The sequence below is a fragment of the Stenotrophomonas geniculata ATCC 19374 = JCM 13324 genome, from assembly GCF_001431625.1.
GTDB lineage: Bacteria > Pseudomonadota > Gammaproteobacteria > Xanthomonadales > Xanthomonadaceae > Stenotrophomonas > Stenotrophomonas geniculata.
This window is the reverse complement of sequence record NZ_LLXT01000116.1, coordinates 1-57,151: the sequence shown is the minus strand read 5'-3', so window position 1 is coordinate 57,151 and position 57,151 is coordinate 1. Positions and strand designations below refer to the sequence as shown.

General features: G+C 66.0%; 47 protein-coding genes and 2 pseudogenes. 31 read left to right on the top strand and 18 right to left on the bottom strand.

Annotated elements, in window-relative coordinates:
- A pseudogene (locus ARC63_RS23285) lies at positions 1-215 on the bottom strand (hypothetical protein); the annotation flags it as partial.
- Here ARC63_RS23285 and ARC63_RS13805 point away from each other — a divergent pair.
- The 7 genes from ARC63_RS13805 to ARC63_RS13775 all read left to right on the top strand — a co-directional run bounded on the left by ARC63_RS13805 (position 214) and on the right by ARC63_RS13775 (position 6,786).
- Positions 214-696 (top strand): FKBP-type peptidyl-prolyl cis-trans isomerase, encoded by a 483-nt coding sequence (locus tag ARC63_RS13805; protein WP_010482989.1) that lies wholly within the window; start codon positions 214-216, stop codon positions 694-696. The pseudogene ARC63_RS23285 and the gene ARC63_RS13805 sit on opposite strands and share 2 nt — an antisense overlap.
- 99 nt (positions 697-795) lie before the next feature.
- Positions 796-2,040 carry a DUF418 domain-containing protein gene (locus ARC63_RS13800; protein WP_057503581.1) on the top strand — a complete coding sequence of 415 codons (1,245 nt, stop codon included), beginning with the start codon at positions 796-798 and terminating at the stop codon, positions 2,038-2,040.
- 3 nt (positions 2,041-2,043) lie between these two features.
- Positions 2,044-3,303: an NAD(P)/FAD-dependent oxidoreductase gene (locus ARC63_RS13795; RefSeq protein ID WP_425513178.1), complete on the top strand. Its 1,260-nt coding sequence runs from the start codon at positions 2,044-2,046 to the stop codon at positions 3,301-3,303.
- Complete coding sequence (gene gorA / locus ARC63_RS13790; RefSeq protein WP_049454972.1) at positions 3,284-4,642, top strand: glutathione-disulfide reductase; 1,359 nt, start codon at positions 3,284-3,286, stop codon at positions 4,640-4,642. The genes ARC63_RS13795 and gorA overlap by 20 nt, the downstream gene beginning before the upstream one ends.
- Positions 4,643-4,762: 120 nt before the next feature.
- On the top strand, positions 4,763-5,683 hold the full coding sequence (locus ARC63_RS13785) for a DMT family transporter (protein ID WP_029550870.1): 921 nt from the start codon (positions 4,763-4,765) through the stop codon (positions 5,681-5,683).
- A complete protein-coding gene (locus ARC63_RS13780) occupies positions 5,680-6,018 on the top strand; it encodes an MGMT family protein (protein WP_224329410.1) in 339 nt (112 codons plus the stop codon). Before ARC63_RS13785 ends, ARC63_RS13780 begins: the two co-directional genes overlap by 4 nt.
- A gap of 93 nt (positions 6,019-6,111) precedes the next feature.
- The gene (locus tag ARC63_RS13775; RefSeq protein WP_005410509.1) at positions 6,112-6,786 is read left to right on the top strand and encodes a rhomboid family intramembrane serine protease; all 675 of its coding nucleotides are present in this window, start codon (positions 6,112-6,114) and stop codon (positions 6,784-6,786) included.
- A gap of 104 nt (positions 6,787-6,890) precedes the next feature.
- Here ARC63_RS13775 and ARC63_RS13770 read toward each other — a convergent pair whose 3' ends face one another.
- Together ARC63_RS13770 and ARC63_RS13765 are read right to left on the bottom strand one after the other, a co-directional pair.
- Positions 6,891-8,474 carry a phytoene desaturase family protein gene (locus ARC63_RS13770; protein WP_057503580.1) on the bottom strand — a complete coding sequence of 528 codons (1,584 nt, stop codon included), beginning with the start codon at positions 8,472-8,474 and terminating at the stop codon, positions 6,891-6,893.
- Between the two features lie 76 nt (positions 8,475-8,550).
- Positions 8,551-9,045 (bottom strand): VOC family protein, encoded by a 495-nt coding sequence (locus tag ARC63_RS13765; RefSeq protein ID WP_057503579.1) that lies wholly within the window; start codon positions 9,043-9,045, stop codon positions 8,551-8,553.
- Positions 9,046-9,364: 319 nt separating this feature from the next.
- On the opposite strand from ARC63_RS13765, the gene ARC63_RS13760 reads away from it, so the two are divergent.
- On the top strand, positions 9,365-12,388 hold the full coding sequence (locus ARC63_RS13760) for a TonB-dependent receptor (protein ID WP_057503578.1): 3,024 nt from the start codon (positions 9,365-9,367) through the stop codon (positions 12,386-12,388).
- 262 nt (positions 12,389-12,650) lie between these two features.
- Positions 12,651-12,843, top strand: a pseudogene (locus ARC63_RS22875) (integrase core domain-containing protein); the annotation flags it as partial.
- A 70-nt stretch (positions 12,844-12,913) separates the two neighbouring features.
- Here the strand turns inward: ARC63_RS22875 and ARC63_RS13750 are convergent.
- The 4 genes from ARC63_RS13750 to ARC63_RS13735 all read right to left on the bottom strand — a co-directional run bounded on the left by ARC63_RS13750 (position 12,914) and on the right by ARC63_RS13735 (position 23,554).
- Positions 12,914-14,920, bottom strand: a complete 2,007-nt coding sequence (locus tag ARC63_RS13750) for a M13 family metallopeptidase (protein ID WP_010483006.1) — start codon at positions 14,918-14,920, stop codon at positions 12,914-12,916.
- Between the two features lie 222 nt (positions 14,921-15,142).
- The gene (locus tag ARC63_RS13745) at positions 15,143-17,245 is read right to left on the bottom strand and encodes a M13 family metallopeptidase (protein ID WP_057503582.1); all 2,103 of its coding nucleotides are present in this window, start codon (positions 17,243-17,245) and stop codon (positions 15,143-15,145) included.
- A 190-nt stretch (positions 17,246-17,435) separates the two neighbouring features.
- On the bottom strand, positions 17,436-20,423 hold the full coding sequence (locus tag ARC63_RS13740) for a TonB-dependent receptor domain-containing protein (protein ID WP_064968343.1): 2,988 nt from the start codon (positions 20,421-20,423) through the stop codon (positions 17,436-17,438).
- A gap of 338 nt (positions 20,424-20,761) precedes the next feature.
- Entirely contained in the window at positions 20,762-23,554 is a 2,793-nt protein-coding gene (locus ARC63_RS13735; RefSeq protein ID WP_057503577.1) for a TonB-dependent receptor plug domain-containing protein, read from the bottom strand.
- A 214-nt stretch (positions 23,555-23,768) separates the two neighbouring features.
- Here ARC63_RS13735 and apbC point away from each other — a divergent pair, with 214 nt between their 5' ends.
- The gene (apbC, locus tag ARC63_RS13730) at positions 23,769-24,623 is read left to right on the top strand and encodes an iron-sulfur cluster carrier protein ApbC (RefSeq protein WP_026347084.1); all 855 of its coding nucleotides are present in this window, start codon (positions 23,769-23,771) and stop codon (positions 24,621-24,623) included.
- 77 nt (positions 24,624-24,700) lie between these two features.
- Entirely contained in the window at positions 24,701-25,273 is a 573-nt protein-coding gene (dcd, locus tag ARC63_RS13725; RefSeq protein ID WP_010483020.1) for a dCTP deaminase, read from the top strand.
- Between the two features lie 75 nt (positions 25,274-25,348).
- On the opposite strand, the gene ARC63_RS23515 is transcribed toward dcd, so the two are convergent.
- Genes ARC63_RS23515 through ARC63_RS13715 form a run of 3 tightly spaced genes read right to left on the bottom strand, consistent with a single transcriptional unit; the run spans position 25,349 to position 26,622 of the window.
- On the bottom strand, positions 25,349-25,516 hold the full coding sequence (locus ARC63_RS23515; protein ID WP_005418011.1) for a LiaI-LiaF-like domain-containing protein: 168 nt from the start codon (positions 25,514-25,516) through the stop codon (positions 25,349-25,351).
- A 15-nt stretch (positions 25,517-25,531) separates the two neighbouring features.
- Positions 25,532-25,954 (bottom strand): HIT domain-containing protein, encoded by a 423-nt coding sequence (locus ARC63_RS13720; RefSeq protein ID WP_010483023.1) that lies wholly within the window; start codon positions 25,952-25,954, stop codon positions 25,532-25,534.
- On the bottom strand, positions 25,951-26,622 hold the full coding sequence (locus tag ARC63_RS13715; RefSeq protein WP_019338605.1) for a dienelactone hydrolase family protein: 672 nt from the start codon (positions 26,620-26,622) through the stop codon (positions 25,951-25,953). Before ARC63_RS13715 ends, ARC63_RS13720 begins: the two co-directional genes overlap by 4 nt.
- A 203-nt stretch (positions 26,623-26,825) precedes the next feature.
- Between ARC63_RS13715 and rimO the strand changes: the two genes are divergently transcribed.
- The gene (rimO, locus tag ARC63_RS13710) at positions 26,826-28,187 is read left to right on the top strand and encodes a 30S ribosomal protein S12 methylthiotransferase RimO (RefSeq protein ID WP_019338604.1); all 1,362 of its coding nucleotides are present in this window, start codon (positions 26,826-26,828) and stop codon (positions 28,185-28,187) included.
- Positions 28,184-29,023: a DUF3025 domain-containing protein gene (locus tag ARC63_RS13705; RefSeq protein ID WP_043401151.1), complete on the top strand. Its 840-nt coding sequence runs from the start codon at positions 28,184-28,186 to the stop codon at positions 29,021-29,023. Before rimO ends, ARC63_RS13705 begins: the two co-directional genes overlap by 4 nt.
- Positions 29,024-29,110: 87 nt before the next feature.
- On the opposite strand, the gene greB is transcribed toward ARC63_RS13705, so the two are convergent.
- Positions 29,111-29,617: a transcription elongation factor GreB gene (gene greB / locus ARC63_RS13700; RefSeq protein WP_057503576.1), complete on the bottom strand. Its 507-nt coding sequence runs from the start codon at positions 29,615-29,617 to the stop codon at positions 29,111-29,113.
- Positions 29,618-29,698: 81 nt separating this feature from the next.
- The gene (locus ARC63_RS13695; RefSeq protein ID WP_057503575.1) at positions 29,699-31,204 is read right to left on the bottom strand and encodes a helicase HerA-like domain-containing protein; all 1,506 of its coding nucleotides are present in this window, start codon (positions 31,202-31,204) and stop codon (positions 29,699-29,701) included.
- Between the two features lie 122 nt (positions 31,205-31,326).
- Here ARC63_RS13695 and ARC63_RS13690 point away from each other — a divergent pair, with 122 nt between their 5' ends.
- Together ARC63_RS13690 and ARC63_RS13685 are read left to right on the top strand one after the other, a co-directional pair.
- Complete coding sequence (locus ARC63_RS13690) at positions 31,327-32,931, top strand: transglycosylase SLT domain-containing protein (protein ID WP_057503574.1); 1,605 nt, start codon at positions 31,327-31,329, stop codon at positions 32,929-32,931.
- A 23-nt stretch (positions 32,932-32,954) separates the two neighbouring features.
- Positions 32,955-33,302: a ribonuclease E inhibitor RraB gene (locus tag ARC63_RS13685; protein WP_057503573.1), complete on the top strand. Its 348-nt coding sequence runs from the start codon at positions 32,955-32,957 to the stop codon at positions 33,300-33,302.
- A gap of 107 nt (positions 33,303-33,409) precedes the next feature.
- On the opposite strand, the gene asd is transcribed toward ARC63_RS13685, so the two are convergent.
- Both asd and ARC63_RS13675 read right to left on the bottom strand, forming a co-directional pair.
- Positions 33,410-34,252 carry an archaetidylserine decarboxylase gene (asd, locus tag ARC63_RS13680; RefSeq protein ID WP_019336666.1) on the bottom strand — a complete coding sequence of 281 codons (843 nt, stop codon included), beginning with the start codon at positions 34,250-34,252 and terminating at the stop codon, positions 33,410-33,412.
- The gene (locus ARC63_RS13675) at positions 34,249-34,899 is read right to left on the bottom strand and encodes an SCO family protein (protein ID WP_010483041.1); all 651 of its coding nucleotides are present in this window, start codon (positions 34,897-34,899) and stop codon (positions 34,249-34,251) included. The genes asd and ARC63_RS13675 overlap by 4 nt, the downstream gene beginning before the upstream one ends.
- Before the next feature lie 122 nt (positions 34,900-35,021).
- On the opposite strand from ARC63_RS13675, the gene prmB reads away from it, so the two are divergent.
- The 10 genes from prmB (at position 35,022) to ARC63_RS22865 (ending at position 46,008) form a co-directional block, all read left to right on the top strand.
- Positions 35,022-35,951, top strand: coding sequence for a 50S ribosomal protein L3 N(5)-glutamine methyltransferase (gene prmB, locus ARC63_RS13670; protein WP_010483043.1), 930 nt, complete (start codon positions 35,022-35,024; stop codon positions 35,949-35,951).
- Positions 35,948-37,051 carry a chorismate synthase gene (aroC, locus tag ARC63_RS13665; protein ID WP_010483045.1) on the top strand — a complete coding sequence of 368 codons (1,104 nt, stop codon included), beginning with the start codon at positions 35,948-35,950 and terminating at the stop codon, positions 37,049-37,051. Before prmB ends, aroC begins: the two co-directional genes overlap by 4 nt.
- The gene (locus ARC63_RS13660) at positions 37,044-38,081 is read left to right on the top strand and encodes a 2-hydroxyacid dehydrogenase (protein ID WP_010483047.1); all 1,038 of its coding nucleotides are present in this window, start codon (positions 37,044-37,046) and stop codon (positions 38,079-38,081) included. The genes aroC and ARC63_RS13660 overlap by 8 nt, the downstream gene beginning before the upstream one ends.
- Before the next feature lie 92 nt (positions 38,082-38,173).
- Positions 38,174-39,202, top strand: a complete 1,029-nt coding sequence (locus tag ARC63_RS13655; protein WP_010483049.1) for an aspartate-semialdehyde dehydrogenase — start codon at positions 38,174-38,176, stop codon at positions 39,200-39,202.
- A gap of 130 nt (positions 39,203-39,332) precedes the next feature.
- Positions 39,333-41,393: a FimV/HubP family polar landmark protein gene (locus ARC63_RS13650; RefSeq protein ID WP_043400992.1), complete on the top strand. Its 2,061-nt coding sequence runs from the start codon at positions 39,333-39,335 to the stop codon at positions 41,391-41,393.
- Positions 41,394-41,419: 26 nt separating this feature from the next.
- A complete protein-coding gene (locus ARC63_RS13645) occupies positions 41,420-41,782 on the top strand; it encodes a VOC family protein (protein WP_032952441.1) in 363 nt (120 codons plus the stop codon).
- A gap of 32 nt (positions 41,783-41,814) precedes the next feature.
- The gene (truA, locus tag ARC63_RS13640) at positions 41,815-42,585 is read left to right on the top strand and encodes a tRNA pseudouridine(38-40) synthase TruA (RefSeq protein ID WP_010483055.1); all 771 of its coding nucleotides are present in this window, start codon (positions 41,815-41,817) and stop codon (positions 42,583-42,585) included.
- Positions 42,582-43,238, top strand: a complete 657-nt coding sequence (locus ARC63_RS13635) for a phosphoribosylanthranilate isomerase (RefSeq protein WP_010483057.1) — start codon at positions 42,582-42,584, stop codon at positions 43,236-43,238. The genes truA and ARC63_RS13635 overlap by 4 nt, the downstream gene beginning before the upstream one ends.
- 187 nt (positions 43,239-43,425) lie before the next feature.
- Complete coding sequence (locus ARC63_RS22870; RefSeq protein WP_082587873.1) at positions 43,426-44,103, top strand: hypothetical protein; 678 nt, start codon at positions 43,426-43,428, stop codon at positions 44,101-44,103.
- 48 nt (positions 44,104-44,151) lie between these two features.
- A complete protein-coding gene (locus ARC63_RS22865) occupies positions 44,152-46,008 on the top strand; it encodes a C40 family peptidase (RefSeq protein WP_082587872.1) in 1,857 nt (618 codons plus the stop codon).
- Positions 46,009-46,056: 48 nt separating this feature from the next.
- On the opposite strand, the gene ARC63_RS13620 is transcribed toward ARC63_RS22865, so the two are convergent.
- On the bottom strand, positions 46,057-46,944 hold the full coding sequence (locus tag ARC63_RS13620) for a LysR family transcriptional regulator (RefSeq protein ID WP_019336661.1): 888 nt from the start codon (positions 46,942-46,944) through the stop codon (positions 46,057-46,059).
- Positions 46,945-47,040: 96 nt separating this feature from the next.
- Between ARC63_RS13620 and trpB the strand changes: the two genes are divergently transcribed.
- The 5 genes from trpB to glmM all read left to right on the top strand — a co-directional run bounded on the left by trpB (position 47,041) and on the right by glmM (position 52,195).
- Positions 47,041-48,258, top strand: coding sequence for a tryptophan synthase subunit beta (gene trpB / locus ARC63_RS13615; protein ID WP_010483065.1), 1,218 nt, complete (start codon positions 47,041-47,043; stop codon positions 48,256-48,258).
- On the top strand, positions 48,255-48,932 hold the full coding sequence (locus ARC63_RS13610) for a hypothetical protein (RefSeq protein ID WP_043400989.1): 678 nt from the start codon (positions 48,255-48,257) through the stop codon (positions 48,930-48,932). Before trpB ends, ARC63_RS13610 begins: the two co-directional genes overlap by 4 nt.
- Position 48,933: 1 nt before the next feature.
- The gene (gene trpA, locus ARC63_RS13605) at positions 48,934-49,743 is read left to right on the top strand and encodes a tryptophan synthase subunit alpha (RefSeq protein WP_057503572.1); all 810 of its coding nucleotides are present in this window, start codon (positions 48,934-48,936) and stop codon (positions 49,741-49,743) included.
- A gap of 215 nt (positions 49,744-49,958) precedes the next feature.
- Positions 49,959-50,834 carry an acetyl-CoA carboxylase, carboxyltransferase subunit beta gene (gene accD, locus ARC63_RS13600; protein ID WP_005410473.1) on the top strand — a complete coding sequence of 292 codons (876 nt, stop codon included), beginning with the start codon at positions 49,959-49,961 and terminating at the stop codon, positions 50,832-50,834.
- Positions 50,834-52,195: a phosphoglucosamine mutase gene (glmM, locus tag ARC63_RS13595; RefSeq protein WP_010483073.1), complete on the top strand. Its 1,362-nt coding sequence runs from the start codon at positions 50,834-50,836 to the stop codon at positions 52,193-52,195. The genes accD and glmM overlap by 1 nt, the downstream gene beginning before the upstream one ends.
- Positions 52,196-52,276: 81 nt before the next feature.
- Here glmM and ARC63_RS13590 read toward each other — a convergent pair whose 3' ends face one another.
- From ARC63_RS13590 to ARC63_RS13580, 3 genes are read right to left on the bottom strand one after another with little or no spacing between them, the layout of a single operon-like run.
- Positions 52,277-53,134: a polysaccharide deacetylase family protein gene (locus ARC63_RS13590; protein WP_010483075.1), complete on the bottom strand. Its 858-nt coding sequence runs from the start codon at positions 53,132-53,134 to the stop codon at positions 52,277-52,279.
- A complete protein-coding gene (locus tag ARC63_RS13585) occupies positions 53,127-54,272 on the bottom strand; it encodes a glycosyltransferase family 4 protein (protein WP_029379853.1) in 1,146 nt (381 codons plus the stop codon). Before ARC63_RS13585 ends, ARC63_RS13590 begins: the two co-directional genes overlap by 8 nt.
- A gap of 20 nt (positions 54,273-54,292) precedes the next feature.
- Positions 54,293-56,179 (bottom strand): DUF3413 domain-containing protein, encoded by a 1,887-nt coding sequence (locus tag ARC63_RS13580; protein WP_057503571.1) that lies wholly within the window; start codon positions 56,177-56,179, stop codon positions 54,293-54,295.
- Between the two features lie 194 nt (positions 56,180-56,373).
- Between ARC63_RS13580 and ARC63_RS13575 the strand changes: the two genes are divergently transcribed.
- Positions 56,374-57,151, top strand: a 778-nt coding sequence (locus tag ARC63_RS13575) for an isopenicillin N synthase family dioxygenase (protein WP_057503570.1), incomplete at its 3' end; no start/stop codon positions are given.

The window sequence follows — 57,151 nt, the reverse complement described above, 5'->3', positions numbered from 1 at the left end:
GCCTTGCCGCCGCCGCAGGCGGTCATCAGCACGGGCAGGGCCAGCAGCAGGGCCGGGGCGAGGAGCCGGCGCAGGCCGGACGAAACTGGCGTGATGTGCATGATCTCCGGATAATGCGCCACCTTAGGATTGGCCGTCATGATGGCGGCGTCCCCGCCGGGCGACAACCCGCCCCAACCCGCCTGCCTTCGGCAGATCCAGACAGAGTTGCGCATGAAGATCGAAAAAGACCGCGTTGTCCGCTTCCACTACACCGTTTCCGAAGTCGGCCAGGAGCCGATCGAATCGTCCAAGGACCGCGGCGAGCCGCTGGCGATCCTGATCGGCCACGGCAACATCATCCCGGGCCTGGAAAACGCCATGATGGACAAGGAAGCCGGCGCGACCTTCAGCGTCGACGTCACTGCCGCTGATGCCTACGGCGAGCGCCGCGAGGGCCTGTCCCAGCGCGTGCCGAAGAAGCACTTCGGCAACACCAAGCTGGCCCCGGGCCAGCAGGTCGTGCTGCAGACCAACTTCGGCCCGCGTGCGGTGACCGTGCAGAAGGTCGGCATGAGCGTCGTCGACGTCGACCTGAACCACCCGATGGCTGGCAAGGACCTGCATTTCGACGTCGAAATCGTTGACGTGCGCGAAGCCGGCAAGGAAGAGATCGACCACGGCCACGTCCACGGCGACGGCGGCCACCACCACTGATCGCAGCGCGATCGTGATGGCAGCAACGGCCCGCTTCGGCGGGCCGTTGCGTTTCTGGAACACGACGCGGCCATACATGGCGTGTGGGCCGGCGGCATAATGGCGGACCTGCCTGACGGATGCCCCGTGAACGCCGCTTCTCCTTCCCTGCAGCCGATGGCTTCCGGCGAACGCATCGCCATACTGGACGTGCTGCGCGGTGCGGCGTTGCTGGGCATCCTGCTGATGAACATCGAGGCCTTCAGCGGACCGCTGGACCTGGCTTTCACTGGCATCGACGTGCACTGGCAGGGCATCGACTACTGGGCCGATGCCTTTGTGTACGTGTTCGTGCAGGGCAAGTTCTTCACCCTGTTCTCGCTGCTGTTCGGCGCCGGCTTCGCGGTGATGGCGCAGCGCGCCGAGGCCGCCGGGCGCGACTTCACCCCGTTCTACCTGCGCCGCAGCGCTGGCCTGCTGCTGATCGGCCTGTGCCACGCACTGCTGGTCTGGTCCGGCGACATCCTGGTGATGTACGCGCTGGTCTCGTTGCCGCTGCTGGCCTGCCGCGAGGCGCCGCGCAGCTGGCTGCCGTGGATGGGCGTGACGGTCTACCTCGGCGGTATAGCGATGATGCTGCTGGTGGGCGCGATGGTGTCGATGGCTTCGACGGAAGACGTCCAGAAGATGCTCGCCGACGCGCAGCAGAGCATCGAGCTGCAGCGCCTGGTGTACGGGCACGGCAGCTGGATGCAGGCCAATGCGCAGCGGCTGAGCGAGTTCGGCACGTCGATGGGCGCGCTGCTGATCACCGGCCCGGAGGTGCTGGGCATGTTCCTGATCGGCAGCTGGTTTGCCGGCAGTGGCGCGCTGGCGGCACCGGAGCGCTTCCCGCGCCTGTACGCGACGCTGCGCTGGATTGCGTTGCCGTTGGGCCTGCTGGTCACGTTGATCGGTGTTGCCTGGAAACCCTACCTGGCACCGGGTGCCTACAATCTGCCGGTGACAACCGCAATGGCACTGGTGACGATCGGTGGCCTGCCGATGTGCCTGGGCTACCTGGCGTGGATCGTGCATTGGCGTGCGCGGTTGGCCTGGCTGGCACCGGTCGGGCGCATGGCGTTGACCCACTACCTGGGCCAGTCGCTGCTGTGCACCTGGTTGTTCTACCACTACGGCCTGGGCGCGTTCGGAATGATGCCACGCAGCGTGCAGCTGCTGTTCGCACTGCTGTTGTTTGCCGTGCAGGTGGCCCTTTCACACGTCTGGTTGCGCCGCTTCCGCTTTGGCCCGATGGAATGGTTGTGGCGCGCGATGACCTACCGGCAGTGGCCGCCGATGCGGCGCGAGGCCGGGCAGGGCTGATCGATGCAGGGCGCGCGCGAGGATGTGATCGTGGTGGGCGCCGGTGCCATCGGCCTGGCCACCGCGCTTGCGCTGTGCGCGAACGGCCGGCAGGTCCGTATGATCGAGCGGGGACGCGTGGGTGCGGCGACTTCGCATGGCAACTGTGGCACCATCACCCCCAGCCACGCGCCACCGCTGGCAGCGCCTGGTGTGCCGTTACGGGCGCTGCGCTGGATGCTCGATCCGCGTGCGCCGCTGTACGTCCGTACACGCCTGGACCCTGCATTGTGGCGCTGGCTGCTGCAGTTCGGGGCGCGCTGCAACGCGCGTGACTGGCTGCACTCCACGCGGGCACGCGGCGCACTGTTGAATGATTCACGGCTGCGCCTGGCGCAGTGGGTGCGGACGCATGCGCTGGACTGCGAGTTCGAGGCGCGCGGTCTGGACTATGTGTTCGGTGACGCCCGCAATTTCGATCACCATGCAGCCGAGTGTGAGGCGCTGAACGCGCAGGGCATCGCCACGGTGCGCATCGATGGGGCCGACTACGCGCGCGACAATCCAGCGTTCCATGATCGCCTTGCCGGTGCGATCCACTTCCCCGGCGATGCGCAGCTGCGTCCGGACCGCTACACCGCCGAACTGGCGCGCGTGCTGCGCGCACAGGGCGTGGTGATCGAAGAGCACTCGGACATGCGGGATTTCAGCGCCGACGCGCAGGGTGTGCGCGTGCACGTCGGCGAACGCACGCTGCACGCACGCGAACTGGTGCTGGCGACCGGGCCGTGGTCACCGCGCTGGGCACGGCAACTGGATATGCGCGTGCCGATCCAGCCCGGCAAGGGCTATTCGCTGACCTGGTCGCGACCGGCGCAGGTGCCGCAGCGCCCAGTCGTGCTGAAGGACCATTCCGTGTTCGTGATTGCCTGGCGTGAAGCACTGCGACTGGGCGGCACCATGGAATTCGCCGGTGCCGACCCGCAGCTGCGCACGACCCGCCTGCAGACCCTGCAGCACGCTGCCGACCACTACCTGCGCGCGCCGCGTGGTGCGCAGCTGCAGGAGCAGTGGTGCGGTTGGCGTCCCATGAGCGTGGACGATGTGCCGTTGATCGGCCGCGCGCCCGCACATCCTCACGTCTGGCTTGCAGCGGGGCATGGCATGCTCGGCATCAGCATGAGCGCCGGCACCGGCCAGCTGATCGCCGATCTCGTCTGCGGCCGCACGCCGGCGATCGACCTTACCGACCCGAGCGATTCCGATGAGCACTGCACCCTATGATTACGACCTGATCGTCCTTGGCGGCGGTTCCGCCGGCCTGGCTGGCGCGATCCGCGCCGCGCAGCACGGCAAGCGCGTGGCGATGCTGGAGCCTGGCGAACTGGGCGGAACCTGCGTCAATGTCGGCTGCGTGCCGAAGAAGGCCATGTGGCTGGCGGCCGACCTGCACGAGCGCATCGGCCTGGCCAGTGCGATGGGCTTCGATGTCGAAGCGCGCCCGGCGCTGTCGTGGAAGGAACTGGTGATCCATCGCCAGGCCTATATCAGCAACATCCACACCAGCTACCACAAGCGCCTGGACGAAACCGGCGTGGTGCGCATTCCGGCGCGTGGTCATCTGCTCGATGCCCACACCGTGGCCTGCAGCGATGGCGTGCGCTACAGCGCCGAGCACATCCTGATCGCCACCGGCGCGCACCCGCTGCGGCCCGACATTCCCGGCGCCGAACTGGGCCTGGTCTCCGATGATTTCTTCGATCTGCGCGCGGCACCGGCCGAGGTGGCGATCATCGGTGGCGGTTACATTGCGGTGGAGCTGGCCGGCCTGCTGCAGGCACTGGGCAGCAAGGTCAGCCTGCTGGTGCGCGGCCAGCGGCTGCTGGATCGCTTCGACTACGAGCTGACCGATCAGCTGGCCGAGAACCTGAAGCAGCAGGGCGTGCGCATCCATTTCGGCTATCGCCTGCGCGAACTGCAGCGCGATGGCGAGCGTGTGCGTGCATTCGGCCATGATGGTCCGCTCGACAGCGTATTCGATGCGGTGTTCTTCGCCACCGGCCGTCGCGGCAACAGTCGCGACCTGGGCCTGGAAGCGCTGGGCATCGGCATCGGTGAGCACCAGCAGGTGGAGGTGGACGAATGGCAGACCACCAGCGTGCCGAACGTGCATGCGGTGGGTGACATCGCAGGCAAGGTTGGCCTGACCCCGGTGGCGGTGGCTGCATCGCGGCGCCTGATGGATCGCCTGTTCGGCGGCCGCCCGCAGTCGAAGATGGACTATGAGAACGTCGCCAGCGTGGTGTTCTCGCATCCACCGCTGGGCGCGGTGGGCATGAGCGAAGAAGAGGCGCGCGCCCGTTTCGATCAGGTGAGCGTGTATCACAGCCGTTTCCGCCCGATGCTGCAGGCGCTGGCCAACGGCACCCAGCGCAGCCTGTTCAAGATGGTCTGTGCTGGTCCGGAAGAGCGGGTGGTGGGCATCCACCTTCTGGGCGAAGCGGCCGACGAGATCCTGCAGGGCTTCGCGGTGGCGGTGAAGATGGGGGCGACCAAGGCCCAGTTCGACGACACCGTGGCGATCCACCCGACCTCGGCCGAGGAAGTGGTGCTGATGCGCTGACCTGGGCGGTTGTAGAGCCGAGCCTATGCTCGGCTCTACAGGGCACCTGGCGCCCCCATGCGATACTGGGCGCCCCCCAATGCGTTTCCGGGCCGCCCTATGCGGCCCGCCGTCGTCCTGATGTCCAGCCCCGCTTCCCGTATCGCCACCGCTTCCCCGCGCATCGCGCTGGGGGGTATCGGCCTGGCCGCGATCGGCGCCATCGCCGCCTCCGGCAAGGCCATCATCGTCAAGCTCGGCCTGCGCCACGGCGTCGATGCCACCACGTTGCTCGCCCTGCGCATGCTGATGGCGCTGCCGCTGTTCGTGCTGATGGCACTGTGGGCTGCGCGCCGGGCAGAGCCGCTGTCCTGGGCCGACCGCGCCCGCGTGCTGTGGCTGGGCTTCACCGGCTACTACCTGTCCAGCCTGCTCGATTTCCAGGGCCTGCAGTACATCAGCGTGACCCTGGAGCGGCTGATTCTTTACTTGAACCCGACCCTGGTGCTGCTGATCAACGTGCTGCTGGCACGGCAGCGCCCGGGCCGCTGGCAGATTGGTGCGCTGGTGCTGAGCTATCTGGGCGTGCTGCTCGCCTTCGGCCACGATCTTCAGCGCGAGGGCGGGCAGATCATCGTCGGCAGCCTGCTGGTACTGGGCAGTGCGCTCAGCTACGCGCTGTACCTGTTCGGCAGTGGCCAGGTGGTCGCGCGCATCGGTGCGGTGCGCCTCACCGCCTACGCCAGCTGCGTGGCCAGCGTGCTGGTGCTGCTGCATTTCGCGGTGACCCATCCGCTGCCATTGCTGTGGCAGGCACCGGCGCCGGTGCAATGGCTGTCGCTGGTCAATGCCACCGTGTGCACGGTACTGCCCGTGCTGGCGATCATGCTGGCGGTGCAGCGCGTGGGTTCGTCGCTGGCCGCGCAGGTCGGTATGCTGGGCCCTGTTTCCACCATCGTGATGAGCCTATGGCTGCTCGACGAACCGATGGGGCCGGCACAGATCGCCGGCACCGTGCTGGTGCTGATCGGTGTACTACTGGTGACCCGCCTGCGGCGCTGACGCCGGAGCAGGCGCGGGCGCGCATCCTGGCGGTGATCCGCGCGATCCCGGCGGGGCAGGTGATGGGCTATGGCCAGGTGGCGATGCGTGCCGGCCTGCCGGGGCGTGCGCGCTTGACCGCGCGCATCCTCGGCCAGAACGACGATCCCGACCTGCCCTGGCATCGCGTGCTGCGTTCGGACGGGCGCATTGCCATGGAAGAAGGGTCGGCTGGTTGGCGCGAGCAGTCACAACGGCTGCGTGCCGAAGGTGTGGTGGTGGAGAACGGCCGGGTGCGGATGCCGGCCACCGATCCGGCCGCGGCGCTGGATGCCGCCGTGTGGGGCCCGGGCTGAGCACCGCTGGCGACTGAACAGGCTGCGCCTGCCGGTCGCCAACAACACACGGTGCTGCGGCTATGATGGAGGCCGTTCCATGCCGGTGCTCCCATGTTCCCGCGACTGCCTACCGTCACCAAGGCCCTGCTGATCGCCAACGCGATCCTGTTCCTGCTGCAGCAGCCGTTCCTGCTCGGCATGCAGACCTTCGAGCCGTTCATGCTGCAACCGCTGCAGCAGGGCTTCGATGCGTTCTCGCCGGGCGGCAACTTCCAGCCGTGGCAGCTGCTGACCTATGGCTTCCTGCATGGCAGCTTCGGCCACCTGTTCTTCAACATGCTGGCGGTCTTCATGTTCGGCGCGCCGCTGGAGCAGACCTGGGGCGAAAAGCGCTTCCTGCTGTACTACCTGGTGTGCGTGGCTGGCGCCGGTGTCTGCCAGCTGCTGGTGGGTACCCTGCTGGAGAATCCGGCCACGGTGCTGGGCGCCTCCGGCGGCGTGTTCGGCCTGCTGCTGGCCTACGGCATGCTGTTCCCGAACCAGCGGGTGATGCTGCTGTTCCCGCCGATCCCGATGAAGGCACGGACCTTCGTGATCCTGTTCGGTGTGGGTGAGCTGGTGCTGGGCATGACCGGCTGGCAGCCGGGCGTGGCCCACTTCGCGCATCTGGGCGGCATGCTGTTCGGTTGGCTGCTGATCCGCTACTGGCGCGGGCAGCCGCCATTCAACAAGCGTCGCCCGCCCGGCCCGCCGAAGCGCCCGAACCATCTGCGCAGCGTGAAGTGAGGCGCGATGCGCCTCGCTTCACGCGGGTAGGTGCCAACTTTGGTTGGCACACCTTGGCCAGGATCATTTGACGCGGTAGGTGCCGACCGTTGGTCGGCACGCCTTCAGAGATCCTGCAACACCACCTGCGCCGCATTGTGACCTGGCGCGCCGGTCACGCCACCACCGGGATGGGTACCCGACCCGCATAGATACAACCCGGGCAGGGCACCGCGATAGCCGGCCTGGCCAACCATGGGCCGTGCCGAGAACAACTGGTTGGCACTGAGCGCACCGTGGAAGATGTCGCCCCCGATCAGCCCGAACGTGCGCTCCAGATCCAGCGGTGACAGGACCTGGCGGCCCAGCACGCTGTCAGCGAAACCCGGTGCATACCGCTCAACGGTGGCGATCATCAGATCGGCCACTGCTTCACGACGATCATCCCAGTGACGCCCGTCGGGCAGCACCGGCGCCACGTGCTGGCAGAACAGGCTGGCGACGTGCTGCCCCGCTGGCGCCAGTGAGTCATCCAGTGTGCTGGGAATCAGCATCTCCACGATCGGTTCGCGCGACCAGCCGTCGCGCCGCGCATCCAGCCACGCGCGATCCATGTAGTCCAGGCTGGGGGCCAGGATGATGCCCGCGCTCAGGTGCGGGCCGGGGCCGGGCAGGGCGCGGAAGTCCGGCAGCCGCGACAGCGCCACGTTCATCCGGAAGGTACCCGAGCCACAGCGCCACTGCGCCATGCGCTCACGTGTGGCAGCCGGTACCTGCGCCGGCTCCAGCAGCTGTTCGTACAGCAGCTTCGGATTGACGTTGGCGACCACCGCGCGTGCACGCAGGGTTTCGCCGTTGGCCAGTTCCACCCCCACGGCGCGGCCCTGTTCGGTCACTACCCGTTGCACGCCGGCATCCACGCGCAGTTCCGCACCGGCCTCGCGTGCAGCGGCGGCGATGGCCTGGCTGATCGCGCCCATGCCACCGATCGCATGGCCCCACGCACCTTTCACGCCATTGCACTGGCCGAACACGTGATGCAGCAACACGTAGGCACTGCCCGGCGTGTACGGACTGGCGTAGTTGCCGACGATGCCATCGAAGCCGAACAGCGCCTTGATCGGCTCGCTCTCGAACCAGCGGTCCAGGTACTCCGCCGCCGACAGCGTGAACAGGTCCAGCAGCTCCTGCCGCAGTGGTGCATCCAACGCCGCCAGTTCGCGGCCGAGCTTTCCCATCTGCCACAGTGCGGGTAGTGCGCGCCAACCACCCGCCACGCCCAGGTCCGGTGGTGTACGCAGGGCCCACGCACGCAGCACGTCGGCGAAAATCTCCAGTCGCGCTTCATATGCGGGCAGGCGCTGTGCATCCCGCTCGGAAAATTTCGCCACCTCGGCTTGGGTGCGGCCGGGCGCCGACAACAGGTGGCGGCCGTCCGGCAATGGCAGGAAGTTGTTGACGGGGCGCGCGACGATGCGCAGCCCATGCGCATGCAGCTGCAGGTCGTCGATCACCTTCGGCTGCAGCAATGACACCGTGTACGACGCCACCGAGTTGCGGAAGCCGGGATGGAACTCCTCGGTGACCGCGGCGCCGCCGAGCACACCACGCCGTTCGATCACCAGCACCTGCCTGCCGGCGCGTGCCAGATAGGCTGCACAGACCAACCCGTTGTGGCCACCGCCGATGATGATTGCATCCCAGGACATCAGCACCTCGGGAAAAGGGGACGGAGGGGATCAAGTCGCAATTCGCATGGGGTCACCGGCAATGGGGAAAAACGACTTAATCCCCTCCGTCCCCTTTTTTGATCGCTGCTTCGATGGTGGCGATGTCGATCTTCTTCATCGGCATCATCGCGTTGAAGGCGCGCTTGGCCAGTGCCTTGTCCTTGCTGGTCACCGCTTCGATCAACATGCGCGGGCTGATCTGCCAGGAGATGCCCCAGCGGTCCTTGCACCAGCCGCATTGGCTCTCCTGGCCGCCATTGCCCACGATCGCGTTCCACAGGCGGTCGGTCTCGGCCTGGTCCTCGGTCTGGATCTGGAAGGAGAAGGCTTCGTTGTGCTTGAACGCGGTGCCGCCGTTGAGGCCGACGCAGGGGATGCCGCAGACCGTGAATTCGACGGTCAGAACGTTGCCTTCCTTGCCGTCGGGGTAGTCGCCGGGTGCGTGATGCACGGCGGTGACCGCGCTGTCGGGCAGGATACTGGCATAGAAGGTGGCGGCCTCGAGCGCGCCGTTGTCGTACCAGACACAGATCGTGTTCTTGTGTGCCATCAGCGTGGGCTCCGCAGCGGGGGAGATACCAGCGATAGCACGTCGACCGTTAATCCGGCATCTGCTGACACTCGCACGTAAAGACGCGTCAGGGAAGGGCCGGAGATGGCTGCAAGTGACTGAAAGATAAATTAAAAGTGGATTATTTTCACTATTGTGTCGAAATTTGTCTTTCAAGATCAAATGGTTACATTTGTTCATCTGCCGTTGCGGATGCGTGATTGATGAAATTAAGATCGGGTTCAGTTGTCGTAAGGCCTTCGCTTTGCTGCAGCGCAATTGCCACAGACGCCTGATCTCACTGAATCAAGGAAACTTCATGACCAGCCGCACCAACGTTGCACGGTTGAAGCGCACCGCCCTCGCAGTCGTCCTGACCTCATTCATTGGCGCAGCCGCCGCGCAGAGCACCACCGGCTCGCTGTTCGGCAGTGCCCCCGCCGGCACCACCATTGTCGTGCAGAGCGACACCGGCCTGACCCGATCAGCGACGGTCGACAGCAGTGGACGCTACAACCTCGGTTCGTTGCCGGTAGGCAAGTACACCATTACCCAGCAGCGCGATGGCCAGATCGTCGAGCGTCGCGAGAACGTGCTGCTGAGGGTCGGCGGCGGTACCGAGGTGTCGTTTGGCGGCGGTGCGGCCGGCGCGACTACGCTTGGCACTGTGAACGTGGTTGCGGCCAACGTGCCGAAGATCGACGTCAGCAACACGGTCTCCAAGTCGGTGATCACCTCCGAGCAACTCGACGTGCTGCCCCTGGGCCGTAGCGCTGAAGCCATTGCGCTGCTGGCGCCGGGCGTGGTGTCTGGCAGTGGATCATTCACCAACGGTTCGCGGTCGGTGTTGTCGTTCGGTGGCTCCAGCGTTACCGAGAACGCCTACTACCTCAACGGCTTCAACGCGTCCAACCCGCTGAGCAACCTCGGTGGTGTCAGCCTGCCCTATGGTTCGATCGACCAGCAGGAAACCTACATGGGCGGCTACGGTGCCGGCTATGGTCGATCTACCGGTGGCGTGATCAATCAGCTGGGCAAGCGCGGTACCAACGAATGGCATTTTGGTGTGCAGGCAACGTGGGCACCCGACTCGTTGGCTGCCTCCGCGGCGACGGTGATGTATCCGGACCGCGAGTTGCCCGCAGGCTACGCCTACACCAAGGATTCGCTGCGTGGCAGCCTCTATCGCTATCGTAAGGACGATGCCGCGACTCGCACCACGTACAGCGGTTATGCCAGCGGCCCGTTGATCGAGGATCGCCTGTTCATCCACTTGGCCGCCGAGAAGGACCGTACGGAAGGCGTGTCGACGAACAGTGCTGCGGCCTCGCAACAGGTTCGCAACCACTACACGATCGACACGCCGAAGTTCTACGGCAAGATCGACTGGAACATAAACGACAGCAATACCCTTGAGTACACCCGTGTGCAGAACACCGATCGCACTGGTGGCTACTACCGGTCGTTCGAGTACGACGACCTGACCGAAGGCGATCGCACCGGGACCTTCCCGAATACCACGAAGGTCAAGGACGATTTCGATATTTTCAAGTACACCGGCTACCTGACTGATGACCTGACCCTCAGTGCGGTCTGGGGACGCAGCAAGCAGAGCAACCTGGAATCCAACCCGGCCTCGTCCGGTATCCCCTATCTCAGTGCCCCGGGTAACCAGGACCCCGCCATCACGGGCGGACGTCCGATCCGCAACAGCCAGCCTGAGCTCTATGAAAAGGCTGCAGATGCGGGCAGCAAGACGCGTGGCTTGCGACTGGATCTGCAGTATCGGATCGGTGACCACGAGCTGACCGGTGGTATCGACAACATGTACTACCAGGGGCACAACGAAGGCCAGAAGGTCACGGGCCCCAGCTACGCGTGGATCTATGGACGCGTCGAGCCCGGCGAATCGCCGAGCCCGCGCTTTGACATCGCGCCACCGCCGGGTGATGGCTACTTCGTGCAGAAGTACATCTTCTCCACCACCACCAGCATGTCGGTCAAGCAGAAGGCCTACTATCTGGAGGATCGCTGGCAAGTCACGCCGAACTGGCTGCTGACCATCGGCGTGCGCAACGACAAGTTCACCAACTACAACAGTGATGCCAGGCCTTATGTGGAGAGTGGCGATCAGTGGGCGCCGCGCCTTGGTGCAAGCTGGGACGTGTTCGGCGATTCGTCGCTGAAGTTGTTTGCCAATCTCGGCCGCTACTACCTGGCACTTCCGAACAGTGTGGCTATTCGCGGTGCTTCGGCATCGACCTTCACTCGCGAGTACTTTGCCTACAACGGCATTGATGAGAACGGTGTTCCGACGGGCCTCACCGCGCTTGGCCCGGGTCCGGTGTCGTCCAACAACGAGTATGGCCAGACCCCGGATCCGCTGTCGGTAGCTCCAACAGACCTGAAGTCGCAGTATCAGGACGAACTCATTCTTGGTTTCGAGAAGACGCTGGGTGAGCGCTGGAACTCCGGTGCCAAATTCACCTATCGCCGCCTGCAGTCGGCCATCGACGACACCTGTGACTCGGACCGCATCATCGACAAGCTGGACGCGATGGGCGTTGATTCGAGCGATCTGGTGATCCCGGGTTGCGTGATCTTCAATCCCGGCAAGACGAACACGATCATGCTCAAGCATGCCGATGGCTCGGGCTATACGCCGGTACGGATGAGTTCGGCAGACTGGGGTTTCGGGAACAAGAAGGCCAAGCGCGACTATATTGCTGTGGACCTGTTCATCGAACACCCGCTGAGTGACAAGTGGTATGGCCGCCTGGACTACACCTGGTCGCGCAACTTCGGCAATACCGAGGGCCAGGTGAAGTCGGACATCGGACAGGATGATGTATCCAAGACGCAGGACTGGGACGCCGGGGCGTTGATGGAATACGCGGGCGGGTACCTCGCCAACGACCGACGCCACCAGCTGAAGGGCTACGGTGCATACATGTTCAATGACGAGTGGTCAGCGTCGGCGACCCTGCGTATCATGTCTGGAATGCCGAAGAGCTGCCTGGGCTACTACGGCACCGATGAAAGCGATCCTCTGGGTTACGATGCAGCGTATCACTACTGTGGTGGCACGCCTTCGCGTCCGGGTGACGCCGGCCGTACGCCATGGACCACGCGCGTGGATCTGGGGGTGATGTATCGCCCTGCGTTTGCCGATCACAAGTTGGCATTCGGTCTGGATGTCTTCAATGTGCTCAATCAGCGTCGTGCCGTGCAGACCGATGCGGTATATGGGGATGCCCCCTACACTGTGTCGAACACCTACGGTATGGGCACGTACTTCAGCGCACCGCGTTCGGTCCGTGTCAGTGCGTCGTACGACTTCTGATCGTAGTCGCGTGTCGACCTCTCCATGAGATGAGTGGGACCCCGGCATTGCCGGGGTCCTTTTTTTGGAGTGACTGGCACAGGAAAAGGGCGCCCTGAAGGCGCCCTTTTCCTGTTGCCTGACCCGTCCTGAATTGGGTTGACACCTCTTCCCTACGGAAAAGGAATGTTCAATGAAATCAACAATCAGGCGCAGCCAACGGGACTATTCTCTGGCCTTCAAGCTGTCGGTGGTCGACCAGGTGGAGCGCGGGGAACTGACCTACAAAAAGGCGCTGGCGGAACGGATCAACGGGATACTCAAAGGAGAATTTCTGCTTCGTCGCCCACGGGACCTTGGGACAGGCCCGGCAGATGGTGGCTGAGGCAGTGGAGGTCTATAACGCGGAGCGACCCCATCTGTCCCTTAAAATGCAGACGCCCGATGCGGTGCATCGGGCGTCTTTGGCCGCCTGAGGGCGGCCAGATCATCCACCCCATAGGTGTCAACCTATGGCAGGACGGGTCAGCCGCTACAACCGCATGATCAGCGCCAGACCTTGATCTGTTCCGCTTCGCTGCGCTGCATCGGCTGGCCGGCCTTGCAGCTGAAAGTAGCACCGAACGCTGGCAGGTTGGCCAGCGTGCCGTTGCTGCGCCACAGGCCCGGTGCGCGGATGTCGGCGGTCAGGCGGCGCACGGCCTCGTTCGGCGCCAGCTGCTGCGCCCACAGTGCAGACCAGGCGCGGAAGAAGCCCTGCTGCTGCGCCTGCTTGGCCTTCGGCTCCTGCGCGACATACGCCGCCCAGGCCAGTTCCAGGCCTGCGATGTCGGCCAGGTTCTCTTCCTGGGTGAGCGTGCCGTTGACCTTGGCACCCTTCACGCCTGGGAAATCGTAGGCGCTGTACTGCGCGGCCACGCGGCTGCCGAGCAGGGTCCAGGCGGTCTTGTCGGCCGGGGTCCACCAGCTGCGCAGCTCGCCCTTGGCGTCGACCAGCGCGCCCTTGGCATCGATCGCGCGGGTCAGCTCATGGCCGACCAGGCCACCGAAGCTGCCGAACTTGTCGGCAGCATCGGCCTTGGCGTTGAACACCGGGCCCTGCAGGATCGCGGCGGTGACGATCAGGCGGTTCTGCGCCAGGTCGTAGGCCAGCGACGGCTGCTGCGGCAGCACGTCCCAGCGACGGTCGGCGTTGCCCTTGCCGATGCGCTTCATTTCTTCGCGATGGCGCCAGGTCGAAGCAATCAGCATGTTGCCGCCGAACGAGCCGCGGCCCATCGGCTGCACGCTGTAGTCGAGGTCGCGCAGCGGGGTGCCGATCTCGATCTTCAGCGCGGCCAGCTTGGCCTGCGCTTCGGTCTTGGCTTCGGCGCTCATCCAGCTGCTGTTCTTGACCGCCTCGATCTGCACTTCGCGCACCTTGTCGACGATCCACGCCGCCTGGCGGCGATCTTCGGCGGACAGGTAACGGGCAGCGTACTCGCGACCGACCATCGGGCCGGCGGCCACGTTGATCGCCTCCAGCACATCTTCCCAGCGCTGCGGCGGCAGGGTTTCGCCACGCAGCACGCGGCCGCGGAATTCGAACTCGGCGTCGCGATAGGCCTTGGACAGGTACGGTGCCATCGAGTCGCCCACGCGCCAGCGCAGGTAGGCCTTCCACTGGTCCGGCTTGAGCTTGGTGACCATGCCGTCGAGCTGCTTGAACAGGCCCGGGTCGGCCAGCGAGACCAGGTCGTCATCCACGCCCTGTGCCTTCAGGAAGGCATCCAGCTGCAGGTTGCGGTAGCGGCTGTTGAGCTCCTTGGTGGAGATCGGCGCGTAGTTGTTGAACGGGTTGTTGATGCCGGCCAGCGACTGCGCATTGCGTGCCAGCTCGGTTTCCAGCGCGATCACCGCCTGCGACTCGGCATCCAGCTTGGCAGCCGGGGTGCCGGTCAGCGCCAGGATCTGCTTGACGTAGTTGCGGTAGCGGCCCATCAGCGCCACGGTGTCGGCGTCGCTGCGGGTATAGAACGCCGGGTCCGGCAGGCCCATGCCGCCCTGCATGAAGTAGCCGATGTGGCGGTCCAGCGCCTTCAGGTCCACGTCCGGGCCGAAGTTGAATGCCACCGGGATGCCGACCTGGTGCAGTGCGGCGATCGAGGCCGGCACATCCTTGGCCTTCTTGATGGCATTGATGCGGGTCAGCAGCGGGGCGATCGGGTTGGAGCCGTCTGCTTCCACGGCGGCTTCGTCCAGGCCGCTGGCCCAGAAGTCACCCAGCAGTTTCTGCACGTTGCCCTGCGGCGCCTTCATCGCGGCGTCGAGCAGTTCACGCTGCTGCTGGCGGCTGCGGTCGACAAGCTGGCCCAGCGCGGTGGTGGCGCCGGTCTGCGGCACCGGGTTGGCCTTCAGCCAGCCTGCATTGGTGGCGTCATAGAAGTCGCTGCACTGGGCACTGACAGCCGGGGCACGCGCGGCCTTTTTCTTGGCAGCGAACGCGTCGTGGGTCGGGACCAGGGTCGCCAGGCTGATGCCCAGGGCGATGGCAAGCGGACGGAAGTTGGGCATGTGGAACGAATCCGTGATGGATTGAGGGCGCGCGCACTATAGCAAGCCGGGCATCGACGCGGCATGCACGCGTCGCGGTGCATTCGCCGACCAAGGTCGGCAGCTACCGGGGAGCGCCGGGATCAGTAGATCCACGCCATGCGTGGATGAAAGACACCCCAGAATAACAAAGGCCCGGGAATTCCCGGGCCTCTGCAGGTCTGCCTTGGCGTCAGCCGTGGCTTACCAGATCACCACCTGCTGCTCACCAGTGCGGGCCATCGGCGAACCGGCCTTGCACTGGAATGCCGCGGCGAAGGTCGGCAGGTTCGACGGCGCACCCATGGCGCGGAACTGCGCCGGCGCGTGCGGGTCGGTCGCGAGGCGGACCTTGGCGTTTTCCGGGGTGTACTTGGTGCGCCACACGGTAGCCCAGTTGAAGAAGAAGCGCTGGTCACGGGTGAAGCCATCGACCTTTGCATCTTCCTTGCCGGCGGAGGCCTTCTGCAGCGCGTCGTAGGCGGTAGCCAGGCCACCCAGGTCGGCGATGTTCTCGCCCAGGGTCAGGTGGCCGTTCACGGCCTGGCCGTCGACCTTGTACTGGTCGAACTGCTTGACCAGCTTGCCGGTCAGGCCTTCGAAGTTCTTCTTGTCAGCGGCGGTCCACCAGTCTTCCATGTTGCCGGTCGGCCCGAAGCGTGCGCCCTGGTCGTCGTAACCGTGGGTCATCTCGTGGCCGATCACCGCACCGATGCCGCCGTAGTTCAGCGCGTCATCGGCCTTCGGGTCAAAGAACGGCGGCTGCAGGATGGCGGCCGGGAACACGATCTCGTTCTGCAGCGGGTTGTAGTAGGCGTTGACCGTCTGCGGGGTCATGCCCCACTCGGTCTTGTCCACCGGCTTGCCGATCTTGGACAGGTTGAACTTGTAGTTGAACTCGCTGGCCGCGCGCACATTGCCCAGGTAGCTGTCGCGCTGGGTCTGCAGGCCCGCCCAGTCACGCCACTTGTCCGGGTAACCGATCTTCGGGGTGAAGGTTTCCCACTTGGCGATGGCCTTGGCCTTGGTTTCATCGCTCATCCAGCTCAGGCCCTGGATGCGTTCCTTCAGCGAGGCGGCCAGGTTCTTCACCAGCTCTTCCATCTTCGCCTTGGCTTCCGGCGAGAAGGCAACCTTCACGTACAGCTGGCCGAAGGCTTCGCCGGCATCGTTCTCGATGGTGCCCAGCACGCGCTTCCAGCGCGGCTTCTGTTCCTTCTGGCCGTTGAGGGTCTTGCCGTAGAACTCGTAGTTCTCCTGCACGAAGGCGTCGGCCAGATACGGCGAGGCGCTGTCCACGGTGTGGAAGCGCAGGTAGGCACGCCACACCGACGGATCTGTGTCGCCCAGTGCCTTGCTCACTTCCTCATGGAAGGCCGGCATCGCCAGCGAGAACTTCTCCGGTGCGGCCACGCCCTGCGACTTGAAGAACTCGGTCCAGCTGAAGTTCGGGGTCAGCTTGTCGGCGTCGGCCAGGGTGACCGGGTTGTAGTACAGCTCGACGTTGCGCGACAGCTCGACGCGCGACTTGGAGGCCTTGGCCAGGCGGGTCTCGAACTTGACCACGTCCTCGGCCTGCTTGGCAGCGTCGGCAGCGGCGACGCCGGACAGCTCCAGCACCTTGGCGACGTGCGCCTGGTAGGCCTTCAGCTTGTCGGCGTTCTTGGCATCGGTGTAGTAGGTGCTGTCCGGCAGGCCGAGGCCGCCCTGGCTGGCGTAGGCCAGGTTGACGGCCGAGTTCTTGAAGTCGGCTTCGGCGCCGAAGCCAAACAGGACGTTGTCACCCTTGGCCGCGCTGCTGCGCAGGTAGTCGGCGATGGCCGCCTTGTCCTGCAGGCCGTCGATCGCCGTCAGGTCGGCCTTCAGCGGCTCGATGCCCTGGGCATTGATCTTGGCCTCGTCCATGCCGGTGGCCCACAGGTCGCCGACGATCTTCTCGATGTGGTTCGGGTTCTTGACCTGCGCGACCTGTTCAGCCAGCTGGTGCTGCACGGCCACCGAACGCTCGTCGAGGATGGTGAACGCGCCCCAGCTGGTGCGGTCGCCCGGAATTTCATTGGCGGCCAGCCACTTGCTGTTGACGTAGTCGCCGAAGGCGCCGCAGGCGTCCTTGCTGGTATCCAGATCGCTGGGCTGGAAGGCGTTGTAGGCCGGCAGCTTGCTCTCGTCCAGGGTGTACTGGGTGGCTTCGGCCGCAGCCGGCGTGGAGGCGTTGGCGTCCTTGGCCGGGGTTTCGTTCTTGCCGCAGCCGACCAGCGCGGCCGAAACGGCCAGGGTCAGCAGCACGATCTTGGGAGTACGGGTCACTTTGATGGCCTCCAGGCCGAGTGAGTCAGGGAAGGGCCGCGGGGACGGCCGTGGGCCGAACGATACGCCGCCGGCCTGCCCTGCAAGGGTGTCGAAGGTCATGGCCGGGCGCAAGGGGGCCGTTTCGTGGCCCGGAAAAGACAGACCCGGCAAAAGCCGGGTCTGTCGGGGTGCTGCAAGTGTGGATGGATCAGAACTTGTAGTTGACGCCCATGTACATGAAGCGGCCGACGTTGTCGTAGTACGCCGAGCCCAGGTCCGCGCCGAAGTAGTTGACCGGCGGATCCTTGTCGAACACGTTGTCCACGCCCAGGTACACCTCTACGCCGGAGTCAGCCATTTTGTAGCCGACCTGCATGTTGTGATAGGTGAACGACGGGTTCCAGATCGGGCTCTGCGAACCCGGATTGCTGTTGTAGCTCTCCGGGAACACGCGCAGGTTGCGGTGGATGTACACCATGTCCCAGCTGGCGCGGAAGTTGCCCAGCGTGTACTTGGCGGTGAACTGGCCACGCCAGCGCGGGTTGGTCACGTAGTTCGAACGTTCCTTGTATTCGTTCGGGAAGTCCTGGAACTCCCACTCACGCGATTCCAGCAGGCGGGTGCCGACCAGGCGCAGGTTGGTGTGGCCACCAAACATGCCGAAGTCGTAGTTCATTTCCAGGTCGATGCCGGTACGACGGCTCTTGGCCAGGTTCTCTGCGATCGCAGTCCAGTCGTAGATGCTGTATGCCGGGAACTCAGCACCGTTCGCACCGACCGCACCGCCCACCGGCGCGCGCTTGATGTTGCCGCAGAAGGCGTTGTTGATGCCCCCCGGCGAATCGACACAGCGGGTTGCCAGGGTTTGGGCGTTGACCGCACCGATAGCGTCCTTCAGGGTGATACGCCAGTAGTCGACCGACATGCCGAAGCCTTCGAAGAACTCCGGCTGCCAGACGAAACCAATCGAGGTGGACTCGGCGCGCTCCGGCTTCAGGTTCGGATTGCCGCCGCTGACGCCTGGACGGTTGGCGCTGTACGAGTCAACCCAGTTTGCCGGAATGCCCAGAGCCGCGCAGTTGGCGGCGCGCAGCGCCGGATCGCCAGCGGTGCCCGGACGGTTCGAATTGGTGGCGTTGGTGTTGCAGGGGTCGGCGATGGTCGCGAAGTTCTGCGACTGCTCGTCATACAGTTCGCCGATGTTGGGTGCGCGGATGGCCTTGGCCAACGTACCGCGAACGCGCAGTGACGGGATCACTTCCCAGTCCAGGCCGACGTTCCAGGTCTTGGTCGAACCGATGGTGTTGTAGTCCGAATAGCGGCCAGCCAGATCCAGCGACAGTCGGCGGATGCCCGGGATGTCGGCCAGCAGCGGGATGTTGGTTTCGGCGAACACTTCCTTGACGTTGTACGAACCGCCACCGCCGTTGATGGCGTTGAGGAAGGTGGCACCGGAGGCTGCCAGCGGATCGGTACGCTCCTGGCTCTTCTCCTTGCGGTACTCGGCGCCGGCCGCAATGCCGACATCACCGGCCGGCAGCGAGAACAGCGCGTTGTTGCTCACCGACGCGCTGAACACGGTCTGCTGCAGTTTGCCGAAGTAGTGCGAACGGGTATTGAACCAGTCGGCCGCATTCTGCGGCACGGCGCCATCACCGAAGATGCTGAAGGGAATGCAGCCCGAACCGATCAGGTCGCGGTTGTAAGCGCGGCCACCGGCATTGGCGTTGGTGGCATTGGCATCGCGGTCGACACGGCAGACGATCTTGCCGCTGGAATCGCGGACTGCGTCCAGACCGGCCTGCCAGCGCTCGTTGATGCGGTTGTTGACGTTGACGCGGTTGATCTCGGTCTCGCCATAGTTGCCAGAGGCCTCGTAGCTCCAGTTGTCACCGAACATGCCTTCCACGCCGAAGACGAAGCGCTTGGTCTCGCGCTTGACTTCCTCGCCGCGGCGGCCCGCGTCGACATTGAATCGGGCTATCTGCAGCTGGGTCAGACCGTTGGCATCCATCAGGGCGCCCAGCTCAGGGCTGATGAAAGCATTGTCGCGACGGATGCGGATGGTGTTGTCGAAAGCGGGCTGGCCGAAGAAGGTCGATTCCGTCTTGGTGTACTTGCCTTCGAAGAACAGGCGGTGCTTGTCGTTCAGGTCGAAGTGGGCGACGGTGTTGACGCTCAGGCGGTCGAACTTCGGCTGCAGGTCGGCAACAGCGTTCAGATCGGTGAAGTCACAGTTGACGCACGAGGAAGGGCTGACCACTGGCCCATCGAAACGGTTGCGGCTGAAGCTGCCATCCGGATTGAAGTGATAGCGGTACTGGTAGGTGTTGGGCTTGGTGAAATCGAACGTGCCACCGGCTTGGAACGAACCGCCGTAGGAGGTGGAGTAGTTGCCGCCCGGGCGGGCCAGGACGGTCTGCGGGTTGCTCTCGCTCGGCGGCTTGGTGCGATCGAAATTCGGATTGGGCACGGTCACGTCGTAGCGTTTACCGATCGAACGGTCGCCACGGCCGAAACGATCCTGCTGGCTGTACTCGACCGCCACGGCGACATTGCCTCGGCCGTCGGCGAAATTGGTGCCCGCGGTAGCCGACACGAAGCCGCGATTGAAGCCGCCTTCGCCCGCAATACCCTTCTGCGCGCGGGCCTCGAAGCCCTCGTAGTTCTTCTTCATGATGAAGTTGACCACGCCGGCCACGGCGTCGGCGCCATAGATGGCCGATGCGCCGCCGGTGATGACTTCAACGCGCTCGATCCACTCCACCGGGATGGTGTTGACGTCGACCGCGGTGCTGCCGGGATTGGCACCGACATGGCGACGGCCGTTGACCAGCACCAGGGTACGGTCGTAGCCCATGCCGCGCAGGTCCATCAGGCCCAGGCCGGCGGTACCGATGTAGCGAGTGGAGTTGCCGAGGGTGAACGAAGGTGCCAGCTGCGGCATCTTGTTCATCAGGTCGCTGATGGTCAGCGCGCCGGTCTGGCGGATTTCTTCGGCGGTGATGGCGGTAACCGGCGAGGATGTCACGAAGCCCGTACGCGCGATGCGCGAGCCGGTCACGCTGACCCGGTCAAGATCGACCGGGTTGGAATTGGTTTCCTGCGCGAAGGCAGGTGCCGAGCTCGCTGCAAGCAGGCCGACGAGCAGAGCGCTGGTCAGCGGGTGGCGGCCGGGTGTACGGGTCTTGGTCATCGTAGTGGATCCCCTTGTTGACTGAAGCATGCTGATTCCATTCAGGCGTTACAGCGGCGTTCATGTGTAGGCCTGTGGTTCATCGAACCTAACACGGGCTTAACGAAAAATGGAGGTTCGCGTTACTCTATGTCTCGAAATGTGCATTCGTTGGACTTGAAAGTGCAATGAATTCGGTAGCTTGGTCTCATTCGTGATGTGCATGTTCAGTCTTTATGAGTTGAAGATGAATGGGCGGAATGGGGTGCCTTTGCGCAGCGAGACAGGTTGACTGGCCAAAAAAAAGGCCCCGCCGAAGCGGGGCCTGGTCCAGACACGGAGTCCGGAAAACGACGGGATCAGAAGTTGTACTTGACCTGGGCCGAGATCTGGCGGCCGTAGACGCTGTAGAAGCCGTCGTTGAACGGGGTCGATTCGTTGCCCGGGTAGTTGTAGCGCTGGCCTTCCGGCAGTTTGTTGAACACGTTGTTGACCATCAGCGACAGGACCAGATCGTCCTGTGCCTGGTAGTTCATGCTCAGGTTGTACGTGGTGTACGAACCCCACTTGCCGGCCTTGGCGCCGGAGGAGTGGACATAGCCGTAGCTGCGGCCGGTGTAGGCCAGGTAGTTCGGGGTGCTGCCGACGTAGTTGGCGTACACAGTGGTGGTGAACTTGGCGATGTTCCAGGCCACCGACAGATCGCCGCGGACCTTGGCGAAGTTGTCGTAGTACCACATGTTGTACGGGTCGCTCAGCAGGTCGAGCTTGGCGGCGCCCGGCATCGGCTGCACTTCACGCTTCAGCATGTTGGTGTAGTTGCCGGAGAACATTAGCGAGCCGAAGCGGCCGATATCCTGCTGGTACTTGGCCGCCACGGTCACCGCTTCCAAGTTCTGGCTGGCAACGTTGAGCTTCGGCGTGTATACGCGTTCCAGATTGCCGCTCTTTTCATCGCGGGACACCCAGTTGGTCACGTCACCGCAGCTGGCCGAGGTGTTGTTCGGCAGGCCGTTGTGGCACTGGTACTCGGCCAGCAGCAGCTGGTCCGAGCTCAGGGTCTTGACCTCGTTCTTGATCTTCCAGTTGTAGTAGTCGGCCGACAGCGAGAAGTTGCTGACCGGGGCCCACACCACACCAGCGCTCCAGACGTCGGCGGTGATCGGCTTCAGGTCCGGGTTGCCAGACTTTTCGCTGTATACCGAGGTGTTCTTGTAGAACGAGCACTTCTCATCACGCAGGCCATAGCCCAACTGGCTGCAGCGGTAGTAGTCGTTCTGGCCGGACGAGTACGAACCGCTCATGCCCTGGAAGGCATCGGACAGGGTCGGTGCGCGGAAGGCGGTACCGTACTTGCCGCGCAGCAGCAGGCTCTCGATCGGACGGAATTCCAGGCCGATGCTGTAGGTGGCCTTGTCGACGGTCTTGTCGGCGATCTTGAAGGCGTCATAGCGGCCCGAGGCGCTGACGGTCAGGGTGTCGTGCAGCGGCATGCGCAGTTCGCTGGTGACCGCGTAGTTGCTGCGGTGGCCGGCGCCGGCGACGGCGGTGGTGCCCCACACGTTGCCCTTGACGAACGCCTGGTCCGGCGAGTAGTCCCAACCTTCGCTGCCACCTTCCAGCACGACGGCCAGGCCGGCGTCACCGCCCGGCAGGCTGAACAGCGAGCCGTTGGTCACCTGCACGCGACCCAGGTTCTGCCAGGTCTTGCTGCGGTGGGTACCGTAGCCGGTGAAGCTGGCGAACTGGTCAGGGGTGATCGGCGAGTAGAAGGCCGCGTAGTTCGGGTTGTAGATGTCGAAGCCATCAGCGGTGGTGCCCAGCTTGGGGCCCAGCACGTTGTCGACGAAGAAGCCATCGATCTTGTCTTTCCAGCGCACGAAGCGGTTCTGGTCCAGGCGGTACTCGCCACGGGTGAAGCTGGCGCTGTAGTCCCAGTCGCCGACCATGCCCTTGCCGCCCAGGGTGACCTGGTACGCACGGCTTTCGTCGGAGTTCATGATGTTGTTGTAATGGCCCGGGCCGATTTCTTCCGGCGCGAAGGCGCGCTGCAGGTTAACGACCTTGCCCAGGCCCTGGTCGTAGAAGCTGCCCAGGCTCGACTTGGTGCCCCACCACAGGGCGCTCGAGCCGGAGGTGAACTCGGTCTTTTCCTTGCTGTACAGCACGTCGGCGAACAGCTGGAAGTTGTCGTTCACGTCGAAGGTCATCGACGAGTAGAACTGGCCGCTGTTCTTGCCGTTCTTCAGGGTCTTGTAGCCGGCGCTGTACACCGAACCGCAGGACTCGCCCGACGCGCGCTGGCCGACCACGGTGGTGCCGTCATACAGCCCAGCGACGTTGGCGCAACGGCTCGGGTCCATCATCAGCAGCTTGTTGTCAGCGTTGGTGATGACGGCGAAGTCGTTCGACGGAACCTGGGCGGTGTAGCCGACCGGGTTGTTCTGGCGGGTGATGTCGCGCTGGTAGCCCCAGATCGGGCTGCCGTTCTCGATCTGCACGTTGAACAGCGCATGGAAGCGGTCGTCGAAGGCGTTGATGCCCTTGGCAGCGCTGAAGCGGATGTTGCTGCCGCCGCCTTCGGTGTAGGTGCCGCCACGGAGGGTCATGGTGCCGCCGTCCATGCGCTCCTTCAGGATGATGTTGACCACACCGGCGATCGCGTCCGAGCCGTACAGCGAGGACTGGCCGCCCGGCAGCACTTCGATCCGCTCGACGATGTCGATCGGAATGCCGCTGATGTTGTTGAAGGTTTCGCTGCCGTTGTACAGCGCCGGATACGAGAGCATCGGGCGGCCGTTGATCAGGTACTTGGTGTAGCCCGGATTCAGGCCGAACATGCCGGCGGCTTCGGCGCCCTGGGTGAACGAACCCGAGGTCTGGCCGCCCTGCAGGCCGCCAGTGGTCAGCGACGACTGCTGCAGCACTTCAGCAACACTGCTGAAGCCGCGGGTCTGGATGTCTTCGGCGGTGATGGACATCACCGGGGTCTGGGTTTCAACCTGGGTCTGCGGGATCAGCGAACCGGTGACGGTGATCTTGTCCAGGTTGGTCGCCTTGTCCTGGGCCATTGCCGGGGCGGCGGCCATCAGAGCGGAAATCAGGGCGACGGCGAGCGTGTTGCGACGTGCGGTGTTGCTTACGTAGTTCATGTAGTTCCATTGGAGAGCAAAAACAAAAACGGCACTGCGCATGCGCCATCGCGCGGGCTGGGAATGCCAGCTCCGCAGCCCAAAACAGTGCGGGTCGAACGTAACATGAACTTAACAATCTGTGCACGAATCTGTAGCAATCCTGAATTTCAGTCAGGTTACGTCCAGCTTGTATGATGCTCGGTTATTCCCCCTGACCCCGCCGGTGCTCGTTGTGAACAGTTCTCCCCGCCGTCCCCATGCAAGCCAGGTCCAGAAGGGACTCACGCCGCATGCCCGCATCCGCAATGTGATCGCGGTTGGTTCGGGCAAGGGCGGCGTCGGCAAGTCGACCACCGCGGTCAATCTGGCCGTGGCGCTGCAGCAGCTCGGCGCGCGCGTGGGCGTGCTCGACGCCGACATCTATGGCCCCAGCGTGCCGGCAATGCTGGGCCTGTCCGGCCGTCCGGAAAGCCCGGACAACAAGAGCATCGAGCCGCTGCGTGCGTTCGGCGTCGACACCATGTCGATCGGCTACCTGATCGAAGAGGACACGCCGATGATCTGGCGTGGGCCGATGGCCACCTCGGCGATGACCCAGCTGTTCAACGACACCTTGTGGGACGACCTGGACTACCTGCTGATCGACCTGCCGCCGGGCACCGGCGACATCCAGCTGACCCTGACCCAGAAGATCCCGCTGGCCGGTGCGGTGATCGTCACCACGCCACAGGACATCGCCACGCTGGACGCGAAGAAGGCGCTGAAGATGTTCGAGAAGGTCGAGGTGCCGGTGCTGGGCATCGTCGAGAACATGGCGGTGCATACCTGCAGCAGCTGCGGGCATGTCGAGCACCTGTTCGGCGAGGGCGGCGGCGAGCGCATGGCCGCGCAGTACGGCGTGCCGTTGCTCGGTTCGCTGCCGCTGCAGATCGGCATCCGCGAGCAGGGCGATTCCGGTACCCCGATCACCGTGGCCCAGCCGGATTCGGTCCCGGCCCAGGCCTACCGCCATGCCGCGCAGCGCCTGATCGAGGAGGTTGGCAAGCGTCCGCGTGCCTCGATCCCGATCCTGTCGTCGCTGCTGTAAGTGCCCGGGCAGGGGCCGCCGGCGACGCCCGGCCCCCTGCTAGAATCCTCGCGCCCCCTCGTACCCCAGGACAAAGCATGAGCATCAAGAGTGACCGTTGGATCCGCCGCATGTCCGAGCAGCACGGCATGATCGAGCCGTTCGAGGCCGGGCAGGTCAAGCAGGCCAACGGCGAGCGCATCGTCAGCTATGGCACCTCCAGCTACGGCTACGACGTTCGCTGCTCGCGCGAGTTCAAGGTGTTCACCAACATCAACTCGACCATCGTCGATCCCAAGCACTTCGATCCGGGCAGCTTCGTCGATATCGTCGGCGATGAATGCATCATCCCGCCCAACAGCTTCGCGCTGGCGCGCACCGTGGAGTACTTCCGCATCCCGCGCGACACCCTGGTGGTATGCCTGGGCAAGAGCACCTACGCGCGCTGCGGCATCATCGTCAACGTGACCCCGCTGGAACCGGAATGGGAAGGGCACGTCACCCTGGAATTCAGCAACACCACGCCGCTGCCGGCGCGCATCTACGCCAATGAAGGCGTAGCGCAGATGCTGTTCTTCCAGGCGGCCGCCGACGACATCTGCGAGACGTCGTACCGCGATCGTGGCGGCAAGTACCAGGGCCAGACCGGCGTGACGCTGCCGCGGACCTGAAGATTGCAGGCGATTTGTGAAGCCGAGCATGGCTCGGCTCTACATGAAGGAAGGCGGCGCAATGCGCCGCCTTCTTTATTTCCCGCGACCGAACAGCATCGCGATGCCGACACCCACCAATGCCACCGGCCACCAGGTCAGCAGCAGCTTGGACAGGTTCAGGTGCGTCCAGCCCAGGTTGCTGGCGAGCATGAACAGGCCGATCAGGATCAGCAGGACGGCGGCAACGAGGTTGAATCGCATCGGGTCGGCAAACGCTCAGGACTGGGCTGGATATCCTAGCCGTTCCTTCCAGTAGGCGACATGCTGGTCCAGCGCACCCGGCTCGTAGCGGTGCGCGGGGCCGCTGCCCCAGACCGGGCCCGGCCACGCGGGGTCGCCGTCATGGCGGCCGATCACATGGAAATGCAGCTGGCGCACGATGTTGCCCAGCGCACCGATATTGATCTTCTCCACCCCGTCGGCGCCCTTCAGGGCCTTGCAGGCGCGGTTGAGCTCGGTGCGCAGCTTGTCCTGCTGCTCGCCGTCCAGCTCGATCCACTCGGTCACCCCGGCCAGACGCGGTACCAGCACCAGCCAGGGGAATCGTTCGTCGTTCATCAGCCGCACTTGCGACAACGGTCCTTCGGCCACCAGCACGCTATCGGTGGCCAGGCGTGAATCGAGTTCGAAATCGCTCATCCAAGATGCTCCGAGAAGAAGTCCAGGGTGCGTTGCAGCGCCAGGGTGGCGCTGTCTGGATCATACGCATGTCCGACCTCCCGGTTGAAGGCGTGGTCGGCCGGATAGACGAAGGTGGCCATCTGCGGCAGCTTCTCGCGATGGGCCTGGACCGCCTCCGGCGGGATGCTCTTGTCCTGGGCGCCGAAGTGGAAGATCACCGGGGCCTTGGGCGTCTCATCCAGGAACTGGACATTGCGCGCACCGTAATAGCTGACCGAGGGTAGGCCCAGGCGCAGGGCCGACAGCATCGCCACCGTGCCGCCCCAGCAGTAGCCCACCGTGCCGACCTTGCCTTGGGGCGCCAGCCGGGTGGCGGCTGCACGCACGACCTCCAGCGCCTTCTCCATGCCCAGTGCGGTCACCCGTTCCAGGCCCTGCTTCACGCCTTCGGCGTCATAGGGTAGGGCATCCGGATCGGCTTCTGCACCGTCGACCAGGTCGAAGAACGACGGCGCCAGCACCGCGTAGCCTTCGGCCGCGAAGCGCTCCGCTACGCCGCGGATGTGCGGGTTGGCGCCGAAAATTTCCTGCACCACCACCAGCCCGCCACGCGGGGTGCCCTCCGGCAGGGCCTGCCAGGCCCGTACCGGGCCGTGATGCGTATCCAGGGTGATCCACTCGGCCATCGTTTCCATCTCGTTGTGGGGAACAGAACGGCATTGTCGGTGCAGCGTGGGTTAGCGCGATGTCAGCGGCTGTGCGGGATCGGGCGGCTGGCCATTCAGAGCGCGGCCGCCAACCCCGGTATACTGGCGCCCTTTCAGGCCCCGGCCCCCAGGAACCCCTGCCACGACGGCAGGGGCCCAGGCCCCCAGAGTCCCGCGATTCCATGTCCCAGCTGAACCCCAAAGTCGGCTTCGTCAGCCTTGGCTGCCCGAAGGCCCTTGTCGATTCCGAACGCATCCTTACCCAGCTCCGCTCGGAAGGCTACGACATCGTGCCGTCCTACGATTCGGCCGACGTGGTGGTGGTCAACACCTGCGGTTTCATCGATTCGGCAGTGACCGAATCGCTGGACGCGATCGGCGAGGCGATGAACCAGAACGGCAAGGTCATCGTCACCGGCTGCCTGGGCAAGCGCCCGGAGCAGATCCGCGAGGCGTACCCCAACGTGCTGGCGGTGTCCGGCCCGCAGGACTACCAGAGCGTGATGGAAGCGGTGCATGAAGCACTGCCGCCCAAGCACGATCCGTTCGTGGACCTGGTGCCCGACTACGGCATCAAGCTGACCCCGCGCCACTACGCCTACCTGAAGATTTCCGAGGGCTGCAACCACAAGTGCAGCTTCTGCATCATCCCGTCGATGCGTGGCAAGCTGGTCTCGCGCCCGGTGGATGAGGTGCTGCGCGAAGCCGAGCGCCTGGTGCGGGGCGGCGTGCGCGAGCTGCTGGTGGTTTCGCAGGACACCTCGGCCTATGGCGTGGACGTGAAGTACGCCGAGAAGATGTGGCGCAACAAGGCCTACCAGACCCGCCTGAAGGCGCTGTGCGAAGGCCTGTCCGAGCTGGATGCGTGGGTGCGCATGCACTACGTCTACCCGTACCCGCACGTGGACGAGGTGGTGCCGCTGATGGCCGAGAACCGCATCCTGCCGTACCTGGACATTCCGTTCCAGCATGCCAGCCCGCGCATCCTGCGCCTGATGAAGCGCCCCGGCGCGGTCGAGAAGACCCTGGAGCGCGTACAGAACTGGCGCCGTATCGCCCCGGACATCACCGTGCGTTCGACCTTCATCGTTGGCTTCCCGGGCGAGACCGAGGCCGAGTTCGAAGAGCTGCTGTCGTTCCTCGACGAAGCGCAGCTGGACCGCGTCGGTGCGTTCGCCTATTCGCCGGTGGAAGGCGCCACCGCCAACGACCTGCCCGATGCGGTACCGGAGGAAGTGAAGCAGGAGCGCCTGGCCCGTTTCATGGAAAAGCAGGCGCGGATTTCCGCGGCACGCCTGGAAGCCAAAATCGGCACCGTGCAGCAGTGCCTGGTCGACGCCATCGAAGGCGATATCGCCGTGGCCCGCTCCAAGGCCGATGCCCCGGAGATCGACGGCCTGGTGCACATCCAGAATGCCGACCAGGTGCCGCTGCGCGTGGGTGAGTTCGTCGACGTGGAAATCACCGAGAGCGACGAGCACGACCTGTACGGTGACGCGCTGCCGGCCGCTACCCGCCCGGCATTCGATCTCAAGATGCTGTGACCACCGCGACGACCGCCGCCGGTGACGGCAGCGGTGTCCGCCGCTTCGTGCCGCCGCCGCGTGCGGCGGTCGATCCGCAGGTGTTCGCGCACCCGGTGTTTGCCGGATTGCGCGACGTTCGTGATCTGTTGGAAGGCCCGGAGTGGCCGTCCATTGCAGCGCTCGAGGCACGCCTCACGCTGCCCGGCAAGCACCTGGTCGAGCAGGATGCCACGCTGCTGGCTGACGGCCTGCACTACGAAGCCCGCATCGCGCAGGGGCTTATCGCCACCCGCGCCGACAACTGGCACGACCTGTTCAATGCACTGGTGTGGGCCCGTTACCCGCAGCTCAAGCAGGCCCTCAATGTGCAGCAGTGCCGGCATATCGAGGCGATGCCGCCGGGCCAGCGCAACCGTGCGCAGGCCGCGTTGACCCAGTTCGACGAGACCGGCGTGATCGTGCGCGTGCGCGATGACTCGTTTATGCGTGCGTGGGATGGGCATGACTGGCATGCATTGTTCGAGCCAGCGCACTGGCTGAGCGGAGACATCGCCATCGCTGCGGTATTCGGGCACGCGCTGATGGAGCAGGCGCTGCTGCCGGAACGCCGTCTGGTGGGCAAGTGCGTGGTGGTGCGCGACGAAGTCGATGATGCCTGCGTTGACGCAGTGACCGCGGCCATCGCCGAGGGCAGGGCAGTGACCGATCCGCTGCAGCTGCGGCCCCTGCCATTGGCCGGTATTCCCGGCTGGCATGGCGTGCAGGATTCCGCCTTCTATCGCAATGCCGATTATTTCCGCCCGCTGCGTGCCGGTCGCCAGTATCCGTTGCCGCTGGTGGGGTTGCCGTTGTAGAGCCGAGCCCATGCTCGGCTGCGTTTGCCCATCAGCCGAGCATGGGCTCGGCTCTACAAAGGGCAGGCAGTCGAGCCATGCTCGACGCTACACAGGCTCGTACTCCACCCCGATCACCGCAAAGGTGAACTGCCCGCCGGGCAGCTCTACCGAGAACTCATCATCCAGCCGCTTCTTCAGCAGCGCACGTGCCAGCGGCGAATCGATGCTGATCCAACCCAGGCCTGCATCGGTCTCGTCCGGGCCGACAATGCGATAGCGGCTGGTGCCGCCACTGTCCACGTTCTCCAGTTCCACCCACGCGCCGAAAAACACCGCCTGCGGATCGGTCGGCGTGGTGTCGACCACGCGCAGCGATTCCAATCGCTTGGTCAGGTAGCGCACGCGACGGTCGATCTCGCCCAGCTGCTTCTTGCGGTAGGTGTACTCGGCGTTTTCCGAACGATCGCCTTCTGCGGCGGCTGCGGCCAGTGCCTTCACCACCTCGGGGCGGCGCACCCGCCACAGGTCATCCAGTTCGGCCTTCAGCCGTGCGTGGCCGGAGGCGGTGATCAGGGCAGTGCTTTTTTCTGCGGGGGGACGCCAACGGGACATGCGGTAAGACTTCTTTTCAGGGGAACGATGGGGTCGGAGCCCTTTCCCGTGGAAAGAGCTCTGACCGCCAGTGGCGGTGAATCAACGCTTGCCGCCGAAGATGCCGCCCAACAGGCCACGCACGATCTGGTTGCCCAGCTTGGTGCCGACCGTGCGCGTGGTCTGCTTGGCCATCGTCTCGATCATGCCCTGGCGGCGCTTGGTGCCGAAAATCGCATCCTTGATCGCCTGGCCGAAACCGCCTTCCTGCGCTTCGTCCTGCTCGCGGCTGCGGGCGGCCGGCGCCTGCGCCCGCTCGACCGTCTTCTGCGCGCGCTGGGCCAGCAGTTCGGCGGCCGATTCACGGTTGATCGCCGTGTCGTAACGACTGCCGACCGGGCTGCCGGCACGCACCTGGGTACGCTCGGTCTCGGTGATCGGTCCCATCCGGCAGCGCGGCGGCGCGATCATCGTCTGCTGCACCGGCATCGGCACACCCTTGTCCTGCAGCGTGGACACCAGCGCCTCGCCGGTGCCGAGCTGGCTGAGCACCTTGGCCACGTCCAGCTTCGGGTTCGGCACGAAGGTTTCGGCAGCGGTCTTTACTGCCTTCTGGTCGCGCGGGGTGAACGCACGCAACGCGTGCTGCACGCGGTTGCCCAGTTGGCCGAGGATGTTGCCCGGCACGTCGTCGGGGAACTGCGAGCAGAAATACACGCCCACGCCCTTGGAGCGGATCAGGCGCACCACCTGCTCGATGCGCTGCACCAGCGACGGCGGTGCGTCGTCGAACAGCAGGTGGGCCTCGTCGAAGATGAAGACCAGCTTCGGCTTGTCCAGGTCGCCCACCTCCGGCAGCTGCTCGAACAACTCCGACAGCAGCCACAGCAGGAAGGTGGAATACAGCTTGGGCTTGAGCACAAGCTGGTCGGCGGCGAGGATGCCGATCACGCCGCGGCCGTCGTGATTGACCCGCATGATGTCGGCCAGCTCAAGCGCCGGTTCGCCGAAGAAATTCTCGCCACCATCCTGCGCCAGGCGCAGCACCGAACGCTGGATCGCGGCGATCGACTGCGCACTGACCAGGCCGTACTCGGTGGATATGTCCTTGCGCTCCTCGGCCACCAGGCCGAGCAGGGCGCGCAGGTCGTCCATGTCCAGCAGCAGCAGGCCACGGTCGTCGGCCAGCTTGAACACGATGTCGAGCACGCCGGACTGGGTGTCGTTCAACTCGAGGATGCGCGCCAGCAGGGTCGGGCCCATCTCGCTGACCGTGGTGCGCACCGGATGGCCGAGCTTGCCGTACAGGTCCCAGAAAATGGTGGGGCTGGCGGCCGGCGCATAGTCGGCCACGCCGATCTCGGCAGCACGCGTCAGCAGGTTCTCGGCACCGGTCCCGGGAACAGCCAGGCCGGACACATCGCCCTTAACATCGGCCAGGAACACCGGCACGCCCAGCCGCGAGAAGCCCTCGGCCAGGGTCATCAGGGTGACCGTCTTGCCGGTGCCGGTGGCGCCGGCCACCAGGCCGTGGCGGTTGCCGAGTTTCGGCAGCAGGGTGACGGCAATATCGTCGGTAATGCCTTTGCCGAGCAGAATCGGATCCATGGTCCAGCCCTTGTGGTGAATAGCCCAATGTTAACCGCCGGCGGTGACGGGCCGAAGGTCGGCTTGCCCGGACCTTGGCGGCGCCGCTACTCTGCCTGCCTGTTTCGCACACAGTGCCATCAATGCCCGTTCCTGTCCTGATTTCCTGCGGTTGGCCGCTGCTGGCCCTGGCCGGCCTGGTTTCCCTGGCGCCCGACGCCCATGCGCAGCGGGTTTCGGCCCGGGACAAGGTGAAGGTGGATGCGCTGCAGCAGCGCATGACCGTCGCCGAAAAGCGTTACAGCGACGCCCTGCTGCTGGTCGCCAATGCCGACCCCAAGGGCAGCAACGAGGCCGATGCCGCGCTGGAAGACATGGAAGATGTCCTCAACGACTGCGTGAAGCAGAAGGGCTGCCAGATGGGCACCCTGCTTGCCAGCTACAAGCGCCTGCTCAAGCACGACGCTGATGCCGCTGCCAGCGACGACGTGGCCGACGAGGGCGGTGACCGCCTGGAAGCCGACCCCGACCATATCGGCCCGCTCACCGCCGACGTGCCGGAGGCCGCGCGCGCCGCCGCGCTGCTCAACGACAAGCGGCATGCCTTCGACAGCATGGTCGAGTACAACCCGGCCGTGCAGGCCGGCATCCGCCGTTGGCTGACCGACATGCGTCCCGCGCTGCTGACCAGCTACGAGAACTACCAGAACCTGCGTGAGGTGATGTGGCCGGAGTGGGAGAAGCGCGGCCTGCCCGAGGCGCTGCTGTTCGGCATCATGGCCAAGGAGTCCAACGGCCGCGTGCATGCGTCCTCGCGCGCCGGCGCCGCCGGCCTGATGCAGTTCATGCCGGCCACCGGTCGCCGCTTCGGCCTCGGCCCGGACGGCACCGGCTTCGATACGCGCTTTGACGCGCGCAGCGCCGCCGAGGCCAGCGCCAGTTACCTCAACGAGCGTCTACGCGAGCTGAACAACAACGTGGAAATGTCGGTGGCCGCCTACAACGGTGGTGAAGGCCGTGCCGCGCGCGTGTTCAAGCAGAGTGCTGGCCAGAGCTTCTGGACCGACAGCGTCTACAACCAGTTCCCGGGCGAGACCAAGGACTACGTGCCGATGGTGATCGCCGCCGCCTGGATCTTCCTGCACCCGCAGCAGTACGGCGTGGAATTCCCGAAGATCAGCGCGCAGCCGGCCACGCTGCGCCTGGCCAAGTCCACTACCATCTACGAACTGACCATCTGCCTGGGCAGCCACGGTACCCGAGATGGCTACATGCGCGCGCTGCGCAACCTCAACCCGCGCTATGAAGCCGACGGCTGGATTCCGGCCGGCACGCTGATCAATGCCACCACCCGCATCGCCGGCCTGTACCAGCGCAACTGCGTCAGCGGCCCGCGTGCCGATCTGGCCCGCACGCTGATCACCGCCGATCTGAACGCAGCGATCAAGCGTCCGACCGCTGCCAGCTACACCGGCAGCGTGGCCGTGGGCGGTGTGGTGCCGGTGGCCGATGCCGCCGCGTCCACCAGCGTGCCGACCACGCCGGCCGCTCCGGTAGCTACGCCGCGCCCGCAGGCACGGCCGAAGCCGGTGCGCAGCCACAAGGTGGGCCGGGGTGAGACCTTGGGCGCCATCGCCGCGAAATTCCAGTGCGACGTGCCGACCCTGGCCCGCGCCAACGGCCTGAAGGCCCCGGCCTACAGCCTGCGCCACGGCCAGACGCTGAAGCTGCAGGGCTGCGACAAGTAATCCTCCCGACCCCTGGAATCCGCATGGACCTCGAAGACACCCGCAACCTGTTCGCCAACCTCCGCGAAAACACCGACTGGGACATCACCGGCCCGTTGCTGTGGGGGTATTTCTTCGTGCATTCCACTGCTGAGCCGTTGCAGGTACTGGCTGACCATCTGCAGGCGCAGGGCTACTCCTTCGTGGAACTGTTCGAGCAGGAGCCGGAAGAAGGCGACGCGCCGTTCCACGTGCTGCATGTGGAGCGCGTGGAGATTCACGACGAAGCGTCGCTGGACCGTCGCAACCAGGAGTTCGCGGCGCTGGCCGCGGAGAAGGGCGTGGAAGACTACGACGGCATGGACGTAGGTCCAGCCCAGGCCCTGCAGTAGCGCGCTTCTGGCTGTAGAGCCGAGCCCATGCTCGGCTTCCTTTGCCCACAGAAATGCATGACCGGTTGCAGCCAGCAGCCGAGCATGGGCTCGGCTCTACATGTACCTCAGCGCAGCGTCGCCAGCGCCTGGCCCAGCTGCACCGGGCTTTCGGCGCCCAGCTGCGGCGCGAACTCGGCCACGCCCGGCGGCAGCAGCACGATCACGGTCGAACCGTAGTTGAAGCGCGCCATCTCGGCGAAGCGCTCCAGCTGGATGCCCTGGCCGCGGTAATCCTTGCGGGTGATGCGGTCACCGTAGGCCGGGATCTCCTCACCGCTCCATACGGTCTCCACGCCGGACACCAGCAGTGCACCGACCATCACGCTCACCATCGGGCCGAAGCTGGTATCGAAGTGGCAGACCAGGCGCTCGTTGCGGGCGAACAGGCGCGGCACGCCGTTCACCGCGGCCGGGCCGACGCTGAACAGGCGGCCCGGCACGTGCACGGTCTCGCGCAGGGTGCCGGTCCACGGCATGTGCACGCGGTGGTAATCGCGCGGCGACAGGTACACGGTGGCGTACAGGCCGTCGTTGTACGGCTTGGCGTCTTCGTCGCTGCCCAGCAGTTCGGCGGCGGTGAACGACTGGCCCTTGGCCTGGAAGATCCGGCCGGCCTCGATCTTCCCCAGCTGGCTGATGCGGCCGTCGGCCGGCATCACCAGGCTGCGCGGATCGGCATCGGCCACGCGCGCCCCCGGCTTCAGCGCACGCGTGAAGAACTGGTTGAAGGTGGCATAGCTGCGCGGGTCCGGGTTGGCCGCTTCGTCCAGGTTGACGTTGAACTTGCGGGTGACGGTGTCGATCAGCCAGCGCGACACGCGCGGATCGTCCGAGTACGCCAGCGAACGCGCCATCGAGGACAGCAGGCGGTGGGGCAGGGCGTACGTCAGGGCGGTGGTGAGGCTCATGGGGCGGTTTTCTCGGTCAGCTTCTGCAGGTCGCGGGCAATGGCCGGCGCGTTGAACGGGGGCCGCACCAGGCCGGCAAGGCGGCCCTGCGGGTCGAGCACGGCCAGGCTGGCCGAGTGCTCGACGGTGTAATCCTCAGGGTTCTCGTCGAAGTGCTTGCCCGGCACCTTCTGGAACACGAAACCCAGCGACGTGGCAAAGCGCTCCAGCGACGGGATATCGGCGGTGGCGGCCAGGGTGTCCTTGTGGAAGCCGTGCACGTACTCGCCCAGGCGTGTGGCGCTGTCACGGTCCGGGTCGACCGAGATGAACAGCACGCGCGGGCGCAGGCTGTCGGGCAGGGCCTCCCACTGGTTCTGCGCGCCGGCCAGCTCGGCCAGAGTGGTGGGGCAGACGTCGGGGCAGAAGGTGAAGCCCAGGAACACCAAGGTCCAGTGGCCCTTCAGCTCGCCCGGAATCAGGCGGGTGCCGTCGGACTGGGCCAGGTTGAAGTCGGGCAGTTCGCGCGGCTGCGGGTACAGCGTGATCGCTTCGGTGGCCGGGGCGTTGGCCGGTGGCTTCGGCGCGAACACCTGCTGGGCGGCCAGCAGGCCCAGGCCCGCCGCCAGGGCGATCAGCAGGATGATGCCGGCGTTGCGATTGAACATGGGAGCCCCCGCGCGAAGTGGGCTCCATCATACCGGCTGCGGCCCGATCGTTTCTGCCGCAACGGATGCCGCCACGGGCGCCAGCCCCTATAATCGGGGGCCACTTTGCCCGCAGTACCGCCATGACCGCTGAAACGGCCGCCGAACTCCACACGATCATCGATCTGATCCGCTACGGCACCAGCCGTTTCAACGAAGCCGGGCTGACCTTCGGTCACAGCTACGACAATGCGCTGGACGAGGCCACCCAGCTGGTGCTGCACAGCCTGCACCTGCCGCACGATCTGGGCCCGGCCTATGGCCAGGCGCGCCTGCTGCAGGCCGAAAAGCTGCGCGTGCTGGAACTGTTCCAGCGTCGCATCGATGAACGCATCCCGGCCGCCTACTTGACCGGTGAGGCCTGGTTCGCCGGCCTGAGCTTCAAGAGCGACAAGCGCGCCCTGGTGCCGCGTTCGCCGATCGCCGAACTGATCGAATGCGGCTTCGAGCCGTGGCTGGCCGGCCGCGATGTCAGCCGCGCGCTGGATCTTTGCACCGGTTCGGGCTGCATCGCCATCGCCATGGGCCATTACTACCCGAACTGGGAAGTGGATGGCGTCGACCTGAGCGACGACGCGCTGTCGCTGGCCGAAGAGAACAAGGAACGCCTGCAGGCGCACAACGTCACCCTGCTCAAGTCGGACCTGTTCAACGGCCTGACCGGCCGCCACTACGACCTGATCGTCACCAACCCGCCGTACGTCACCAACGACGAGACCGATGCCCTGCCGCAGGAATACTCCTACGAGCCGGAGATGGGTCTGCGTGCCGGCGATGACGGCCTGGACCTGGTGCTGAAGATCCTGCGCGATGCCCCGCTGCACCTGAGCGAAGACGGTCTGCTGATCTGTGAAGTGGGCGAGTCCGAACAGCATCTGGTCAAGCTGCTGCCGGAAGTCGATTTCGCCTGGATCGAGTTCAAGGTTGGCCAGATGGGCATCTTCGCGGTCGAGTGCCGCGAACTGATCGCCCACAGCGCCCGCATCACCGAACTGGCGGCGCAGCGCCCGTGAGCTCCAATTCGTTCGGCAAGCTGTTCACCGTCACCACGTTCGGCGAGTCGCACGGGCCGGCCATCGGCTGCGTGATCGATGGCTGCCCGCCGGGGCTGGCGCTGGACGCGGCCGAATTCGCCCACGACCTGCAGCGTCGCGCAACCGGCAAGAGCCGGCACACCTCGGCGCGTCGCGAAGCCGATGAGGTCGAGATCCTGTCCGGCGTGTACGAGGGCCTGACCACCGGCACGCCGATCGCGCTGCTGATCCGCAACACCGACCAGCGCAGCAAGGACTACGCCAACATCGGCCAGCAGTTCCGGCCGGGTCATGCCGACTACAGCTACTGGCACAAGTACGGCATCCGCGACCCGCGCGGTGGCGGCCGTTCCTCGGCACGCGAGACCACCATGCGCGTGGCCGCCGGCGTGGTCGCCAAGAAGTGGCTCGCCGAGCGCTTCGGCGTGACCGTGCGTGGCTACCTGTCGCAGCTGGGCGACATCACGCCGGCCGGTTTCGACTGGTCGGCGGTGGAAGACAATCCGTTCTTCTGGCCGCACGCCGCACAGGTGCCGGAACTGGAGGCGTACATGGATGCGCTGCGCAAGTCCGGTGATTCGGTCGGTGCGCGCGTGGACGTGGTCGCCGACAACGTGCCGCCGGGCTGGGGCGAGCCGATCTACGGCAAGCTCGATGGCGAACTGGCCGCTGCGCTGATGAGCATCAACGCGGTGAAGGGTGTGGAGATCGGCGACGGTTTCGCCAGCGCAGCGCAGAAGGGCACCGAGCACCGTGACCTGCTGACCCCGCAGGGCTTCGCCAGCAACCATGCCGGCGGCATCCTCGGTGGCATTTCCACCGGCCAGCCGGTGGTCGCCTCGATCGTGTTGAAGCCGACCTCCAGCCTGCGCCTGCCGGGCCCTTCGCTGGACACGGCCGGCAACGTGGTCGAGGTGGTCACCACCGGCCGCCATGATCCCTGCGTCGGCATCCGTGCCACCCCGATCGCCGAGGCGATGGTGGCGATGGTGCTGATGGACCAGGCGCTGCGTCATCGCGCGCAGTGTGGCGATGTCGGCACGATCACCCCGCGCATTCCCGGGCAGATCGATGGCTGACACGCGGCCGACGGTGTGGGTGAGCCAGCCGCTGATCGACGCGGCCATCGCGCCGTTGCGCGATCGCGTACAGCTGCGCAGCACCGACACTGTCACCGCCTGGTCGCCCGATCAGATCGCCGAACAGCTGGCCAGCGCCGACGGCGCCATCATCACGCTCAACGAGCGCATTGGTGCGGCCCAGGTGGCCGACGCCGCACAGCTGCAGGTGATCGCCAATGTCGGCGTCGGCTACAACAACCTGGATGTCGATGCGCTCAGCGCCGCCGGCATTCTCGCCAGCAACACGCCGGACGTCCTGACCGGGACCACCGCCGATCTCGGCTTCGCGTTGCTGATGGCCACTGCACGCCGCATCACTGAATCCGAGCGCTGGCTGCGCGAAGGGCAGTGGCAGCAGTGGTCGTTCCAGACCATGCTCGGTGCCGACATCCACGGCAGCACGCTGGGCATCCTCGGCATGGGCCGCATCGGCCAGGGCATTGCCCGCCGCGGTGCACACGGGTTCGGCATGAAGGTGCTGTACCACAACCGCTCGCAGCTGCCGGCCGCGACCGAAGCGGAAGTGGGCGCCACCTATGTGGACCTGGATACGCTGCTGGCACAGTCCGACCACCTGCTGCTGGTGCTGCCGTACACGCCGGCCTCGCACCATCTGATCGATGCCGTCGCGCTGGCGAAGATGAAGCCGTCGGCGACGCTGGTGAACATCGCCCGTGGTGGCCTGGTTGATGAGATCGCGCTGGCCGATGCGCTGGCCAACGGTCGCCTTGCCGCAGCGGGCCTGGATGTGTACGAAGGCGAGCCGAAGGTGCGCCCCGAACTGCTGGCGCTGCGCAATGTCGTGCTGACTCCGCATATCGGCAGCGCCTCGCTGGCCACGCGCACGGCGATGGTACAGCTGGCCGTGGATAATCTGGTTGCCGGGCTCGGCCTGGACGGCGGCCTGTCGCGCATGCCGAGCGCGATCAACGCTGACGCGGCGATGGCCGCGCGCGTGACTCTGGGCAAAAAAACCGGGAAACGATAGGGAACCTCCGCGCGCCCCGCTTGAGGAGGTTCCCCGAACCCAGCTGTCGTGCGTGTTTCTTCCCCATTCCCGTTTTCGTGAGAGTTTCCCCCATGAGCAATGCACAGCGCAGTTTCCACGTCGCCGTCGTCGGTGCCACCGGTGCGGTCGGCGAGACCATGTTGTCGATCCTGGCCGAGCGTGATTTCCCGGTCGGTACCCTGAGCGTTCTCGCTTCCGAGCGTTCGGCCGGCGGCGAGATCGAGTTCAACGGCCAGAAGGTCAAGGTCCAGGACCTGGCTACCTTTGATCCGAGCGGCGTCGAGATCGCCCTGTTCTCGGCCGGCGGCAGCGTGTCCAAGGAATACGCGCCGAAGTTCGCAGCAGCGGGCGCTGTGGTGATCGACAACTCCTCGGCCTTCCGTTACGACGATGACGTGCCGCTGGTGGTGTCCGAGGTCAACCCGGAGCAGGTCGCCAACCGTCCGCGCGGCATCATTGCCAACCCGAACTGCTCGACCATGCAGATGCTGGTGGCACTGGCACCGCTGCACCGCAAGTACGGCATCGAGCGCATCAACGTCTCCACCTACCAGTCGGTGTCTGGCGGCGGCCGTTCGGCAACCGAGGAACTGGGCAAGCAGACCGGCCAGCTGCTGAGCTTCCAGGAGATCGATCCGCAGCGCTTCCCGGTGCAGATCGCCTTCAACCTGATCCCGCACATCGATGACTTCCAGGACAACGGTTTCACCAAGGAAGAGATGAAGCTGATCTGGGAGACCCGCAAGATCCTCGGTGACGACAGCATCCTGGTGAACCCGACCGCGGTGCGCGTGCCGGTGTTCTACGGCCACTCCGAATCGGTGGCGATCGAAACCCGCGACAAGGTGACCGTGGCCGAAGCGCGCGCGCTGCTGGAACAGTCGCCGGGCGTTGAAGTGGTGGACCGCCATGAAGCCGGTGGTTATCCGACTCCGGTCACCCATGCCTCGGGCACCGATGCGGTGTATGTCGGCCGTATCCGTGAAGACCTGTCGCATCCGCGCGGCCTGAACCTGTGGATCGTGTCGGACAACGTGCGCAAGGGCGCGGCGTTGAATGCCGTGCAGCTGGCCGAGCTGGTCGCCGCCGAGCAGCGCTGATGGAGAGGCCGGGCAATCCCCGGCCTTTTCTGTAGAGCCGAGCCTACGCTCGGCTCAGGCCATGCAGCCGAGCATGGGCTCGGCTCTACATGGGTGCGGACCCCGGTCCGCACGCTTTATAGTGTCGCCCATGAATAAACGGGCCAAGGGCGCAAAGCGCCCGCTCACCTATCTGTCCGCCGCACTGCTCGCCTTGGCCAGCAGTTCGGCGCTCGCCCTGGGGTTGGGTGACATCCGGGTCCTGTCCAAGCCGGGCCAGCCCCTGCTGGCTGAAATCCCGGTGGTCTCGGCCGATCCGTCCGAGCTGGAAAACCTGCGGGTGGCGCTTGCCTCACCGGTCACCTTCGAACGTGTCGGCCTGCAGCGGCCAACCGGACTGGTCAGTGAACTGCAGTTCGAACTGACCCGCGACACGCAGGGCAGGGCAGTGGTGCGCGTCACCTCGCAGGCGCCGGTGGAGACGCCGTCGCTGAGCTTCCTGATCGAAGCCGACTGGGGTCAGGGCCGCCTGGTGCGTGAGTACTCGGCGCTGGTCGATGCGCCGCCCAGTGCGCTGGCCGTGGCCGAGCCGGAGATCGTCGCACCGGCCGGCACGCTCTCCAATACCATCGTGCGCGAACCTGCACCGGCTTCGGCAACGGTGCCGGCAGCAGAGACGCCCACTACGCCGCCATCTGCGGTGGTGCCTGCACCGGCACGCCCGCGTGCGGCCTCCGCGCCGGTTGCTGCACCGGCGGCCGATGGCAGCATCACCGTGCAGCGCGGGCAGACCCTGTCGCAGATCGCCAGTGCAGTGGCACGTGGCAACCAGGTCAGTCGCGACCGCGCGATGATCGCCCTGCTGCGTGCCAATCCCGAAGCCTTCATCCGGGGCAACGTCAACCTGCTCAAGCAGGGGGCGGTGCTGCGCATGCCAGGCAGCGATGCGCTTGCTGCGGTCGACGCTGCCGAAGCGGCGACGCTCGTGCGCGAGCACGCTGCGCAATGGCGGCAGGCGCGTACCGTGCCGCAACCCGCGGGTACCGTCGCCCCGGTCGCCAAGGCCGCAACCACGAACGCTTCTTCCCCGCCTGCCGCCAACGGGGCACGACTTGAGATCGCTCCGGCGCTGGCGTCCGACGCCGCGCACGCGGGCACAACCACCGGCACCGCTGCCGGCAGCGAGGGTGACATGCTGGGCAACGAACAACTGCGCCAGGCGCGTGAGGACATCGCCACCCGCGATGCCGAGATCGGCGAGCTGAAGCAGCGCGTGGCCGACCTTGAGAAACTCAAGGAACAGCAGCAGTCGCTGATCGCGATGAAGGACAACGACCTGGCCGCCGCGCAGCAGCGCCTGGCGCAGGCACCGGATGCCCGCGATGCGGCAACGCCGTGGTACTGGCTGGGGCTGCCGGTACTGCTGCTGGCGGCGGGCGCGGCCTGGCTGCTGCGTCGTCGCAAGCCGTCGCCGCTGCCGCCGCTGCGTGAGGAAGACGATGCCGCCGGCCTGACCGCGGCGGTGCCGGCGGGTGCGGCGCTGGATACGCTGGCCGAGCAGTCCTCATGGTCGTCGGCTGTTGCCGACAATGGCCGCCAGGAACCGGCGATGCCCGCCTGGGCCACCGAAACCGAAGTGCATGACGTGGTGGTCGCCGAACCCGTTGCCGAGGACCTGGCGCGGGCCGGCTGGCAGACCGACAGGCTGCGCGAGGAGGACGCGGTGGCATTGCCCGAAGCGGTGACCGATCTGCCGCGCTGGGACGATCCCGCAACCACCGGCGACGAGGGTGTCGTCGCCGAGCCGCTGCAGGACGAGCGCGTTGCACCGCAGGCGCCGGTCGAAGTGGTGGTGCCGGACTACGCACTGCATGCCGAACAGCAGCCGCAGTTCCGCGGCGTGTTCGATCTGCCGGCCGACGCGCATGAGAACGAGGCTCCGGTGGACGCCGCCCGTCGCGAAGCCATCGACGGCATCGACCATGGCGCCGTCGAGGCCTCTCATTCCGACGACATCGCGTCGAGCGCGGCTGCGCCTGCCGGCGACGCGGGCTGGTCGCCACGTGCCGGCCAGGAGCGCCTGGAACTGGCCATTGCCTACCTCGATCTGGGCGACGCACAGACCGCGCGCACCCTGTTGCTGGAAGTCGCTGAAGGCGGTGACCTGCACAGCCAGGCCCAGGCCCGCGAACTGCTGGCGCGCCTGCCGTGACCGAACCTGCCGACAAGGGCCTTGCCATGAGCCGCGAACGCCGCATCGACTACGTTGAATTCGCGTCCAGCGACCCGGCCGCCAGCCGCGCCTTCTTCGAGAAGGTGTTCGACTGGTCGTTTGTCGACTACGGCAGCGACTACACGGCGTTCGACGATGGCCGCCTGCAGGGCGGCTTCTTCCGCGGCCAGCCGCAGCGGGCCAGCGACAGCGGTGCACCGCTGCTGGTGCTGTATGCCGACCAGTTGGCACCGGTCGAGGCCGCCGTGCGCGACGCCGGCGGCGAGATCGTGCGCCCGGTGTTCTCCTTCCCCGGTGGCAGCCGCTTCCAGTTCGTCGAGCCCGGTGGCAACGAACTGGCGGTCTGGTCCGAACGCGATCCGGCCTGAGCGCCGCCCCATCCGCAACATCGAGGTAGCACATGCGTTATGCGCTTGGCGTCGAGTACGACGGCAGCGATTTCAGGGGCTGGCAGAACCTGGGCGAGGGTGGTCCCAGCGTGCAGGCCAGCCTCGAGCAGGCCCTGTCATCGGTGGCTGATGCGCCGCTGCAGGTGGTCTGCGCCGGCCGCACCGATGCCGGCGTGCATGGCCAGTGCCAGGTCGTGCATTTCGATACCGACGTGGTGCGCGATCCGCGCGCCTGGATGCTCGGCACCACCACCCGCCTGCCGCGCTCGATCGCGGTGCGCTGGTGCGTGCCGGTGGCCGATGATTTCCACGCCCGCTTCTCCGCACGTGCGCGCCGCTACCGCTATCGGCTGCTCAACCGTGAGGTACGGCCGGCACTGGACCGGCAGACCCTGAGCTGGGAGCGCCGGGCGCTGGACGAAACCCTGATGCACGCCGCCGGCCAGGCCCTGCTTGGCGAGAACGACTTCAGCGCGTTCCGTTCGGTGCAGTGCCAGGCGCTGCATGCGCGGCGTGAACTGCAGTCGTTGCAGGTCAGCCGCGATGGCGAAGTGATCGAAGTCGCAGTACGTGGCAATGCATTTCTTCATCACATGGTCCGCAATATCGTCGGATCGTTGATCCTGGTGGGCAGCGGTGAAAAACCGGTGGAATGGATCGCCGAACTGCTGGCCGGGCGCGACCGCACCGTAGCTGGTCCCACCGCACCGCCGCAGGGCCTGGTGTTCCTTGGGCCCCTGTACCCCGACAACTGGCATCTGCCCGCCGAGGTCACGCTATGAGCCGTTCCTACTACCGTACGCGCATCAAGTTCTGTGGAATGACCCGTGCCGGCGACGTCCGCCTGGCCGGTGAGCTGGGCGTGGACGCAGTGGGTTTCATCTTTGCCCGCGAGAGCAGCCGCCGGGTCGCACCGGCTGAGGCCCGCGCGATGCGCCAGGCGATCGCACCGATGGTCGACGTGGTGGCGCTGTTCCGCAACAACAGCAAGGAAGAAGTGCGCGAGGTCCTGCGCACGGTGCGGCCGACCCTGCTGCAGTTCCACGGTGAGGAAGACGAGAGCTTCTGCCGCAGCTTCAACATGCCTTACCTGAAGGCGATCGCCATGGGGGGCCGTGAAGAGGTCAACGCCCGCACCCTGCAGCTACGCTATCCCAGCGCTGCCGGCTTCCTGTTCGACAGCCACGCCCCGGGTGGTGGCGGCGGCACCGGCGTGGCATTCGACTGGGGCCGCGTTCCGACCGGATTGCACCGGCCGTTCCTGCTGGCCGGTGGCCTGAACCCGGAAAATGTCTACGACGCCGTGCTGGCGACGCTGCCGTGGGGCGTGGACGTCTCCAGTGGCATCGAACTGGAGCCGGGCATCAAGGACGGCTACAGGATGCGCACCTTCGTCGAGGAAGTGCGTCGCGCGGATTGCACCGTTCTGGAGTGATCCGCGTCACCTGAGTGTGATGGGAGTCACGCTTCCGGGTAATTCAGGTTCCAGCGCCAAAAAGTCGACACCCCCCGAACATCTGATCGGACACAATGCGCCCAGCCTTACCTGGCCGGGTGCGATGCCGTGTGCGTGTCGCTGGCCGCACCCTTGAGATATGCCCTACCTTTCGAACGAGGACGCAATGGATATGCCCCATCTTTCTTCCCACCGTCTCCGCCTGGCCCGCCTGACGCTCGTGCCCGGCCTGCTGCTCGCCTTGGGCGCATGTGCGGCCGGTGACTCATCCGTCCCGACAGCGTCGGCACCGGCCGCTGCAACACCGGCGGCCGCACCTGCCGCAGCGCCGGCCACGGCTCCGGCTGCCGACGGCCTAGCTGCGCTGATCCAGGCCAGTGGCGTGAAATGCAGCAACGCCAGTACGGGCAGCGGCTGCACGGCCGGTGATGTGGACAGCGGCGATTTCTACGATGTTGAACTGTCGCCGGACTGTGGCGACAAGGGTTTCTTCGCCGGCGTAGCCGACGCCAAAGGCGTGGAAACGTTGAATGCGGTGCCATCCACCGGCAGCAAGGCCAGCGTGACCGCGAAGCTGTCGAAGGGGCAGCTGGTCTGCGTGCAGGGCATCGGGCGCACCGGACAGAATCCCCTGTTCTATTACGTCGTTGCGGTTCCCGCCGCGACGGTCGGCAAGTGCAAGGGCAACACGTTGTGTGACACCTATGGCGACAGGCCGATCACTGGCTTGGCCAGCACAGGGGGCGAGGCCTGCCATGCGGCGGCGCCGGGACGTTACGCCGGGAACTGCGCACAGGGCTGGGTCAGTGCGGACGTGCTCGACGTGTTTTCCAACGGAATGTAATCACCGCCAGGGGAGCGGTCCAATCAACCACTGGCAAAGGAACAGCTCATGTCGGATCCAAAAATCACCCGGCTGGTCAGCAGCGTAGGTACCACGCGCACGCTGGAAATGGACGATGGCAGTGTCATCGAACGATCAGGTGGCAGCGTCTCGTGGCGCAACAACAATCCTGGCAATCTCAAGTTTGAATTCGCCGGCAGCGCGGACAAGACGGTGACCAATCCGCGTACCCGCGAGCAGGCGCTGGAATCGGCGCAGGGGCGCTACAAGGGCGTGGTCGATCTCGACCAATGGGGCAACGCGGTCTTCGAAAGCTATGAAGCGGGCCGGGTGGCGAAGATCCAGCTGCTCGAACGCCGGTTCGGCGACAAGACCGTGGAGGAAATGCTGCCGAGCTACTCCACGAAGGATTACAGCGGCACCACCCACCACAAGGAGCAGGCGGCCACCATCTATGCCGAAGGCGATCGCCAGGGTGTCGATCTGCGTTCGAAGACCGTCGGCCAGATGAGCGTGCGCGAGCGTGAAGTGCTGGCCGACGGCATTCGCCGTTTCGAGGGCTGGCAGCCGGGTGAGGTTGCCACGCAGCAGCCACCCACGCGCACACAGGCGGCCACGCCCGTGCAGGCCCAGGCCCAAACGCAGGTACAGACGCCTTCGGCAGCTGCGCCCGCGGCGGGCCAGGCCGCGGCTGCAGTCGGCAGTGCCGCGCTCTACAACGAGGCCTATCAGCATTTCATGGCCTCGGGCCGCCAGTACGAATACGGGCGCCCCGACCATCCGCGTCCCGGTCGCGACAGCAGCCGGCTGGAGCGTGATCTCGATGGTGACGGACGCCTGGGCGTGGATTGCTCGGCATTCGTATGGCGTGGCCTGAAGAACGCGGGTTACGACGTGCGTGGCGAGAACGCCGCAGGGTTCACTACCTCGACGCTGTTCAATGGCGCGAACACGACCGCTTACGCACGCGAGCATTTCGACGTGACCTCGGCTGCCGAAGCACGCAAGCCGAACGGATCGCTGAAGCAGGGCGACATCCTGATGTTCTCCTCGTCGCAGGGCCAGCATGTCGGTATTTTCAAAGGCTACGACGCGCAGGGAAACATCCAGTTCATCGGTTCGCAGGGAAGCACGGGGCCGGCCGAAGTCACCATCCGGCCGGGCGGGTACTGGGATGGCGGAAGCACCCGCATCGTTGGTGCGCTGACACCGAAGCCGGAATTCCAGGTGCGCGCGCCGCTGCATGGCAATGGCGAACCTGCGCTGTCCCGCCCTGGCGCTACCGTGCAGCCGGCTGCATCACACCCGGCGGCCAGCGAGGTGATGAAGCAGGGGCAGCGTGGCACCGACGTGCAGGCGTTGCAGCAGACCCTCAATCAGCTCGGCGTGCGTGATGCGCAGGGCCATCGGTTGTCGGAGGATGGCCGTTTCGGTGACCACACCCGCGAAGCGGTGATCGCGTTCCAGAAGCAGCAGGGGCTGGCGGCCGATGGAATTGTCGGTCGCCAGACCACTGCCGCACTGGCGGCGGGCCGTGCGCAGGGCCATGAACCTGCAGCGGCTGCGCCGAAGGGGCCGTCGCTGAACGATGCATCGCATCCGGACCACGCACTGCACAACGCCGTCCGCAGCAAGCTTCCCAGCGTGTTTTCCGAAGAGGCTGCGGCCAATATCACCCTGCATGCAAAGCAGAACGGTATCGACGCGGCCGACAAGCTGCAGAGCATCACGGTGCAGGATGGCAAGGCGTTCGTGATGGGCACGACGCCGGGCTTCCGCACCGCTGTCGATCTGGCCCAGGCGCCGCCGTCGCTGGAGCAGACCAGTGCCAAGCTGCTGGCAGATCCGTCGCACCAGCAGCAGGTGCATGAGGAGCAGCAGCGGGTCGCGATGGGCGGTCGCTGAGGCCTGCGTTGCCGGCTCCGGGAGGTGAATGCCGCCCGGGGCCTCGTCTCATCGCAGTTGCGCTGCTGCCCACTCGGCCAGGGCGTCCACCCTTGCATCGGCCGGGCCATCCGGCCGCGCCAGCACCCAGAAGCCGCCGGTGGCGGCAAACCCCCACGGTGCGACCAGCCGGCCTGCTGCCAGATCTTCGGCTACCAGCGGCTCGGGCGCGATCGCCGGGCCCAGCCCGGCGACTGCTGCTTCCAGCAGGTAATAGAGATGTTCGAAAGCGGTGCCCAGCTGCAGCTTTGCTGGGTCCAGGCGATGTGCCTGCGCCCATGCCGGCCACGCCTGCGGCCGCGAGCTGGTGTGCAGCACTGTTTCCTGCAGCAGTGCCGAGGGCGGTGCCTGCCGCAGGCGCTGCGCCGCCGGATGTGACGGGGCCACCACCACGCCCACCCGCTCCGGGGCCAGCTCGCGGACCTGCCAGCCCCGTGGCCACGGACCCTGCGCCAGCAGCAGCACGGCGTCCAGCGCCGCCTGTGCTTCGGTGAAGCTGCCATCCAGCGCCGACCACTGCAGGCGCACGCCGGGCAGGGCGGCCTGCAGCACGGGCAGGCGCGGAATCATCCAGCGCGCCAGTACGCTGCCGCTGCAGCCCAGTACCAGTGCTGGGGAGGCCGCTGGCCGGCGCAGTTCGCGCACGCAGTCCTCGATCCCGCCGAAGGCCTCGCTGCACGCCGCCTGCAGGCGGGTGCCAGCCGCTGTCAGGCGCAGCCCGCGGCCGGCACGCTGGAACAGTGCCAGGCCCAGGTGATCCTCCAGCAGCTTCAGTTGCCGGCTGACCGCACCGTGGGTGACGTGCAGGTCCTGTGCGGCGCGGCCCACGCCACCGAGGCGTGCGGTGGCCTCGAACGCGCGCAGTGCATTGAGCGGCGGAAGCAGGGAACGGCTCATGTGAGATTTCCTGACGATATGCGCCAGATAATATCCATTTTCCGGTCACGACCCGTGCGCTAGAGTATCCACCTGTCTGAACCACCGGTCGTTTCCATGTCTGCCTCCCCCATTGCCGACTACCACGCCTTCCCGGATGCCCAGGGCCACTTCGGCCGCTACGGCGGCAGCTTCGTTGCCGAAACCCTGGTCGGCCCGCTGCAGGAACTGGCCCAGGCCTATGACCAGGCCCGCCAGGACCCCGAATTCCAGGCGGCCTATGACCGCGACCTGGCGCATTATGTGGGCCGGCCGAGCCCGATCTATCACGCCCAGCGCCTGAGCGATCACGTCGGCGGCGCGCAGATCCTGCTCAAGCGCGAGGACCTGAACCACACCGGCGCGCACAAGATCAACAACACCATCGGCCAGGCGCTGCTGGCCGCGCGCATGGGCAAGAAGCGCATCATTGCCGAGACCGGTGCCGGCCAGCATGGCGTGGCCAGTGCCACGGTTGCCGCGCGCCTGGGCCTGGAATGCGTGGTGTACATGGGCGCCACCGACATCGAGCGGCAGAAGATCAACGTCTACCGCATGAAGCTGCTGGGCGCGACGGTGGTACCGGTCACTTCCGGCTCGGCCACCCTGAAGGACGCGCTCAACGAAGCGATGCGCGACTGGGTGACCAACGTGCAGGACACCTTCTACATCATCGGCACCGTGGCCGGCCCCGATCCGTACCCGCGCATGGTGCGTGACTTCAACGCCATCGTCGGCCGCGAAGCGCGTGAGCAGATGCTGGCCGAATACGGTCGCCTGCCCGATGCGATCACCGCCTGCGTGGGCGGTGGCAGCAATGCCATCGGCCTGTTCCATGCTTTCCTCAACGATCGCCAGGTCGATATCGTCGGCGCCGAAGCTGCCGGTGATGGCATCAGCACCGGTCGCCATGCCGCCTCCATCGCGGCGGGTCGCCCCGGCGTGCTGCACGGCAACCGCACCTATGTGCTGTGCGACGACGACGGCCAGATCATCGAGACCCACTCGGTGTCGGCCGGCCTGGACTACCCGGGCGTCGGCCCGGAGCACGCATTCCTGGCCGATACCGGTCGTGCACGGTACCTCGGCATCACTGACGAGGAAGCGCTGCAGGCTTTCCACCTGCTGGCGCACACCGAAGGCATCCTGCCGGCACTGGAATCCAGCCATGCGCTGGCGCAGGCGATCAAGCTGGCGCGTGAGCGTCCGCGTGACCAGATCGTGCTCTGCAATCTGTCCGGCCGTGGCGACAAGGACGTGCATACCATCGCCGCGCGCGAAGGGCTGGTGCTGTGAGCGCGCTGCTGCGGAACAGTGGCGTGCTGCTGCTGGCACTGGGGTTGGCCGCGTGCCAGCCACCGGAGCCGCCGGTGCTGGCGCCGGCCGCCAAGGCCACCACGCAGCCTGTGCAGCAGGCTGCCAACGATGATCTTGACCCGATGGCGCGTACGCCCATTGTCGATGCCCCCTCCGAAGAAGGGACGAGCGGCGATGACGCGCCTGCGGTGGCTTCGGTGGCACTGGACCATGCCGGTGACGTGCTGGTTGGCCAGCACATGACTGACCTGAAGGCGCTGGGTCCCTGGAAGGCGCAGGGCGCGAAGGAATTCTTCGAAGGCGACTGCGAGTACTACGACGGCAAGGGGCTGCCGCCGGGCGTGTCGATGATGACCGACGACGACCGCGTGGTCCGTTTTGATCTTAAGCCGGGCGATGAGCCGGAACTGCCGGTCGAACAGCCGGGGCCGTTCGGCCTGCGCATCGGCATGACCCGAGCCCAGGCCGTGGCCCAGTTCCCGAAACCGCCGGTGTCCAGCCCGCATGCCTACGACGGTGACCAGGGCGAGTACCTCACCTGGCAGGACCCGGGTTCGGACCTGGGCATCCGCCTGGAACTGTTTGAAGGGAAGGTCACCCGGATGTACTGGGGGACCAGCGATGCGATTGAACTGATTGAAGGATGTGCCTGAGATGCCTGTATCCCGACTCGATGCCTGTTTCCAGCGACTGCGCGAGCAGCAGCGCAAGGCGCTGATTCCCTTCATCACTGCCGGTGATCCCTCGCTGGAGGCCACCGTGCCGGTCATGCATGCACTGGTCGATGCCGGCGCCGATGTGATCGAACTGGGCGTGCCGTTCTCCGACCCGATGGCCGATGGCCCGACCATCCAGCGCAGCTCCGAACGTGCACTGGCACGCGGGGCGGGCAGCCGCTACGTGCTGCAGGCCGTGGCGCAGTTCCGAGAGCGTGACGCGCAGACGCCGGTAGTACTGATGGGCTACCTGAACCCGGTGGAGATCCACGGCTACGCCGCCTTCGCCAAGGCGGCCGTGGAGGCCGGTGTGGATGGTGTGCTGCTGGTCGACCTGCCGCCGGAAGAAGCCGGTGAAGCGCAGCAGGCTTTCGATGCGGCCGGCCTGGCGCTGGTGCTGCTGGCCTCGCCGACCACCAGCGAGGCACGTGCCGACAAGCTGCTGGCGCTGGCCCGTGGCTATCTCTATTACGTCAGCTTTGCCGGTGTCACTGGCGCGTCCGAGCGGCTGGACAGTGATGCTGCCAGCACCCGCCTGCAGGCCCTGCGTGCGCGCGCTTCGGTACCGGTGGTGGCTGGCTTCGGCATCAAGGATGCGGCCAGTGCGGCGGCGATGGCGCGCCAGGCCGATGGCGTGGTGGTCGGCAGTGCACTGGTGGCGGTGCTGGCCGAAGCGGGCTCGGCTGAAGAGGCCGCGCAGCGCGCTGGAGCCTTCCTGGCCCCGCTGCGGCAGGCGCTGGATGCGTAACGGTGGTGCCGGCCGCTGGCCGGCATCCTCCTGACGGCTCGCATGCAAGGGCTGCCGGCCAGCGGCCGGCACGACCCAGCACCTAAACGTACGTCCCAGCATGGTTTTTTCAGGCTGCCCCGTGGCCGGCAAGGGGGTGCACGGGCGGGGAAAGCGGAGCTAGACTGTCCGCCTTTGCGGCCCTTGGGCCGCCCTGAACGGAAGTGTCCTCCCGCATGAGTTGGCTCAGCAAGTTGATGCCGTCCGGCATCCGCACCGACAACACCCCCAGCAAGAAGCGCAGTGTCCCCGAGGGCCTGTGGGAAAAGTGCAGCAACTGCGGCAGCGCGTTGTACCGTCCGGAACTGGAAGAGAATCTGGAGGTCTGCCCGAAGTGCGGCCACCACATGGCGATCCGCGCGCGCGCGCGCCTGGCCGCCCTGTTCGACGCCGACAGCACCACCGAGATCGGTGCGCGCCTGGGGCCGACCGACCTGCTCAAGTTCAAGGACCAGAAGAAGTACAGCGAGCGCATCAAGATCGCGCAGAAGAACACCGGCGAATATGACGCGCTGATCGCCATGCGCGGCCTGCTCAAGGGCCGTGCGCTGGTGGCCTCGTCGTTCGACTTCGCCTTCATGGGCGGCTCGATGGGCTCGGTGGTGGGGGAGCGTTTCGCGCTGGCCGCCGAAACCGCAGTCGAGATCGGTGCCCCGTATGTGTGCTTCTCGCAGAGTGGCGGCGCGCGCATGCAGGAAGGCCTGTTCTCGCTGATGCAGATGGCCAAGACCTCGGCCGCGCTGGGCAAGCTGCGTGAAGCTGGCCTGCCGTACATCTCGGTGCTGACCCACCCGACCACCGGTGGCGTGTCGGCCTCGTTCGCAATGCTGGGCGACATCAACATCGCCGAACCGCAGGCGCTGATCGGCTTCGCCGGCCCGCGCGTGATCGAGCAGACCGTGCGCGAGAAGCTGCCGGAAGGCTTCCAGCGTTCGGAGTTCCTGCTGGAGCACGGTGCCATCGACCAGATCTGCGACCGCCGCGAGATGCGCGACCGCCTGTCCGATCTGCTGGCGATGCTGGGCCGTCAGCCGGCGCCGGAGGTGGCTTGATGGGAGGCCGCAAGTACTTCGGTACTGATGGCATCCGTGGGCGGGTCGGCCAGGGCGTGATCTCGGCCGACTTCGTGCTGCGCCTGGGCAACGCCCTGGGCCGTGTCCTGGTCGCCCAGCGCGGCCAGGACGGGCGCAGGCCGATCGTGGTGATCGGCAAGGACACCCGCATTTCCGGTTACATGTTCGAAGCGGCTCTGGAAGCAGGCCTGGTGGCCGCCGGTGCCGACGTGCAGCTGCTCGGCCCGATGCCGACCCCGGCGGTGGCGTTCCTGACCCGTACGCTGGGTGTGGACGCCGGCATCGTCATCAGCGCCTCGCACAACCCGCATTACGACAACGGCATCAAGTTCTTCTCCGCCCAGGGCGAGAAACTCGACGACGCCACCGAACTGGCCCTGGAAGCGGCGCTGGACATTCCGTTCACCACCGCCGAATCGGAGAAGCTGGGCAAGGCGTCGCGCGCGCGCGAAGCGGTCGGCCGCTACATCGAGTTCTGCAAGGCCAGCGTGCCGCGCGCGTTCGACCTGCGTGGCGTGCGCCTGGTACTGGATTGCGCACACGGCGCCACCTACCAGATCGCACCGCTGCTGTTCCGCGAACTGGGTGCCGAAGTGATCGGCATCGGGGCCGAGCCCAATGGCGTCAACATCAACGCCGGCGTGGGCTCCACCCATATCGACAACCTGGCGGCCAAGGTCCGCGAGACCCGCGCCGATCTTGGCATCGCCTTCGATGGTGATGGCGACCGTGTGCTGATGGCCGACGACCAGGGCAACCCGGTCGACGGCGATGACCTGCTGTACATCCTGGCCCGCGCCTGGAAGGACGAAGGCCGCCTGCGCGGCCCGGTGGTCGGCACGCTGATGAGCAACTACGGTGTGGAGAAGGCCTTCGCCGATCTGCAGATCCCGTTCGTGCGCAGCAACGTCGGTGACCGCTACGTGCACCAGGCATTGGTCGAGGGCGGTGGTGTACTCGGTGGCGAAGCCTCGGGCCACTTGCTGTGCCTGGACCGGGCCACCACCGGCGATGGCATTGTCAGCGCCCTGCAGGTGCTGGTCGCGCTGCGCAACAGTGGGCAGACCCTGCGCCAGGCACTGAAGGGCCTGGTACGGGTGCCGCAGAAGACCGTCAACGTGCGCCTGGGCAATGTCTCGGCCAAGGCCACGGTGCAGTCTGAAAGCGTGCAGTCCGCGCTGGCTGTGGCGCAGCAGGCCGTAGCCGGCCGTGGCCGCGCGTTCCTGCGTCCGTCCGGTACCGAGCCGGTGGTGCGGGTCACCGTGGAGGCCGATGACGCCACGCTGATGCAGCAGACGCTGGACCGCTTGTCCGCTGCGGTGCGTGAAGCCGCCAGTTGAGGTGCCTGCCCGTCGGTACAGGAAAAAAAACGCCCCGAAATCCCGGGGCGTTTTCTGTTTGCGGGCAGGGCTGTGTCGCGCCTACGGCCCCGGCACCATCTTTTTCTGGCGTGCCTTGAACCCATTGAACAGCGGCGCGATCAGCGGGTTGTAACTCAGGCGGATGCGCTTGCGCAGCCAGTTGGCCGGCCGGTTGCGGATCGCGAAACGATAGATGCGTTCCGGGTCGCCGCCGATCACGTTGCGGCCGAACGGGTGGGTGGTGTGCAGGTAGCGGAAGCCCTGCTCGCGCGCCACTTCGATGTGATCCTGGTCGAAATCACCGTACGGCCAGCACAGCGTATCGGACACGTCGCCGAGCTTGTCCTGCAGGACTTCGCGCGAGATCGCCAGATCCCGGCTGAGGCCTGCGCGGCGCTGCGCACGGTCCAGATCGTCGCGGCGCAGCCAGCGGGTATGGGTATGGGTGTGGCAATGCACTTCGAAGGTGCCGGCGGCGATGGCCGCACGTGCTTCGCTCCAGCGCATCATCACATCGTCACTGCGGTCCTGCTCGTAGATCGCTGCTTCGCAGCCACGATGGTCCGGCGTCGGCGGCAGCGTCGCCCCGGCAATGCCCGCGTGCGGACGTTCCGGGCCTTCGCCCATCCAGCCGGTGACCACGAACACCACCGCATGCATGCCGTACTTCTGCAGGATCGGATGGGCATACACCCAGTTGTCGAGGTAGCCATCGTCGAAGGTGATGACGATCGACCTGCGCGGCACCGGCTTGCCGGCCAGGAAGCCTGCGTACTGGTCCAGCGTCAGTGAGGTCCAGCCATTGCCTGCCAGCCACGCGATCTGGCTTTCGAAGTTTTCCGGCGACACGGTGATCATGCCCGGCGAGGGGCTGACATGGTGGTGCATCAGCACCGGAACGGTTCGCGCATCAGCCATGTCCCAGCTCCTTCAGCCACTGGTGGTAGTAGTGTTCGGTGGCTTCACCGTGGCCGTCCGGCGTGAAGCGATGTGCGCCGTGCATCCAGTCCCAGCCAGCGCGCCCCATCTGCCGCCGCCGTTCCGGGTCGTCCACCAGCAGGCGCAATGCACCTGTCAGGGCGGCATTGTCACCCAAACGGGTGAGGATCGCATTGCTGCCATCGACCACCATCTCCGGCACGCCACCCACTCGCGTGGCCACGATCGGTACGCCCACGTAAGCCGCTTCCAGGAACACGGTGCCGGCTGCTTCCTTGTGCGAGGCCAGTGCGAAGATGTCGAAGCCGGCCATCAGCCGGCAGGCTCCATCGCGGTAGCCGAGCAGGTGCACCTGGCGCTGCAGCCCGTGCTCGGCGCACATCGCCTGCAGTCGTTCCGTCACGGCCTGGCCATCGCCGACGATCACCAGGTGCAGGTCCGGGTTGGCCTTGCACAACGGCACCATCGCCTGCAGCAGGTCGGCGTGGCCCTTGGGCTCGCGCAGCACCGCCACGCAGCCGACCACGATGTCCTGTTCGCCGAAGCCGAGCTCGGCACGTACTTGCGTGCGCACCTCCTGCAGGCACTGCCAGGGATCGGCCTTGCGGATTTCGCTCCAGCGCGGCGGAACCGCGATCGGCGGCACGATGCCGATGCGTTCGGTCGGAATGCCGCGGTCGGCCAGCAGCTGCTTGACGAAGCTGCTGACGGTCAATACCCGGTGTGGAAGCCCGGTATAGGTCAGCAGCGAATTGACCGGGCTCATCAGATGGCGCGAGCGCACCACCAGCGGCGTGCCGCCCAGGCGTGCACCGGCGGCGGCGATCAGCGCATCGCGGCGGCTGGTGGTATTGACCACGTCGTAATGTTCGCGGCGCACCAGTCGCGATACCGACCACACGCCACGCAGCAGGCGCGCCAGGCCTCCCATGCGCAGCGTATGCACGGTGAAGCCGTCGTCGCGTGCCAGTGTGGCCAGGCGCGCATCGGGCTGGCACAGCAACGACACCTCATGGCCACGCGCGCGCATCACCTGCATGTGCCGGAAGATGTAGATCTCCTGCCCGCCCATTCCCTTGGCGGCTTCGGTATGCAGGATGCGCAGCGGACGGTTCATGCAGGATCGGCCCTTGAAAATCAGCGGTTGCGGAAGCGGGTCAGCGCTTCCCATGCGGAGCGGATGGCGGCGGCGTCCGGAGCCTGCTGCGGCAGCGGGCGGTAGTGCCGGTCGAGTGCGGTAGCGTTGCCGAACTTGTCGAACACGTAGATGGCATCGCCATGGCGTACCGCGCGCTGCGACCAGCTCTCCACCACCAGCGCACGTTTGCCGGTGGCGGGTGCTGCCAGCAGGTCCTGGCCAGTACTGAAGTCGCTCAATGCGTTCTCGCAGCCCAGTGCGTGGCGCATCAACGTCGGCACCCAGTCCTCATGCGAACTGGTGCGCGCCTCATGGCCGCTGGCCTGGCCGGGCCAGTGCAGCACGAACGGCACCTGCAACTGGTAGTCGGAAAAATTGCCGTTGTGGCCCCAGTAGTTCAGCTTGAGGTCGTTGAACTCTTCGGCATGGTCACCGGTGACCAGCACGATGGTGTCGTCGGCCAGGCCTTGCGCGCGAAGGTCGTCCAGCAGCGAGCCGATCAGGCTGTCGGCGTAGTGCACGGCGGTGTGGTATCGGTTGAGCTCCGGCGTCGGGTCGTGGTCCGGTCCGAAGGACAGGAAGTCGATCTCCTTGGCCATCGGTGTGGCCACCGGCGGGTAGCCGGTGGGCAGGTGGTAGCCGGCGTGGGTGGAGTCGAGGAACACGAAGCCGAACCACGGGCGCTGCGCGGCCTGGCTGGTGCGGATGTCGGTCTGCAGTGCGGCGACGATGGCTGCGTCACGCTTGTCGGGCGTCAGGGCGGAGGGGCCCTGGTGCAGCTGGTCGCGCACGTCGGCGAAGGCCGTGCGATCGAACTCCGGGCTGTACAGCGGTGCACTGCCGTACAGGTGCAGGTCGTAGCCCTGCTGGCCCAGCACCTGGAACAGCTGCGAGCCGCGCTGTTCGTCCAGCATGCTCTGCCAGTAGCCGCCGGGGAGGCCGTAGAGCAGGCCGAACAGGCCGTAGCGGGTGGCATTGCCAGTGCTGAAATGCTGGTCGTACACGCGCGCGGTCCGGGCCAGTGCCGTCGTGTTGGGCATCAGCTCGGGGGTCATGGCGTCCTGACGCAGCGACTCCAGCACCACCATCAGCACATTCGGCCGGTGTGGGTTCTGGCAGCGCAGGGGGTGCAGCGGATACAGCAGTTGCGCATGGCGCGGGTCGGGCAGGCCGGCCTGCTGTTCGCTGATGACCCCGAGCCTGCGCATGAAGCTCTTGGCGGTGATCGGCTGTGCCCAGGGCAGGTAGTTCCACTGCGCGATGACGTCGCGGTCGCCGCGGGCATCGTAGTAGGCCGTGGCGACCTGGCCGCCCACCATCAGCAGTGCAACCACGGCCCAGGCCTGCAGGACCCGGCGGCGGCGCGGCGGGGCAGGCAGCAGCTTCCAGCAGGCCCAGGCCAACAAGCCTTCGGCAGCGAAGATGGCGGCTACCAGCAGTCCGGCCTGCAGCCAGGTTTTCCACGACAACGCGACCTGGTCCTGCAGCGCACCGCCGAACACCATGTTCACGACCATGGCATTGAGGTGGAACCGATACAGAGTGAAAACCTTCGCATCAACCAGCAACAGGCATAGCCACAGGCCCTGCAGCAGCACGGCGCTGATGCTCAGCGTGCGTGCGCTGCGCGGCCACAGGCCCAGCAGCAGAGGCAGCAGGCCGGCAAGGGCGCCGAAGGCCAGCAGGTGGCCGGGCAGGGCGACGGCCAGATAGGCCAGGCCCACGCTGCCACCCGGGTTGTCGGCCAACGGCACGTTGCCGAGCGTGATCGCCATGGCCAGCAATGCGTTGCCGGCCACGAACAGCGACCACCAGGCCAGTCGTCGCCAATGGCGTGCCGGGCCGGAGGGCAGGGGGGTGTCGGCAGAAGGAGCAGCAGGACGCATGAAGGACGGAGGGGGCAGGTGGAACAGGGCGGGAGTCCCGGTTGTGACGGAATCGTTAATCCGCGCGCGGGTTGCGCATTGTATCGGTTTGTTTCTTCGTATCGAGTGGCGTCCCCGGGGCGATCTGTCACAATGTTCAGGTGGGCCATGAATGCGCTGGCCCTCCCAGACCCAACGACAAGCCAGGAACCGCTGTGAGCCAGATCCCCACCCTCGACATCACCCGTTTTGACAGCGACCGCGAGGCCTTCGTGGCCGAGCTGGGCGCGGCCTACCGCCAATGGGGATTCGCGGGCATCCGCAACCACGGCATCCCGCAGGCCGACATCGACGCCGCCTACGATGCCTTCAAGGCCTTCTTTGCCCTGCCGGAGGAGGTCAAGCGCAAGTACCACGTGGCCGGCAGCGGCGGCGCCCGCGGCTATACCCCCTTCGGCGTGGAGACCGCCAAGGGCTCCAAGCACTTCGACCTGAAGGAGTTCTGGCACATCGGTCGCGAGATCGCCGACGACTCCAAGTATCGTGACGTGATGGCGCCGAACCTGTGGCCGACCGAGGTCGAGGGCTTCCGTGAGCGCGGTTACGGGCTGTACCAGGCGCTGGATAATCTGGGTTCGCGCGTGCTGTCGGCGCTGGCCCTGCACATCGGCCTGCCGGAAGACTTCTTCGCCGACAAGACCAACTTCGGCAATTCGATCCTGCGCCCGATCCATTACCCGCCGATCACCACCGACGACATCCCGAACGTGCGTGCCGGTGCCCATGGCGACATCAACTTCATCACCCTGCTGGTCGGTGCCAGCGCCGCGGGCCTGGAAGTGCAGTCGCATGAGGGCGAGTGGGTGCCGTTTACGTCAGACGCGGACACGATCGTGGTCAACATCGGCGACATGCTGCAGCGCCTGACCAACCACGTGTATCCGTCGACGATCCACCGTGTGGTCAATCCTCCGGGTGAGCTGGCGCGCCAGC

Coding starts and splice junctions, on each gene's coding strand:
- gorA (WP_049454972.1), top strand. CDS start 3,284: ATGAGCACTGCACCCTATGATTACGACCTGATCGTCCTTGGCGGCGGT.
- trpA (WP_057503572.1), top strand. CDS start 48,934: ATGCCTGTATCCCGACTCGATGCCTGTTTCCAGCGACTGCGCGAGCAG.
- greB (WP_057503576.1), bottom strand. CDS start 29,617: ATGTCCCGTTGGCGTCCCCCCGCAGAAAAAAGCACTGCCCTGATCACC.
- prmB (WP_010483043.1), top strand. CDS start 35,022: ATGACCGCTGAAACGGCCGCCGAACTCCACACGATCATCGATCTGATC.
- ARC63_RS13740 (WP_064968343.1), bottom strand. CDS start 20,423: ATGACCAAGACCCGTACACCCGGCCGCCACCCGCTGACCAGCGCTCTG.
- ARC63_RS13775 (WP_005410509.1), top strand. CDS start 6,112: ATGTTCCCGCGACTGCCTACCGTCACCAAGGCCCTGCTGATCGCCAAC.
- ARC63_RS13645 (WP_032952441.1), top strand. CDS start 41,420: ATGAGCCGCGAACGCCGCATCGACTACGTTGAATTCGCGTCCAGCGAC.
- ARC63_RS13690 (WP_057503574.1), top strand. CDS start 31,327: ATGCCCGTTCCTGTCCTGATTTCCTGCGGTTGGCCGCTGCTGGCCCTG.
- ARC63_RS13685 (WP_057503573.1), top strand. CDS start 32,955: ATGGACCTCGAAGACACCCGCAACCTGTTCGCCAACCTCCGCGAAAAC.
- ARC63_RS23515 (WP_005418011.1), bottom strand. CDS start 25,516: ATGCGATTCAACCTCGTTGCCGCCGTCCTGCTGATCCTGATCGGCCTG.
- ARC63_RS22870 (WP_082587873.1), top strand. CDS start 43,426: ATGGATATGCCCCATCTTTCTTCCCACCGTCTCCGCCTGGCCCGCCTG.
- ARC63_RS13660 (WP_010483047.1), top strand. CDS start 37,044: ATGGCTGACACGCGGCCGACGGTGTGGGTGAGCCAGCCGCTGATCGAC.
- glmM (WP_010483073.1), top strand. CDS start 50,834: ATGGGAGGCCGCAAGTACTTCGGTACTGATGGCATCCGTGGGCGGGTC.
- ARC63_RS13720 (WP_010483023.1), bottom strand. CDS start 25,954: ATGAGCGATTTCGAACTCGATTCACGCCTGGCCACCGATAGCGTGCTG.
- ARC63_RS13585 (WP_029379853.1), bottom strand. CDS start 54,272: ATGAACCGTCCGCTGCGCATCCTGCATACCGAAGCCGCCAAGGGAATG.
- ARC63_RS13765 (WP_057503579.1), bottom strand. CDS start 9,045: ATGGCACACAAGAACACGATCTGTGTCTGGTACGACAACGGCGCGCTC.
- ARC63_RS13795 (WP_425513178.1), top strand. CDS start 2,044: ATGCAGGGCGCGCGCGAGGATGTGATCGTGGTGGGCGCCGGTGCCATC.
- asd (WP_019336666.1), bottom strand. CDS start 34,252: ATGAGCCTCACCACCGCCCTGACGTACGCCCTGCCCCACCGCCTGCTG.
- truA (WP_010483055.1), top strand. CDS start 41,815: ATGCGTTATGCGCTTGGCGTCGAGTACGACGGCAGCGATTTCAGGGGC.
- ARC63_RS13695 (WP_057503575.1), bottom strand. CDS start 31,204: ATGGATCCGATTCTGCTCGGCAAAGGCATTACCGACGATATTGCCGTC.
- ARC63_RS13715 (WP_019338605.1), bottom strand. CDS start 26,622: ATGGCCGAGTGGATCACCCTGGATACGCATCACGGCCCGGTACGGGCC.
- ARC63_RS13770 (WP_057503580.1), bottom strand. CDS start 8,474: ATGTCCTGGGATGCAATCATCATCGGCGGTGGCCACAACGGGTTGGTC.
- ARC63_RS13620 (WP_019336661.1), bottom strand. CDS start 46,944: ATGAGCCGTTCCCTGCTTCCGCCGCTCAATGCACTGCGCGCGTTCGAG.
- dcd (WP_010483020.1), top strand. CDS start 24,701: ATGAGCATCAAGAGTGACCGTTGGATCCGCCGCATGTCCGAGCAGCAC.
- ARC63_RS13635 (WP_010483057.1), top strand. CDS start 42,582: ATGAGCCGTTCCTACTACCGTACGCGCATCAAGTTCTGTGGAATGACC.
- ARC63_RS13760 (WP_057503578.1), top strand. CDS start 9,365: ATGACCAGCCGCACCAACGTTGCACGGTTGAAGCGCACCGCCCTCGCA.
- ARC63_RS13800 (WP_057503581.1), top strand. CDS start 796: ATGGCGGACCTGCCTGACGGATGCCCCGTGAACGCCGCTTCTCCTTCC.
- ARC63_RS13735 (WP_057503577.1), bottom strand. CDS start 23,554: ATGAACTACGTAAGCAACACCGCACGTCGCAACACGCTCGCCGTCGCC.
- ARC63_RS13655 (WP_010483049.1), top strand. CDS start 38,174: ATGAGCAATGCACAGCGCAGTTTCCACGTCGCCGTCGTCGGTGCCACC.
- trpB (WP_010483065.1), top strand. CDS start 47,041: ATGTCTGCCTCCCCCATTGCCGACTACCACGCCTTCCCGGATGCCCAG.
- ARC63_RS13805 (WP_010482989.1), top strand. CDS start 214: ATGAAGATCGAAAAAGACCGCGTTGTCCGCTTCCACTACACCGTTTCC.
- rimO (WP_019338604.1), top strand. CDS start 26,826: ATGTCCCAGCTGAACCCCAAAGTCGGCTTCGTCAGCCTTGGCTGCCCG.
- ARC63_RS13675 (WP_010483041.1), bottom strand. CDS start 34,899: ATGTTCAATCGCAACGCCGGCATCATCCTGCTGATCGCCCTGGCGGCG.
- ARC63_RS13590 (WP_010483075.1), bottom strand. CDS start 53,134: ATGGCTGATGCGCGAACCGTTCCGGTGCTGATGCACCACCATGTCAGC.
- ARC63_RS13650 (WP_043400992.1), top strand. CDS start 39,333: ATGAATAAACGGGCCAAGGGCGCAAAGCGCCCGCTCACCTATCTGTCC.
- ARC63_RS13750 (WP_010483006.1), bottom strand. CDS start 14,920: ATGCCCAACTTCCGTCCGCTTGCCATCGCCCTGGGCATCAGCCTGGCG.
- accD (WP_005410473.1), top strand. CDS start 49,959: ATGAGTTGGCTCAGCAAGTTGATGCCGTCCGGCATCCGCACCGACAAC.
- ARC63_RS13580 (WP_057503571.1), bottom strand. CDS start 56,179: ATGCGTCCTGCTGCTCCTTCTGCCGACACCCCCCTGCCCTCCGGCCCG.
- ARC63_RS13785 (WP_029550870.1), top strand. CDS start 4,763: ATGTCCAGCCCCGCTTCCCGTATCGCCACCGCTTCCCCGCGCATCGCG.
- ARC63_RS22865 (WP_082587872.1), top strand. CDS start 44,152: ATGTCGGATCCAAAAATCACCCGGCTGGTCAGCAGCGTAGGTACCACG.